Annotated in this window: 51 protein-coding genes and 1 tRNA gene (2 of these 52 running past the window's edge); 30 read left to right on the top strand and 22 right to left on the bottom strand. The window is 69.4% G+C overall.

The features are described 5' to 3' along the window. Together HOV77_RS23585 and HOV77_RS23580 are read right to left on the bottom strand one after the other, a co-directional pair. Positions 1–1,326, bottom strand: the 5' portion of a protein-coding gene (locus HOV77_RS23585; RefSeq protein WP_290865126.1) for a TldD/PmbA family protein. The gene continues 15 nt to the left of window position 1, outside the view; the window shows 1,326 of its 1,341 coding nt (coding positions 1–1,326); the start codon lies at positions 1,324–1,326; its stop codon lies beyond the left edge, outside the window. 70 nt (positions 1,327–1,396) lie between these two features. After that, a complete protein-coding gene (locus HOV77_RS23580; RefSeq protein ID WP_290865124.1) occupies positions 1,397–2,833 on the bottom strand; it encodes a TldD/PmbA family protein in 1,437 nt (478 codons plus the stop codon). A gap of 290 nt (positions 2,834–3,123) precedes the next feature. Between HOV77_RS23580 and HOV77_RS23575 the strand changes: the two genes are divergently transcribed. The 5 genes from HOV77_RS23575 (at position 3,124) to HOV77_RS23555 (ending at position 9,326) form a co-directional block, all read left to right on the top strand. Further along, the gene (locus tag HOV77_RS23575) at positions 3,124–4,188 is read left to right on the top strand and encodes an ABC transporter permease (RefSeq protein ID WP_290865122.1); all 1,065 of its coding nucleotides are present in this window, start codon (positions 3,124–3,126) and stop codon (positions 4,186–4,188) included. A 96-nt stretch (positions 4,189–4,284) separates the two neighbouring features. Next, on the top strand, positions 4,285–6,039 hold the full coding sequence (locus HOV77_RS23570) for an ABC transporter substrate-binding protein (RefSeq protein WP_290865120.1): 1,755 nt from the start codon (positions 4,285–4,287) through the stop codon (positions 6,037–6,039). 148 nt (positions 6,040–6,187) lie between these two features. Beyond that, positions 6,188–7,192 carry an ABC transporter permease gene (locus HOV77_RS23565; RefSeq protein ID WP_290865118.1) on the top strand — a complete coding sequence of 335 codons (1,005 nt, stop codon included), beginning with the start codon at positions 6,188–6,190 and terminating at the stop codon, positions 7,190–7,192. 2 nt (positions 7,193–7,194) lie between these two features. Then, a complete protein-coding gene (locus tag HOV77_RS23560; protein WP_290865116.1) occupies positions 7,195–8,250 on the top strand; it encodes an ABC transporter ATP-binding protein in 1,056 nt (351 codons plus the stop codon). Continuing rightward, the gene (locus HOV77_RS23555; RefSeq protein ID WP_290865114.1) at positions 8,247–9,326 is read left to right on the top strand and encodes a dipeptide ABC transporter ATP-binding protein; all 1,080 of its coding nucleotides are present in this window, start codon (positions 8,247–8,249) and stop codon (positions 9,324–9,326) included. The genes HOV77_RS23560 and HOV77_RS23555 overlap by 4 nt, the downstream gene beginning before the upstream one ends. Before the next feature lie 45 nt (positions 9,327–9,371). Here the strand turns inward: HOV77_RS23555 and HOV77_RS23550 are convergent, their stop codons facing one another. Next, the gene (locus HOV77_RS23550) at positions 9,372–11,195 is read right to left on the bottom strand and encodes a prolyl oligopeptidase family serine peptidase (RefSeq protein ID WP_290865112.1); all 1,824 of its coding nucleotides are present in this window, start codon (positions 11,193–11,195) and stop codon (positions 9,372–9,374) included. Positions 11,196–11,313: 118 nt separating this feature from the next. On the opposite strand from HOV77_RS23550, the gene mshB reads away from it, so the two are divergent. Both mshB and HOV77_RS23540 read left to right on the top strand, forming a co-directional pair. Then, positions 11,314–12,174: an N-acetyl-1-D-myo-inositol-2-amino-2-deoxy-alpha-D-glucopyranoside deacetylase gene (mshB, locus tag HOV77_RS23545; protein ID WP_290865110.1), complete on the top strand. Its 861-nt coding sequence runs from the start codon at positions 11,314–11,316 to the stop codon at positions 12,172–12,174. Continuing rightward, positions 12,171–12,548 (top strand): hypothetical protein, encoded by a 378-nt coding sequence (locus HOV77_RS23540; RefSeq protein WP_290865108.1) that lies wholly within the window; start codon positions 12,171–12,173, stop codon positions 12,546–12,548. The genes mshB and HOV77_RS23540 overlap by 4 nt, the downstream gene beginning before the upstream one ends. A gap of 143 nt (positions 12,549–12,691) precedes the next feature. On the opposite strand, the gene HOV77_RS23535 is transcribed toward HOV77_RS23540, so the two are convergent. Continuing rightward, complete coding sequence (locus tag HOV77_RS23535) at positions 12,692–14,014, bottom strand: DUF2254 domain-containing protein (protein WP_290865106.1); 1,323 nt, start codon at positions 14,012–14,014, stop codon at positions 12,692–12,694. A gap of 112 nt (positions 14,015–14,126) precedes the next feature. Here HOV77_RS23535 and HOV77_RS23530 point away from each other — a divergent pair, with 112 nt between their 5' ends. Continuing rightward, a complete protein-coding gene (locus tag HOV77_RS23530; RefSeq protein WP_290865104.1) occupies positions 14,127–14,582 on the top strand; it encodes a hypothetical protein in 456 nt (151 codons plus the stop codon). Here HOV77_RS23530 and HOV77_RS23525 read toward each other — a convergent pair. After that, on the bottom strand, positions 14,579–15,547 hold the full coding sequence (locus tag HOV77_RS23525) for a GNAT family N-acetyltransferase (protein ID WP_290865102.1): 969 nt from the start codon (positions 15,545–15,547) through the stop codon (positions 14,579–14,581). The two genes, HOV77_RS23530 and HOV77_RS23525, sit on opposite strands and share 4 nt — an antisense overlap. A gap of 69 nt (positions 15,548–15,616) precedes the next feature. Between HOV77_RS23525 and fdxA the strand changes: the two genes are divergently transcribed. Continuing rightward, positions 15,617–15,943: a ferredoxin gene (gene fdxA, locus HOV77_RS23520; RefSeq protein WP_290865100.1), complete on the top strand. Its 327-nt coding sequence runs from the start codon at positions 15,617–15,619 to the stop codon at positions 15,941–15,943. Between the two features lie 2 nt (positions 15,944–15,945). Continuing rightward, a complete protein-coding gene (gene dapC / locus HOV77_RS23515; RefSeq protein ID WP_290865098.1) occupies positions 15,946–17,058 on the top strand; it encodes a succinyldiaminopimelate transaminase in 1,113 nt (370 codons plus the stop codon). A gap of 46 nt (positions 17,059–17,104) precedes the next feature. Here dapC and HOV77_RS23510 read toward each other — a convergent pair whose 3' ends face one another. From HOV77_RS23510 to dapD, 5 genes are all read right to left on the bottom strand, one after another. Then, on the bottom strand, positions 17,105–18,106 hold the full coding sequence (locus HOV77_RS23510) for a prephenate dehydrogenase/arogenate dehydrogenase family protein (RefSeq protein WP_290865096.1): 1,002 nt from the start codon (positions 18,104–18,106) through the stop codon (positions 17,105–17,107). 176 nt (positions 18,107–18,282) lie between these two features. After that, positions 18,283–19,218, bottom strand: a complete 936-nt coding sequence (locus HOV77_RS23505) for a prephenate dehydratase domain-containing protein (protein WP_290865094.1) — start codon at positions 19,216–19,218, stop codon at positions 18,283–18,285. 97 nt (positions 19,219–19,315) lie between these two features. After that, on the bottom strand, positions 19,316–20,644 hold the full coding sequence (locus tag HOV77_RS23500) for an AAA family ATPase (RefSeq protein WP_290865092.1): 1,329 nt from the start codon (positions 20,642–20,644) through the stop codon (positions 19,316–19,318). After that, entirely contained in the window at positions 20,637–22,832 is a 2,196-nt protein-coding gene (locus tag HOV77_RS23495; protein WP_290865090.1) for a hypothetical protein, read from the bottom strand. The genes HOV77_RS23500 and HOV77_RS23495 overlap by 8 nt, the downstream gene beginning before the upstream one ends. Positions 22,833–22,868: 36 nt before the next feature. Next, positions 22,869–23,801 (bottom strand): 2,3,4,5-tetrahydropyridine-2,6-dicarboxylate N-succinyltransferase, encoded by a 933-nt coding sequence (dapD, locus tag HOV77_RS23490; RefSeq protein WP_290865088.1) that lies wholly within the window; start codon positions 23,799–23,801, stop codon positions 22,869–22,871. Between the two features lie 14 nt (positions 23,802–23,815). On the opposite strand from dapD, the gene dapE reads away from it, so the two are divergent. Next, the gene (gene dapE, locus HOV77_RS23485) at positions 23,816–24,901 is read left to right on the top strand and encodes a succinyl-diaminopimelate desuccinylase (protein WP_290865086.1); all 1,086 of its coding nucleotides are present in this window, start codon (positions 23,816–23,818) and stop codon (positions 24,899–24,901) included. A gap of 92 nt (positions 24,902–24,993) precedes the next feature. Here dapE and HOV77_RS23480 read toward each other — a convergent pair whose 3' ends face one another. After that, positions 24,994–26,181 (bottom strand): DUF4407 domain-containing protein, encoded by a 1,188-nt coding sequence (locus HOV77_RS23480; RefSeq protein ID WP_290865085.1) that lies wholly within the window; start codon positions 26,179–26,181, stop codon positions 24,994–24,996. Between the two features lie 226 nt (positions 26,182–26,407). Continuing rightward, entirely contained in the window at positions 26,408–27,142 is a 735-nt protein-coding gene (locus HOV77_RS23475) for a TIGR00730 family Rossman fold protein (protein ID WP_290865084.1), read from the bottom strand. 126 nt (positions 27,143–27,268) lie between these two features. Between HOV77_RS23475 and HOV77_RS23470 the strand changes: the two genes are divergently transcribed. The 9 genes from HOV77_RS23470 (at position 27,269) to nudC (ending at position 40,121) form a co-directional block, all read left to right on the top strand. Further along, positions 27,269–27,442: a hypothetical protein gene (locus tag HOV77_RS23470; RefSeq protein ID WP_290865083.1), complete on the top strand. Its 174-nt coding sequence runs from the start codon at positions 27,269–27,271 to the stop codon at positions 27,440–27,442. Further along, positions 27,435–28,157, top strand: coding sequence for a DUF3152 domain-containing protein (locus HOV77_RS23465; protein ID WP_290865081.1), 723 nt, complete (start codon positions 27,435–27,437; stop codon positions 28,155–28,157). Before HOV77_RS23470 ends, HOV77_RS23465 begins: the two co-directional genes overlap by 8 nt. A 333-nt stretch (positions 28,158–28,490) precedes the next feature. Beyond that, entirely contained in the window at positions 28,491–31,901 is a 3,411-nt protein-coding gene (locus tag HOV77_RS23460; protein ID WP_290865079.1) for an ATP-dependent DNA helicase, read from the top strand. Next, positions 31,898–35,143, top strand: a complete 3,246-nt coding sequence (locus HOV77_RS23455; RefSeq protein ID WP_290865077.1) for an ATP-dependent DNA helicase — start codon at positions 31,898–31,900, stop codon at positions 35,141–35,143. The genes HOV77_RS23460 and HOV77_RS23455 overlap by 4 nt, the downstream gene beginning before the upstream one ends. A gap of 57 nt (positions 35,144–35,200) precedes the next feature. After that, positions 35,201–35,347 (top strand): hypothetical protein, encoded by a 147-nt coding sequence (locus HOV77_RS23450; protein WP_290865075.1) that lies wholly within the window; start codon positions 35,201–35,203, stop codon positions 35,345–35,347. Positions 35,348–35,423: 76 nt separating this feature from the next. Continuing rightward, positions 35,424–36,509 carry a S8 family serine peptidase gene (locus tag HOV77_RS23445; protein ID WP_290865073.1) on the top strand — a complete coding sequence of 362 codons (1,086 nt, stop codon included), beginning with the start codon at positions 35,424–35,426 and terminating at the stop codon, positions 36,507–36,509. Positions 36,510–36,538: 29 nt separating this feature from the next. Beyond that, positions 36,539–37,879 carry a pitrilysin family protein gene (locus tag HOV77_RS23440; RefSeq protein ID WP_290865071.1) on the top strand — a complete coding sequence of 447 codons (1,341 nt, stop codon included), beginning with the start codon at positions 36,539–36,541 and terminating at the stop codon, positions 37,877–37,879. Continuing rightward, entirely contained in the window at positions 37,876–39,201 is a 1,326-nt protein-coding gene (locus HOV77_RS23435) for a pitrilysin family protein (protein ID WP_290865069.1), read from the top strand. Before HOV77_RS23440 ends, HOV77_RS23435 begins: the two co-directional genes overlap by 4 nt. Before the next feature lie 5 nt (positions 39,202–39,206). Further along, a complete protein-coding gene (gene nudC / locus HOV77_RS23430; protein ID WP_290865067.1) occupies positions 39,207–40,121 on the top strand; it encodes an NAD(+) diphosphatase in 915 nt (304 codons plus the stop codon). Here nudC and HOV77_RS23425 read toward each other — a convergent pair. The 5 genes from HOV77_RS23425 to HOV77_RS23405 form a co-directional block, all read right to left on the bottom strand. Next, complete coding sequence (locus HOV77_RS23425; RefSeq protein WP_290865065.1) at positions 40,093–41,346, bottom strand: MFS transporter; 1,254 nt, start codon at positions 41,344–41,346, stop codon at positions 40,093–40,095. The two genes, nudC and HOV77_RS23425, sit on opposite strands and share 29 nt — an antisense overlap. A 19-nt stretch (positions 41,347–41,365) precedes the next feature. After that, the gene (locus tag HOV77_RS23420; protein ID WP_290865063.1) at positions 41,366–41,935 is read right to left on the bottom strand and encodes a helix-turn-helix domain-containing protein; all 570 of its coding nucleotides are present in this window, start codon (positions 41,933–41,935) and stop codon (positions 41,366–41,368) included. A 104-nt stretch (positions 41,936–42,039) separates the two neighbouring features. Beyond that, positions 42,040–42,285 carry a hypothetical protein gene (locus tag HOV77_RS23415; protein WP_290865061.1) on the bottom strand — a complete coding sequence of 82 codons (246 nt, stop codon included), beginning with the start codon at positions 42,283–42,285 and terminating at the stop codon, positions 42,040–42,042. A gap of 184 nt (positions 42,286–42,469) precedes the next feature. Then, positions 42,470–43,366, bottom strand: a complete 897-nt coding sequence (locus tag HOV77_RS23410; protein WP_290865059.1) for a DUF5753 domain-containing protein — start codon at positions 43,364–43,366, stop codon at positions 42,470–42,472. Between the two features lie 195 nt (positions 43,367–43,561). Then, positions 43,562–43,795 carry a mycoredoxin gene (locus HOV77_RS23405; RefSeq protein WP_290865057.1) on the bottom strand — a complete coding sequence of 78 codons (234 nt, stop codon included), beginning with the start codon at positions 43,793–43,795 and terminating at the stop codon, positions 43,562–43,564. Positions 43,796–43,875: 80 nt separating this feature from the next. On the opposite strand from HOV77_RS23405, the gene HOV77_RS23400 reads away from it, so the two are divergent. From HOV77_RS23400 to HOV77_RS23385, 4 genes are all read left to right on the top strand, one after another. Beyond that, complete coding sequence (locus tag HOV77_RS23400; RefSeq protein WP_290865055.1) at positions 43,876–45,978, top strand: ATP-dependent DNA helicase UvrD2; 2,103 nt, start codon at positions 43,876–43,878, stop codon at positions 45,976–45,978. A gap of 114 nt (positions 45,979–46,092) precedes the next feature. Continuing rightward, positions 46,093–46,431 carry a hypothetical protein gene (locus tag HOV77_RS23395; protein ID WP_290865053.1) on the top strand — a complete coding sequence of 113 codons (339 nt, stop codon included), beginning with the start codon at positions 46,093–46,095 and terminating at the stop codon, positions 46,429–46,431. A gap of 129 nt (positions 46,432–46,560) precedes the next feature. After that, positions 46,561–46,920, top strand: a complete 360-nt coding sequence (locus HOV77_RS23390) for a WhiB family transcriptional regulator (protein WP_253763687.1) — start codon at positions 46,561–46,563, stop codon at positions 46,918–46,920. An 85-nt stretch (positions 46,921–47,005) separates the two neighbouring features. Beyond that, on the top strand, positions 47,006–47,161 hold the full coding sequence (locus tag HOV77_RS23385) for a hypothetical protein (protein WP_290865051.1): 156 nt from the start codon (positions 47,006–47,008) through the stop codon (positions 47,159–47,161). 70 nt (positions 47,162–47,231) lie between these two features. Here HOV77_RS23385 and HOV77_RS23380 read toward each other — a convergent pair whose 3' ends face one another. The 3 genes from HOV77_RS23380 to HOV77_RS23370 form a co-directional block, all read right to left on the bottom strand. Continuing rightward, positions 47,232–48,569, bottom strand: coding sequence for an AarF/ABC1/UbiB kinase family protein (locus HOV77_RS23380; RefSeq protein WP_290865049.1), 1,338 nt, complete (start codon positions 48,567–48,569; stop codon positions 47,232–47,234). Positions 48,570–48,615: 46 nt separating this feature from the next. Then, positions 48,616–49,551, bottom strand: coding sequence for a hypothetical protein (locus HOV77_RS23375; RefSeq protein WP_290865047.1), 936 nt, complete (start codon positions 49,549–49,551; stop codon positions 48,616–48,618). 159 nt (positions 49,552–49,710) lie between these two features. Next, positions 49,711–49,866, bottom strand: coding sequence for a DUF5679 domain-containing protein (locus tag HOV77_RS23370; RefSeq protein WP_290865045.1), 156 nt, complete (start codon positions 49,864–49,866; stop codon positions 49,711–49,713). 264 nt (positions 49,867–50,130) lie between these two features. Between HOV77_RS23370 and HOV77_RS23365 the strand changes: the two genes are divergently transcribed. Then, a complete protein-coding gene (locus HOV77_RS23365) occupies positions 50,131–50,664 on the top strand; it encodes a M48 family metallopeptidase (protein WP_290865043.1) in 534 nt (177 codons plus the stop codon). A 157-nt stretch (positions 50,665–50,821) separates the two neighbouring features. Here the strand turns inward: HOV77_RS23365 and HOV77_RS23360 are convergent, their stop codons facing one another. Then, positions 50,822–52,237 carry a zinc-dependent metalloprotease gene (locus HOV77_RS23360; protein ID WP_290865041.1) on the bottom strand — a complete coding sequence of 472 codons (1,416 nt, stop codon included), beginning with the start codon at positions 52,235–52,237 and terminating at the stop codon, positions 50,822–50,824. Positions 52,238–52,397: 160 nt separating this feature from the next. Here HOV77_RS23360 and HOV77_RS23355 point away from each other — a divergent pair, with 160 nt between their 5' ends. The 5 genes from HOV77_RS23355 (at position 52,398) to HOV77_RS23335 (ending at position 57,552) form a co-directional block, all read left to right on the top strand. Beyond that, positions 52,398–53,414: a PDZ domain-containing protein gene (locus HOV77_RS23355; RefSeq protein WP_290865039.1), complete on the top strand. Its 1,017-nt coding sequence runs from the start codon at positions 52,398–52,400 to the stop codon at positions 53,412–53,414. Positions 53,415–53,453: 39 nt separating this feature from the next. Continuing rightward, on the top strand, positions 53,454–56,321 hold the full coding sequence (locus tag HOV77_RS23350) for a UPF0182 family protein (RefSeq protein WP_290865037.1): 2,868 nt from the start codon (positions 53,454–53,456) through the stop codon (positions 56,319–56,321). Positions 56,322–56,380: 59 nt separating this feature from the next. After that, positions 56,381–56,454 (top strand) — tRNA-Met (locus HOV77_RS23345). Between the two features lie 88 nt (positions 56,455–56,542). Continuing rightward, a complete protein-coding gene (locus tag HOV77_RS23340; RefSeq protein ID WP_290865035.1) occupies positions 56,543–56,785 on the top strand; it encodes a hypothetical protein in 243 nt (80 codons plus the stop codon). A gap of 179 nt (positions 56,786–56,964) precedes the next feature. Next, positions 56,965–57,552 (top strand): hypothetical protein, encoded by a 588-nt coding sequence (locus HOV77_RS23335; RefSeq protein WP_290865033.1) that lies wholly within the window; start codon positions 56,965–56,967, stop codon positions 57,550–57,552. Here HOV77_RS23335 and HOV77_RS23330 read toward each other — a convergent pair. Continuing rightward, positions 57,468–57,671, bottom strand: the end of a protein-coding gene (locus HOV77_RS23330) for a DUF998 domain-containing protein (protein WP_290865031.1). 447 nt of this gene lie beyond the right edge of the window; the window shows 204 of its 651 coding nt (coding positions 448–651); the start codon falls outside the window, past its right edge; it ends in the stop codon at positions 57,468–57,470. The two genes, HOV77_RS23335 and HOV77_RS23330, sit on opposite strands and share 85 nt — an antisense overlap.

Below are 57,671 nucleotides of genomic sequence, written 5' to 3'. Positions count from 1 at the left end.
GCCCGTGAAGTTCCACGAGGCGAGCCGCAGCGCCGGGCCGGTCCACGAACCCAGTCCCCACCGCGAGGGCTGGGGAACCGCGACGTCCCCGACGCCGAGCACCCGGCCCGGGGCCAGCGCCTGCGGATAGGACTGGGTGAACCGGAAGTTCTGCACCGGCGTGCCGATCTCGCCGTCCTCGATCAGCCACACCCCGTTGCGGGTGAGCCCGGTCAGCGTCATCTGACGCGGGTCGAGGACCCGGGTGTACCAGAAATCGGTGACCAGCAGCCCACGGCGTACGCCCCGGATCAGCTCGGCAAGCGTTGCCGAGCCGGGGGAGAGCACGAGGTTCTCCGTCATCGGCCCCCAGCCGCCCTCGCCGCTGTAGTGGCCGGTGCTGTCCGTGTCCGCCTTCACCGCCGTACGCCGATCGTGGGCGACCGCCGTCGTGATCCCCGCGTCCACGAGCTTCAGTACGCGTCGCGGCGTGCCTTCGCCGTCGTAGGGCTGGCCGATGTTGCCGGCCGTCACGGGGTCGTCGGCGAGCGTGATCGCCGGGTCGAACTGCGCCTCGCCGAGCCGGGCGAACGACCGGCCCTCGTTGTGCTGCTTGCCGTTGAAGCCGTAGAAGGCGAAGTTCGTCAGGATGTCGCCGACCGCCTCCGGCAGCAACACGACCTCGTATTCTCCGGCCGGCAGTTCGACCGCCGAGGTCAGCGCGCGGGCGTTGCGCCCGACCCGTTCACCGAGCGCGGTGCCGTCCAGATCGGACATTCGCGTCGAGGCGATCCGGGCCGCCGAGTCGGCACCGTTGTTCCGGGCGATGCCGTCGAAGTCGGCCGATGTCGCCGCGCCCTCGATCAGCTGCCCGGCGGAGTTCGCGTACGCCCCGGTCCAGTGTTTGGTGCGGCAGTATCCGGCGGTCTCCAGACCACCCGCTGCCCGGACGAACTCCTGCACGACGGCGGCCCGGTCGTCCGGCGTCGCGGCGAGGACCGACTGGTCGACGGTGCCCGTGCCGGTCAACGGAGTCGGCGGAACGAGACCGGGCCAGGAGGCGTCGGCCGGGGCGAGCCGAGTCGCGCCGACCGTCCGCTCGACCAGCGCTCGGAGGCCCTCGTCGCCGGTCAGCGTGGTCGAGGCGACGGTGGTACGCCCATCCACGTGCACGGTCAGCGTCACCGAGGTCGACTCGTCGGCGACGTTCTGGTGGATGAACGAGGTCGCGAACCGGGTGAGCCACTGTTCGGTGCGGTCCACCGAGACGGCCGCCTCGGCCGACGGCGCCGCTGTGCGTACCAGATCAAGCGCTTGAGCCGCCAGATCACCGAGAGACGACGTCATGCGATCACCGTCCTGCGGCCGGCGACCGCATGACCCGGGCTGTGTTTGATGATGATCATCCTCCGGATGCTCATGCCTTGACCCCCACACGCACGTTCTGGAACCGAGCCGGTGCCGCCGGATGCCCGGTGTGACCGATCTGGCCGGGTTGTCCCTTGCCGCAGTTGGGCGTGCCCCAGGCGATGGTCTCGCTGGAGAGCATGTCCATGGACTGCCAGAAGCGCGGGCCGATCCCGGTGTAGGTCGGGTTGCGCAGCATCCGGCCGAGCTTGCCGTTCTTGACCTCGTAGCCGATCTCGCAGCCGAACTGGAAGTTGAGCCGCCGGTCGTCGATCGACCAGGAGCGGTTGAAGTCCATGAGGATCCCGTCGTCAGTACTGGCGATGATCTCCTCCAGGGTGTGCGGGCCGGGCTCGAGGCCGACGTTGGTCATCCGGACCATCGGCAGGCGCGCCCACCCGTCGGACCGTACGCTGCCGCCGTAGTCGAGCCCGGCCACTGCCGCGGAGTCCCGACCGGCCAGTACGCCGACCCACCGGCCCTCCCGGACCGCGTCGCGAGGCTGGGCGGGAGTGCCCTCGTCGTCGAACCCGAACGAGCCGAGCGCGCCCGGGATGGTCGGGTCGATGGTGATGTTCATCAGCTCGGAGCCGTACCGGAGTGAACCGAGCTGGGCGAGGTCGAGCCAGGACGTCCCGGCGAACGCGGCCTCCCAGCCGAGGATGCGGTCCAGCTCGATCGCGTGCCCGACCGACTCGTGGATCTGCAGGCACATCTGCTCGCCGCCGAGGATCAGCGTGGTCTCCCCGGCCGGGCAGGCCGGCGCGGTGAGCAGGGCGCGCGCCTCGTCGGCGATCCGGGCCGCGTGCGCGGTCAGGTCCAGCTCCCGGACCAGCTCCCAGCCGCGGGTGCCGTACTGGCCGCGGTTGGAGGGATAGGACCGGCGCTGCGTCTCGTGCTCGCCGACGACCGTGGCCGAGATGCCCGCGCCGCACTCGCGTACGTGCTGGTCGATCCGGTGGCCTTCGCTCGACACGAGCCACTTGCGGGTGTCCCAGACCTGGTAGAGCCCTTCGGCCAGGTCGGCGCCGTGCTCGACCATCAGCCGAGTCGCCGTGGTCAGCAGGTCGCCCTTCTCCGCCAGGGGTACGCCCAACGGGTCGACCTCGCAGGCCGAGCTCCACGAGGCGGTGGTGGCCGTCGCGCGTACGAGGTCGAGGGGCGGCCCCGGCACCTGGGCGCTGGCGGCGGCGATGCGCGCGGCGGTCTGCCCGGCCAGCCGAGCGCCCGCCGTACTCAGGTCAGGCACGGCGTAGAAACCCCAACCGCTGCCGACCAGGGCGCGTACCCCGATTCCGGCGTCCTCGGCCTGCGTGAGATCCTCTATCTCGCCGTTGCGCGCGTTCATGGATTCTGTGCGTCGGTGCATCACACGGGCGTCCGCGTAACGGGCACCGGCGTCGAGAGCGGCTTGCACAGCCGCGGTGGCGACGTCGAAATGCGACATGCGCCGACCCTACAAGCCCGTTTCTTCGCTTTCGCGTACCCGCCGATCTTGGACGCAAGTCTTCCTGTATTTCACACAAGTAACAGGAGAAACAACCGTCACAGCGTCGATTGGCCGAGCAGCTTACAGCACGTCAGAAGGTTGCGGCCGAGAGCCCATCCGTGACGGGGTTGTTATCGAACTGATGTTGAGCAGCCTTCACGACAGCCATTCTTGCTACTACCGTCCCCTCAGACACCTGGGGCAGCACATCCCCAGGTGCGCTGCAACCTACGTAAGAGGAGATGGGCATGAGCGAGCCGAACCCGCGTGGCACCGAGCCCGCGGACAGCGCGGCCGACTCCGCCGCCGTGGGCGTGCTCGACGTCGCGGCTTCCGAGGAGGGCGCCAAGGCGCCGAAGGCCATCGAGGGCCGGTCGCCTGGCCAGCTGGCCTGGATGCGCCTGCGGCGAGACCGGACGGCCCGCGGCTCCATCTGGGTGCTGGGCTTCTTCATCGTCATCGCGATCCTCGCCCCGCTGATCGAGAAGGTCTACGGCCTGGGCCCCACGGTCAACAGCCCGGACCTGCTCGACCGCAGCGGTCTTCCGCTCGGCTACTTCGGTGGTATCGACTTCACCACCAACAACGCCTCCAACCACATCCACATCCTGGGCGTCATGCCGGGAACTGGTTGGGACATCTTCATGCAGTTCGTCTACGGCGCGCGGACGTCACTCATCGTCGCGGCGCTGGCGACCCTGCTCTCGGTCGTGATCGGCGTTGTGATCGGCATCGTGGCGGGATACCTCGGCGGCTGGATCGACCAGGCCCTCACCTGGTTCATCGACTACATGCTGGCCTTCCCGTTCGTGCTCATGGCGATCGCGATCATCCCGATCGTCAACACGTACCTGGCCGACTCGAGCGGCTACGTCCCCCCGGCTGAGCGCATGGCCACGATCATCGTCGTCTTCTCGCTGTTCGGCTGGATGAGCACCGCCCGGCTGGTTCGCGGTCAGGTGATCTCGCTGCGCGAGCGCGAATACGTCGACGCGGCCCGGGCGGCCGGCGCCGGACGTGGGCACATCATGTTCAAGCAGATCCTGCCGAACCTCTGGGCCCCGATCCTGGTGACCTTCTCGCTCTCGCTGCCGGCGACGGTCACGGCCGAGGCCGCCCTGTCGTTCCTCGGCATCGGCGTGCAGCAGCCGACCCCGGACTGGGGCCGCATGATCAACGACAGCCTGTCGTACATGCAGACCGACTGGATGTATCTGGTCATCCCAGGCTTTTCGATCTGGGCGCTGGTGCTGGCGTTCAACCTGTTCGGCGACGCCACCCGCGACGCGCTCGACCCGAAGTCCAGTCGCTGACCCCAGGCTCGCGACTGCTTCGGCATCTAGATGTCCCGGTGCTCACGGGCGGATACCCCTCCTGGCAACGGGCTGAAAATGGGAAGGAGAACCCTAGTGCGAAAGACCGTCAAGGCGTTGGCCTTTGGCGCACTCGCCGTGGGCGTCGCGCTGAGCGCCGCCTGCACCAAGAACACTGGCGACAGTGGCACCAACAAACAGGCTGAAGCCCAGAAGTTCATCGTGGACTACAAGGGCGAGACCGTTACCCCCGCCCCCGAGATCGAGGGCGCGAAGTCCGGCGGCACCATGACCGTCGTCCAGGAAGCCGACTTCGAGCACCTCGACCCCTCGCAGATCTACGTCTCGAACGCGCTGAACTACAGCCAGCTGTTCTACCGGACGCTGACCACCTACATCGAGACCGGCAAGGAGGGCGACCCCACCAAGCTGGTCGGTGACCTCGCCACCAACGCCGGTGAGACGACCGACGGCGGCAAGACCTGGAAGTACACGCTGCGTGACGGCCTCAAGTACGAGGACGGCAGCCCGATCCTTTCCAAGGACATCGCCTACACCGTCTCGCGTGCCTTCGGCCCGCTCGGTGCCCAGGGTCCGCAGTTCATCCAGGCCGCGCTCGACGCCAACTACGGCAAGGACGGCGGCTACACGGGCCCGACGGCCGACAAGCCGTACGCGCCGGGCATCAGCACGCCGGACGACAAGACCATCATCTTCTCGTTCGCGACGCCGCACCTCGAGGTTCCCTACCTCGTGGCGTTCCCGACGACCGCTCCGATCCCCGCTGCCAAGGACACCAAGGAGAAGTACGAGCGCGAGTTCGTCTCCTCCGGTCCGTACAAGCGCAAGGAGTACGTCGCGGGCACCAAGCTGGTTCTCGAGAAGAACCCGAACTGGGACCCGAAGACCGACCCGCTGCGTCACCAGTACGTCGACCAGTGGGTGTTCGACATGACTGCCGACCCGAAGGCGCAGACCGACCGCCTCACCGCGGCCACCGGTCCCGACGCGGCCGCCGTCATGATGGACAACGTTCCGCCGAACTCGATCCCGACGGTCAAGGGCAACGCCGAGCTCATGAAGCGGGTCTTCACCGGCCCGAACCAGTACGTCTACTACCTCAACATCAACACCACTCGGGTGACCGACGTTGACGTGCGGCGTGCGCTGAACTACGCGTTGGACCGGGACGCCTACATCAAGGCGCTCGGTGGCCCGGACGTGGCCGACCCCGCGACGACCATTCAGTCGCCGGTTCTGCCGTCCTACAAGAAGTTCGACGTCTACCCGTCCCTGCCGGACGGCCACGGTGACGTCGAGAAGGCGAAGAAGCTCCTCGAGGGCAAGACCGTGCCGAAGCTGACCTTCTGCACCTCGAACACCACGGCGAACCAGAACGTCGCCGCGGTGCTGGTCGAGTCCTTCAAGCGGGCCGGCTTCGAGATCACGCCCAAGTTCATCGAGCGTTCGGCCTACTACACCACCATCGGTGTCAAGGGCGTCGACTGCGACCTGATGAGCTCCGCGTGGGGCCAGGACTACCCGGACTCCAACTCGGTTCTGGGCGTTCTGATGGACGGCACCAAGATCGTCGCTGAGGGTAACAACAACTACTCGTACTTCAACGAGTCGACCATCAACGACAAGCTGAAGACCCTCCGTGAGATGCAGGACCGTGGTGCTGCCGCCGCTCTGTACGGCGACCTGGACGAGCAGATCATGAAGGACTTCGCGCCGGTGGTTCCGCTGCGGTACGGCCGCAACTTCACCATCGCCGGCCCGAACGTCGGTGGCACGTTCCTCAACCAGTACAGCCAGTTCAACGCCACGAGCAGCTACGTCAAGTCCTGACCTAGCGTTCGGGGGCGGCGGGTCCTCTCGCCGCCCCACGGCGTACAGCACCTAAGCGCCACCTGTGGCGGGCGGCGCAACCCTGTCGCCCGCCACAGCCCAGCTCAGTCCCCCAGGCGGCTGCTGGATCTCCCCCCGGAAGGCAACCATGCTTCGCTTCTTCGTCAAACGCGCGCTCCTAGCGGTGCTCACGCTCTTCGCGATCTCCGTGACGGTGTTCGTGCTCTTCTTCATGGGCCCGGCCGATCCGGCCGCCAGCATGTGCGGCTCGAAGGCGTGCACGATGGCCCAGCATGAGCAGATCGTCAAGTCGCTGGAGCTCGACAAGAGCCCCGTGACCCAGTACGCGAGCTACATGCGGGGCGTCTTCGTCGGCCGGGAGATCGGTAGCGACAGCCTCAAGATCAAGTGCGAGGCGCCCTGCCTCGGCGTCAACTTCCGCACCTACGAGCCGGTGAAGGACATCATCGGGCGTACGCTGCCGATCACGTTCAGCATCGTGCTCGGCGCCGCCGTGGTGTACGTCCTCTTCGGTACGGCGCTAGGCATGATCTCGGCCATCTGGCGCGGCTCGATCTTCGACCGCCTCGCTGCCGGAACGGCCCTGACCTTCGCCTCGACCCAGATCTTCTTCCTCGGCTCGCTCATCTTGCTGATCTTCGTCTACAAGACAGGCTGGCTACCCAGACCGCAGTACATCAGCCCCAGCACCGACTTCTTCGGCTGGATCGGCGGCATGCTCACGCCGTGGATCGCATTGGGCCTGATCAACTCGGCCTCCTACTCGCGGTTCTCCCGGGCTCAGATGATCGAGACGCTGGGCGAGGACTACATCCGCACCGCGCGGGCCAAGGGCCTCGGCATGCGGGCGGTCTACTTCCGGCATGCCCTGCGCGCGGCGATCACCCCGATCGTCACCATCGCCGGCATCGACATCGGCGGCCAGCTCGGTGGCGTCGCGATCACGGAGACCACGTTCAGCCTGCCGGGCATGGGCAAGACCGCGCTGGGCGCGGTGGTCTCCCAGAACCTGCCGATCGTCATGGCGGTCGTGTTGTTCGGCGCGGTCTTCATCGTGCTGTCCAACGTGATCGTCGACATGCTCTACGCCGTGATCGACCCGCGGGTCAAGCTCGGCTCTTCCGGGAGATGACAATGACTGCGAACGAGTCCCCCTACCTCGAGGTCGCCGACCTGCAGGTCCGCTTCCGCACCGAGGACGGCCTGGTCCAGGCGGTCAACGGCGTCAGCTTCTCGGTCGAGCGCGGCAAGACGCTCGGCATCGTCGGCGAGTCCGGCTCCGGCAAGAGCGTCACGAGCCTGTCGATCATGGGTCTGCACAACCCGAAGTCGACCACCATGAAGGGCAGCATCAAGGTCGGCGGCAAGGAGCTCATCGGGCTCAGCCAGGACCAGCTGCGTAAGCTGCGGGGCCGCGACGTCTCGATGATCTTCCAGGATCCGCTGACCGCGCTGCACCCCTTCTACACGATCGGTCGGCAGATCGTCGAGGCGTACCGGATCCACCACCCGGACGCGTCGAAGGCGGTCGCCAAGAAGCGTGCGATCGAGATGCTCGACCGGGTCGGCATTCCGCAGCCCGACCGGCGGTTCAAGCAGTACCCGCACGAGTTCTCCGGCGGTATGCGGCAGCGCGCGATGATCGCGATGTCGCTGGTCAACGACCCGAACCTGCTCATCGCGGACGAGCCGACGACCGCACTCGACGTGACCGTGCAGGCGCAGATCCTGGACCTGCTGGAGGACTTGCAGCGCGAGTTCAACTCCGCGGTCATCCTGATCACGCACGACCTCGGTGTCGTCAGCCAGGTCGCCGACGACGTCCTCGTGATGTACGGCGGCCGGGTCGCCGAGTTCGGCACGGTCGAGCAGATCATGCGGTCGGCCCAGCACCCCTACACCTGGGGCCTGCTGGCCAGCATGCCGTCGCTGCACGGCGACCCCGACGCGGAGCTGCTGCCGATCAAGGGCAACCCGCCGAGCCTGCTCAACATCCCGTCCGGCTGCGTGTTCCACCCGCGGTGCGCGTACGCGATGCTCAAGGGCGGACCGTGCGACGTCGAGGTTCCGGAGTTGCTGCCGTTGCGGTTCGCCGACGAACCCGGCCACACGGTCGCGTGTCACCTGCCTGAGCGGGAGCGCAACCGGACGTACCAGGAAGACATCGCATCGGTGGGAGTGGCACAGTGAGCACCCAGGTGATTGAGCAGCGCGGCCCGAAGGACCTGACCTCCGCGGAGCCGTTGCTGAAGGTCGAGAACCTGACCAAGCACTTCCCGGTGCGTGGCAGTGGTTTCATCGGCGCGAAGCAGGTCGTGCAGGCTGTCGACGGCGTCTCCTTCGAGGTCCGCCCCGGCGAGACCCTCGGACTGGTGGGCGAGTCCGGCTGTGGCAAGACCACGACCGGGCGGATGCTGGTCCGGCTCCTGGAGGCGACCAGCGGCAAGATCACCTTCGAGGGCCAGGACATCACCCACGCCAAGGGCTCGAAGCTGCAGCGGCTCCGTCAGGACATGCAGATCATCTTCCAGGACCCGTACTCGTCGCTGAACCCGCGGCACACGGTCGGCAAGATCGTCGCCATGCCGTTGCAGGTCAACGGGATCAACCCGCCCGGCGGCGTGAAGAAGCGCGTCCAGGAGCTGCTCGAGCTGGTCGGTCTCAACCCCGAGCACTACAACCGCTTCCCGCACGAGTTCTCCGGCGGCCAGCGGCAGCGCATCGGGATCGCCCGATCGCTGGCGCTGAACCCGAAGATCATCGTCGCCGACGAGCCGGTGTCGGCGCTCGACGTGTCGATCCAGGCGCAGGTCATCAACCTGCTGCGTGATCTGCAGCGGGAGATGGGCCTGGCGTTCGTCTTCATCGCCCACGACCTGTCCGTCGTCCGGCACTTCTGCCAGCGCGTCGGCGTCATGTACCTGGGCAAGATGGTGGAACTCGGCACCCGCGAGCAGATCTACGAGCGACCGGCCCACCCGTACACGAAGGCGCTGCTCTCGGCCGTGCCCGACCCGGCGAAGATCGGTGAGTCGGCGGGCCGGATCCGGCTCGTGGGCGACGTGCCCACCCCCATCAACCCGCCGTCCGGCTGCCGCTTCCGTACGCGGTGCTGGAAGGCCCAGGAGATCTGCGCGCAGCAGGAGCCCCCGCTGACGATCAAGTCGAGCGGCTCCGTGGCGGCGTGCCACTTCCCGGAAGAGGGCATCCTGATCGAGCAGGAAGTCCACACGGACGACGTCGCCGCTGGAGCGGACGAGCACTGAAGCACCACCAAATAGATGGAGGGCGGGCGCCGTTGGGGCCCGCCCTCACCCTTTGCGCAGTGCTTCCAGCGCGGACAGCTCCGCTTCGAAGGAGGCGTCCCCGGGGAGTTCGCGTACGCCGACCGGCAGGTCCCGCAGTTCGTGATGCAGCCAGACCTCGGAGTTGTCGTCGGGGTTGCCGAGGTACCGCTCGGCCACCACGGGCGGCAGTGCGGTCCAGGTGCGTACGGGGTCACGGATGACCGCGCCGTGGAAGGTCTCAGGCCGATCCGCCACGGCGCGGGCGGCCAGCCAGCCACCGACTCCGGCCCCCCGCAGCAGCACGTGTTCGAGATCCAAGTCGGGGTCCTTGGCCCCCAGCTCGTGAACGGTCTCCGCGAGGTCCGCCACGACGAGGTCGACCAGCCGGCGGTGGACTACCTTCTCGAAGCTCGGTGCGATTCCGGCGCTGCCCCGGGCGTCCACCGCGACGACGGCGTACCCGGCCTCGGCCCAGCGCTGCCGAAGCGCCCAGCTGTCCGACCGCGCCAGCACGCTCTGCCCGCCCAGGTCGGTCGCCAGGTCCAGAAGCACCGGAAGCCGCCGTCCGACCAGGTGGCGGGCCGGATAGAGCACGCCGACGGGCAGCCGGCGATCGGTGACGCGATCGAGGACCGGGCGGGGAAGTTCGACCTTCTCCGCCGGCACCGGGCCGAGTACGCCGACCGGATGACCGCGCCGTAGCACCGTCCATCGCGTACCGGGGTGGTCGAGTCCGGCCGAACCGATCACCATCGTCTCGCCGCCACACTCGCCGGTGTGCCAGCCGGGTTCGTGGGTCAGCCGTTGGGCCGCCATGCCGCCGCCTCGGCCCAGCGCTCCGCGTACGCGATAAAGGTGCTGCTCGGCCGGGTCGGTGCTCGCCTCGATGAGCAGGTCGCCGAGTTCGTTGTCGAGATCGCCCGTCCGTCGCGGTTCGGCCGGCACCGGTACGCCGAACGCGGGCAGGCCGGGTCCGAGACACATCGGCCCGATCCGCCCGACCACCCGGCGTACGTAGAGGTTGGGCGGCGTGAGCAGGGTGCCGTCGGCGAACAGGCAGCGCGAGTCGTAGCTTTCGTGCGCGATTTCGCTGCCGACCAGGACCCGGCCGTCCGGCAGGTGCAGCGGGGTGCCGTCGACCGTCCGGACGAACCGGGGATCGGAGAGCTCCGCGTGCACCTGGGTCTCGCCCGTCCGCGGATCGACGGCGAGCACGAGGCCGTGGTTCTGGCCCCGGCGTAGCACGGTGACGAGCGGCGGGCCGTCGGACCACCCGGCTCCGGCGACGTAGGGGTAGACCCAGCGGTCCCAGTGGACGTCGACCCAGCCCCCATCCAGCTCCAGCAGATGCAGTGAGGTGCTCCGGGGACCGTCGGTACGCGCGGCGAGGATGGCCGAGCCGTCTGGCGCCCACCACCAGCCCCGATTACGGCCGAAGCCGAGCGCGTCGTCGTCCACGTCGCCCCACCGCACCGCGAGGCTCTCCTCCCCGGCCAGCAACTGAGGCGGGGCGGGGTCGCTGTGCACCGCGTCCAGCAGCACATACAGCGCCCGGTCGTGCCGGTACGCGATGTGCCGGCTGGTCGGGTCGGGCTGCGGTTGCTCGCCCTCGACACCGAGGTCGACCACCTCGGGCTCGCCCGTCAGGCGTACGCGGTGAAGGCGTCCGTCGCGGGCGAAGACGGCGACGGTCGCGTGCAGATCGCAGGCGTACGCCTCGACCTCGGCGGCGACCGGGCGGACCGCGCCGGTGGCCGTGTCGAGGACGCAGAGGCGGCCGCCGAGCAGGTACGCCACCCGCTCGCCGTCCCGCCCGACGACGAGGCGCCGGGGTTCAAGGTCCGTCACACCATGAAGCGTATTCATCTCACTGTTCGATTCGTGGTGGTTTGGCGGTTTGCCTCCTCAGAATGCACCACACCTCGGCAAACCGGGGGCGTACGCCGCCGGGCGCTAGAGTGGCCCGGTGGATCGCAGCATTCTGTTCGTGCACGCACACCCGGACGACGAGTCGATCGGCACCGGAGCGACCATGGCCCATTACGTCGATCAGGGCGCGCGTGTCACCCTCGTGACCTGCACCCTCGGCGAGGAGGGCGAGATCCACGTGCCGGCCCTCGCCCAGTTGGAGGCGGCCCAGGCCGACCAGCTCGGTGGCTACCGGCTGGTGGAGCTCGATCGCGCCTGCGCCGCGCTCGGCGTGACCGATCACCGGTTCCTCGGCGGGGCCGGGCGCTACCGGGACTCCGGGATGATGGGCACCTCGGCGAACGAGCATCCCCGCTGCTTCTGGCGGGCCGACCTCGACGAGGCGGCCGGCCATCTGGTCGAGATCATGCGTGAGACCCAGCCGCAGGTGCTGGTCACCTATGACGCCAACGGGTTCTACGGCCATCCCGACCACATCCAGTCCCACCGGGTGGCGATGCGCGCCGCCGAACTCGCCCGGGCGGAAGGCTTCGGTCCCGCTAAGATCTACTGGGGTGCGATGCCGAAGAGCGTGCTGGAAGCGGGGCTGGAGGCCTTCAAGGACTCCTCCGACAACCCGTTCGGCGAGGCGACGAGCATCGACGACCTGCCGTTCGGCACGCCGGACGACGAGATCGCCGCCTGCGTCGACGGCACCGATCAGCACGAGAAGAAGGTGGCCTCGCTGCGCGCTCACGCCACCCAGATTCCCGATACGTCGTGGCTCTATTCGATCGCGGGCAACTTCGGCCACGAATTCATGGGCGTCGAGCACTACACGCTGGCGTACGGGCAGCGGGGTCCAGGCGTCGGCGCGCACGGCTGGGAAGCCGACCTATTCGCCGGCCTCGACACATGACCGAGCTGCTCATCCGCGTCTACGGCGGTATCGTCGTCTTCCTGCTCGGCGCGCTCACCGCGATCTTCGAGGTCTTCTACAGCAACCTGCGGATCGGTTCGGTGCTGGTACCGGCGACGATGCTCGTCGCGTTCGCGGTGAACTTCGGGCTGACCTGGTTCGCTTGGTACACAGTGGACAAGAACTGGGCGCCCGTGTTCGCGATCGTCCCATGGTGCGTGATCATGGTCGCCGCGGTGTCCGAGCGGTCCGAAGGCGACTGGCTGATCCTCCCGGACAACTGGGCCGGCGCGCTGGCCGTCGTCGCGGGGATGGCCGGCTTCGCGACCCCGTTCCTGCGGCTGGTCAAGCCTCGCCGCCCGGCTCGACTCTAGCGCCGCGCCCAACCGGCGGCCCGCTCCGCTTCGCTGAACGAGCGCGCTGGATCAGGGTTCACGGTCGAATCATGGACCATGATTCGGCCCAGAACCGTGATCCAGCGCGAAAAGCCAGCGCAAAGCGAAGCGGTGAGGGCCGGTCAGGGGCGGGTGGCGAGCTGAGCGAGCTCGGCGTCCACAGAGGCCAGCAACCGGTCGATCTCGGCCACCGCGCCGGCGTCGTCGTCGATGGTCAACCGTCCGCTCGGCGTCACGCACGCCTCGCGAAGCATCCGCAGCGTACGCGCGATCGCCAGGAGCACGGCGGGATGCCCGCTCCCGTAGTGCCGCAACTGCGCGAAGGCGTGGTTGACGTACTCGCCTTTGTCGAGGTCCTGCGGGGTGAGCAGAATCCGGCCGGAGGAGTCGCGTACGCGTTGCGGCGTAGCCGGTGCGGCCAGCAGCGGGCGCATCACCGAGCCGAGATTGAGGGCCACCTCGATCGCGGTGGTCGGGTCGTTGACGGCGGGGGAGAGCGCGCGCAGGGCGATGTCGTTGAGCTGCCGCAGACCGAAGTCGATGTCCTGCTGCATGGTGCGGGCGGGGCCGACGATGAGCGCGTCGTCGACCACCCGGCTGACGGCGGTGGCGTTCGCGGGGGCCGGCCAGATGCGGATGATCGGCGTACCGGCGGTCACCCAGGCTCCGACCCGAGTCTCGAGGCGGATGACGGAGTTCGGCGGGGTGGCGCTGACGATCGCGCGGCGGCTCAACTGCTGCACCCAGCCGTCGGCCGGGCTGAGCACGACGAGCGGCGGGCCGAGCGTACTGAAGTCGGGGAGCGCGCAGACCTCGCCGACCTTCATGCCGAGGTTCTTGCCGTAGGGCAGTTGCGCGATCAGCTGCCGGGTCTCCCCGGACACGCGCTGCATGATCCGGCCGACGTACTGCTGGCGGCTGATCCGGTCGAGGTAGACCACGATCGCGAGGACGGAGAGCAGCGCCAGGAGCAGCGCGAAGTTGATCGTGAGGGTCGGCGCGGTCGGCTGGTCGGAGTCGATACGGGCCAACGTGAGCACGCAGAAGACGAAGGTCGACATCAGCAGGCCGACGAGGACCTGGCCACCGCGGTCGCGCCAGAACCCGCGGAGCACCCGGGGCGAGAACTGGCCGCTGGCCAACTGGAGCGAGACGACCAGCAGCGAGAAGACCACCCCTGCGGTGGTGATGACCGCACCGGCGATGGTGCCCAGCAGGGTGATGGCGACATCGGGGGAGAACGTGAAGACCACGCTGACCCCGACGTCGTGCTTGGCGTCCAGATCGGCCAGCACGAAGGCGATGACGACCGCACAGGCCACCATCACCAACGGCAGGAACAGCAGACTTTCGCGTACGCGTTCGCGGAAGGCGCGCAGTCGCAGACGCCGGATGTGCGGCGCGACCCGGGCTTCGATCAGCTCGTCCGGTTCCGAGTTCTCCACGCGCACACTTTAGTTGTGTCCAGCGAGCCCTGAGGCCTCTGGTGTATCTTCCGGCGACGGCGTATAAGGATCACGTCGAACTCAATGGAAAAGCGGTGCGCGGGAGGCGGTAATGGCGCTGCGGTGGAAGCGGATCGGCATCTTGGCCGGTGTGCTCTTCGCGATCAACTTGGCGGGACGGCTCGTCTCGAAGTTCGTCCTGGACGAGAACTCCAGTAAGCAGGATCTCGTCCCCATCGTCGGACTGAGCGCGATCGCGCTGCTCTTCGCCGTCCTCGCCTTCGTCTGGGGTCGGCAGCGGCCGATGGGGCCGGTGGCGTTCGACCTCGCGATGGCGGCGGTCGTCTCGTGCGCCCTCATCGTGCTGGTCGGGCCGCTCGTGGTGGGCCAGGGCCCGTTCAAGATGGGCGCGGGCGACTTCTTCGAGCAGATCTGGCAGTACGCCGCGATCACCGTCGGAGCTTCCCTGCTCGGTGGGCTGGTCCTCATCGCCACTGGTCAGGACCTCCGGACCAAGCAGCTGCGCCAGTTCGCGCGTACGGCGAAGGCGAAGCCCAAGCGCGTCTAGTACAGGCGGTAGCGGACGTAGCTGTGCTGGGTCGTGAAGCCCAGCTTCGCGTACAACTCCAGCGCGGCTTCGTTCGTCGACTCCACCTGCAGGAACGCCTTGGTCGCCCCGTGCTCGCGGCCCCATCGGGCGAGCCGGCCGACGACACGTTGGGCCAGCCCCCGGCGCCGGGCCGCGGGCACGGTCTCGATCGCGAACAGCCCCAGCCAGCGGGCTCCCTCGCCGTCGATGTGACCGCCTGAGGTCACGCTGCCGCGGCCCATCGCGAGCAGACCGCTGCTGTCCGCGTACTCGCAGAAGGAGAGAGTGGGGACCGCGGTCAGGACGTGCCGCGCGGCCTCGGGTAACGGCCCACGCCTGCCTTCGATCAGGGCGTAGGCGGCTGGTGACGGTCGCGTGGCGAGCGAGCCGATCGCGTCGGTGGCGGCGATGAGCCGGTCGAGCTCGACGGTCTGGACCCGCACGGCGCACTCCTCGTGCCAGCCCGCCTTGATCAGCTCGCGCTGGACGGTGGTCGCGAGGGGCAGCGGCACGTCGATCTGCGGCGGTAGTTCGCGTTCGCGGTAGAAGGCGACGACCTGGTCGATCGCCTCGCTCAGCGGCACGCCGGGGTTACCGATCGGTAACGCGGAATTCGCCCGGCCGGTGTAGCCCTCCGCGGCCCGCAACCGCCAGTCGCCCAGCCACGCGAGCTCCGCGGGCGGCCAGGCTCGCGTGGCGGCTCGTTCCACCTCCGCGATCTCGCGGGCGGTCGGTCCACGGCGCGGCGGCACCGGCTTCGCACGATGGATCTCATCAACTGGTACGCGCACCGCACCGCGCGAGGTGAGAATCACGACTTCGGTGGGCGTGAGTTCGGTCAGCTCGCCCAGTAAATCGGTATAAAGCGGACGTTCCCCGGTCTGGACCCGCCGCCGGACGACCACCCGAGACCCGATGTCGTGCGCACTGAGGGCCAGCACCATCGACCACCTCCGGGGCGCGATACTAAGCTGTCGGTGGCTGCCCGCCATTGCCAGCTGGAAGGACAACCCGTGACTTACATCATCGCCGAGCCGTGCGTCGACCTCCTCGACAAGGCGTGCATCGAGGAGTGCCCGGTGGACTGCATCTACGAGGGCAACCGGATGCTTTACATCCACCCCGATGAGTGTGTCGACTGCGGTGCCTGCGAGCCGGTCTGCCCCGTCGAGGCCATCTTCTACGAGGACGACGTTCCCGAGCAGTGGCGCGACTACACCCCGGCGAACTACGAGTTCTTCAACGATCTCGGTTCGCCCGGCGGTGCCTCGAAGATCGGCAAGATCAACGCCGACGCCGCGTTCGTCGCCGGCCTGCCGCCGCGGGGCGAGGGACACTGACCGTGAGCCGGGCTGCCGGCCGCCGCTCCGTGGCCGCCGGACTCCCCGACGTGCCGTGGGACCGCCTGGAACCGCTCAAGGCGGTCGCCGCGGCGCACCCGGACGGACTCGTCGACCTGTCGATGGGCACCCCGGTGGACTCGGTGGATCCGCTGCTCCAGGCGGCACTCGGCGATGCGGCCGACTCGCCCGGCTATCCGCTCACGGCCGGCAGCCCCGCGCTGCGGGCCGCGATGCTCGCCTACGTCCGGCGCTACTGCCGGGCCGAGGGCGAGGTCGGCGTACTGCCGACGATCGGCTCCAAGGAGCTGGTCGCCTGGCTGCCGCGACTGTTGGGGCTGGGCCCGGGAGACAACGTCGTCATTCCCGAGGTCTGCTATCCCACGTACGAGGTCGGAGCCCTGCTCGCCGGGACCACGGTCGTCCGAGCGGACACGCCCCCGGCCGAACCGGCCGCCCTGGTCTGGCTGAACTCGCCGGGCAATCCGCACGGCCGGGTCGCTTCGGCCGCCGAGATGAGCGCCTGGGTCTCCTGGGCGCGCGACTGCGGTGCGGTCATCGCCTCCGACGAGTGCTACCTCAGCCTGCCGTGGGAGGAGTCGCCGGTCTCCGTCCTGGCTCCGGAGGTGTGCGGTGGGTCGGCGTCGGGCCTGCTCGCCATCCACTCGCTGTCGAAGCGCTCGAACCTGGCGGGGTACCGGGCCGGACTGGTCGCGGGCGATCCCGATCTGGTCGCCGAGCTGCTCCTCCTGCGTAAACACGCCGGGATGATCGTGCCGGCGCCGGTCCAGGCCGCCATGGTCGCGGCCTTGGGCGACGAGGCGCACGCCGACCGCCAGCGCGAGATCTACCGGTCCCGGCGAGTCGTGCTGCGGCAAGCGCTGGAGAAGGCCGGATTCCGCATCGAGCACTCCACCGCCGGGCTGTACCTGTGGGCCACTCGTGACGAGCCCGGACTGCGTACGGTGGAATGGCTCGCCGAGCGGGGCATCCTGGCTGTTCCCGGCGAGTTCTACGGCCCGGCCGGGGAACCTTTCGTACGGCTGGCGCTCACCGCTCCCGACTCGCTCATCTCGGCGGCTGCTGCGCGCGTGCTCGGCTTTCCGTCACCATGATCAGCGGAGTTTTTGCGGTGTCCTGACCCCACGAAACTTCCGCTGATCATGGGGTCGCCGGGCGGAGCACGCTGTAGGTGACGCGGTCGGCAGCGATGTCGCACGCGGTGATGCAGCCGCCGGAGGCGCCCAGCTCCAGCAAGTACGCCAGCTCGTCGTCGTCATCGCCGAAGGACACCGACGACGGCTCGGTATCCCGGGCCAGCAAATCCAGCCGGGCGCGCCGCCCTTCGCCGAGGTACGCACGCAGGCGCTCGGCGTCTCCGGACACCACCGCGTCCACGATCTCGTCGAAGGCCTCCCGGACCAGCTCGATCCGCCGGGAGATCGCCTCGCGATTGTTGAGCAGCATGTCGGCGGTACGCGCAGCGGGCGTACCGGCCACTCGGGTGCCGTCGGAGAAGCTGCCGGCGGCGAGACTCAACACCGCCGCCCGGACGTCGGCGCGCTCGGTGGCGGTGGCGAGCGTACCGGCCAGGATGTGCGGGATGTGTGAGGCGAGGGCGACGACGTCGTCGTGGACCGTCGCGTCCAGCGGAACCACCCGGGCGTCGAAGGACTCCAGCACCAACCGGGTGAGCAGGCGAAACGCCGGGAGGCCCGGTACGCCGAGCGGCGTCAGCACCCACGGCGCTCCGACATAGAGGTCGGGCGTGGCTGCGGTCAGGCCCGCACGCTCGGAACCGGCCATCGGATGGCCGCCGACGAATCGGTGAGCCAGCCCGGCGCGCTCGGCGTACGCCGCGACCGCGATCTTCGTGCTGCCCACGTCGGTGACGACACACTGGTCACCGGTCGCGGCCACCACCTCGGCCAATCCGGTGGGCAGCGACGACAACGGCCCACACAGGAAGACGACATCGCGATCGGCGAGGGCGGGAGCGAGCTGGTCCGCAAAGGGCAGCCCGAGCGCGGCCGCCGTCTCGCGGGACGCCGGATCGGGATCCCAGCCGACGACCTCGTGCCCGGTCTGTGCCAGCCGGCGCAGGATCGATCCGCCGATCAGGCCCGTCCCGACGACCGCTATCCGCAGCCCGTCACGTGCCATCGTGATTCCTCGCCCTCCTCCGGACTCTTGCCTCGTTCCGGGAGTATGCCAGTGCTCTCGCTCGCCCCTCTGCTGCCGCGCGTTATCCGGGATAACGTCCCCTTCCTCGCGAATTTAGCGACGTTATCCCGCATAACGCGCATGGATCAGGCGTGGGGATAGCGCGGGGTGAGGCGTCAGCGCCCCGGGAAGACTGCGCTGACCTCGTGCAGGTCGCGAAGCCCGAAGCTGCCGGTCGGCGCGGACAACGGCCGGTCCGGCCGCGACGGCCGCAGCAGATGATCGGAGAGGAAGCTGCCCAGGAACTTGACGCGTACGCCGGTGTAGAGCAGCCCGTTGACCGCCCGCGCCAACCCCGCCGAGGTACGCGAGTCCGCCACCGCCAGCACGAACACGTACGCACCGGTGAATCCGGGCAGCGGCCGGGACGTCATCGAGAGGATGTTCACGCCCTGGTCGGAGAACTGGTTGCAGACGTCGGCCAGGGTGCCGGGCCGGGTCGCCGGGGTGAGGGCGAGCAGCGTCTTCCAGCTGAGCTCGTCGGCTGACGCGGGCAGTTCGGCCTGACGGCGGCGGGAACCGAGACACCCGAACCGGTTGTACGCCCCGGCGTGGTCCTCGACCCCGCTGTCCACCAAGGTCACGGCGTACCGGCTGGCGAGGTCGGGAGCGGCGATCGCCAGCAGCCCGGGGTCGGCGGCAGTCGCCTCCACGGCGGCGGCAGTGGACGGGAAACTCCGCGTGGGCAGGCCGGAGGCGTTGACATACCGAGTGCACTGCGCGAGTCCGTGCGGATGGCTGGCGATGCCGGTGGGCGGACCCGACCCGCCGGCGGCGCGATAGACGTCGAAGCTGGTCCGAAGCGAGATCTCGCGAAGCACCACGACATCGCCCGTGCCGAAGACCAACTGATCGACGCTAGCGGTGACGACTCCCTCGACCGGATTCTCCATCGGGACGACGCCGAAGTCGCAGTCGCCCCAACGTACGCGGTCGACGACTTCCGGCACGGTGGCGCTCGGCAGCAGCTCGGCGGCCGACTCCCAGATCTGCTCCGCGGCGAGATGGGTGAACGTGCCCGACGGGCCGAGGTAAGCGATGCGCGAGGTCACTGGGACGGCCTCCCCGTTTTCCGGCCGATCTGGACGGTGAGCCGTACGCTATCGCAACGGTCTATATGCCGCCAGACCCCTATTTCGGCAGCCTGCGTCAGGGGCGGAACTTCTCCAGATGGTCCAGGAAGGAGAGGTTCGCCGCCCAGCCGTCGATCGGCGGCGGGTCGGACCCCAGCCAGACCGGTTCGTGGGCGGGGAATTCGTGCAGCTGGGCGGTGATCCCCGCGCGGGTGACGACGATGCAGGCCTGTCGATGCCGGGACGCGAGCACGCACAACCGCCCCGTCTCCAGATGGAACGCGGTCGCGTCCCGGCGTCCCGACAACGGGTGCCACACGAGCGTGATCTCGAACTGCCGCCCTTGCAGCCGATTCGCAGTGTCCACAGTCACCTGGGGCAGCGCGGCCCGGTCGAGCGCCGCGCGTACGTGGTCACGCTGGTCGGTGTGCGCCACGCCGATCGCGATGTCCCGCGACTTCAGGCCCCGGCTGCGCCGCTCGTCGGTGGTCACGGCCGCCCCGGCGCAGAGTCCGCGGGCCAGATCGACCAGGTGGGCCACCATCTCCGGATCAGTTCTCGGCTGGTACGCCGAAGGCAGTTCCACCAGTCCCCAGCCGTGTTCGGCAGCGCTCTTCACGGCGGGATGAGCCGAGGTCGGGACCTCCAGGCGGCGGACGCCGGGATCGACGCCTGCCCGGAAGGGCCGGACGTAGAAGGCGTCGGAGACCACCGGCGCGGTATGCGGAGCCAACCGCCAGCTCACCGGCAACGGGACGACCGGCGTACTCGGGTGATGGCGGAGGACGACCCCGGCCGCGGTGGACAGCGGCCAGGCCGACAGCGACCGGACGGTGTGCTCGTCGGCAACGGTGAACGGGGAGAGCTGACCGGGGTCGCCGACCAGCAGCAGCCGGTCGAACATGTCCCCGATCCGGACCAGCGACGCCGCCGACATCTGGTACGCCTCGTCGATGATCCCCAGCTCGAAGGTCTCACCGGGGCTGAACGCCCACTTCGCGGCGGTGGCGACCACGATCGGGCAGCCCGACAGCTCGGCGAGCTTGGCGCTGGTCCTGACTGCACTCCTGGCGGCTCGCCCGAGAGGCTCCCCGGCACCCCCTCGCCGCGGAAACCCGGCCGGCGGTTCCCAGCCGCTGGCGTGCAATCGGCCCACCTCGATGGACAGGCCGGCTTCGGTCAGCTCCCGAACCAGTCCGCCGACGAGATCGTCGGCCTGATCGTTGGTCTGCACCACCACCGGGACGCGTACGCCGTCCCCGACGAGCCGCCGGGTCAGCTCCCGGACCAGGGTGGACTTGCCCGCACCGGGCGGCGAGTCCACCACGATCGTGCGTTCGCCCGAGGTGAGCAGCCGCCAGATCCGCTCGACCGCCCCTTCGTGGGCCGCCCTCGCCTCACTCACCTGAGTCGCCGTCCGTTTGCAGGGAATCAGCATCGGCGGGGTCGGGGGAGGCGATGCCGAACTGCCATGGCAACTGCTCGGGCAGCCGACTCGGGAACACGTCCTCCCCGCCGAACGGCGCGAAGACGACTTCCTCACCGACCTGAGGCAGCCGCCCGAGGGCGTTGCGCTGGACCGCGCCCTTCTGGACGAGCAACTCGACGCCGCCCGGTTCGACGGCGGCGACGGTGACCATCACCCGCGGGTCGGCGGCGAGCCAGAGCTGCGTACCGATCGGGCGGCCGAACTCGGCGTCGCAGTGCAGCCAGATGCGCGGGCGGAGTAGTTCCCGGCCGGTCGGCGAGGCGAGGGTATGCTCACGGTCCACCTTGGACACCGTGCCGCTCAAGGCGTCCCCGCTGATCAGATAGCCCGTCATGACGAGCGGATCGTCGAGCGCCATCTGCCGTTCGAGGGCGACCGTGCGCGTCTCCAGTTCGTGCAGGAACCGGAAGGCGGGAACCCCCGACAAACGAGAAGCGATCGCAGCCGTGCCCTCGGCGATCCGTTCCCGATGCCGGGTGTACGACCAGCGATCCCGTTCCCAGCGGTCGGCGACGTGAGCACCGATCTCGGGCAGCTCGGCGCGGACGAAGTCCCACGCCCGCCAGGTGGCCGACCAGGCAGTCTCCAGCGGACCCGAGACAGCCGCCGTGACCAGACCCGGCGCGCCGAGCGCCGAGGCGAGTACGCCGGAGTCCCACCGCGGATCGGGGATCGGCCCCATCGGGACGTCAGCGACGTCGACCCCGAGCCAGGACAGCAGCGACGGCAGGTGGACGTCCTCGGCGGGCAGCTGACCGGTCGCCCAATGCGTCGTGAGCACATCGGTCATCGCCGTCGTCACCGACGAACCCGGCAGTACTCGGCGAGAACCGAACCAGCTCAAGTGCTGGGCGGCGAGATCTTCCGAGCCGCGCAGATAGCGCGCGAGCAGGTCGGTCAGCCACTGTGCGGTCGCCCCGTTGGGCGTGATCAGTTGCGGCGCGTCGACTGCGCACTCCACCACCGTCATGTCCCGCCTCACCACCGGCTCGACCGCCGCGAACTCCTCCACATAGGAGCAAAGGTCGGCGGCGAACTCCCGCAGCAACGCCATCCGCTGCTCGCGATCCCGGGGCTCGGCCGCCACCAGGAGCTTGCCGTCCTCCGGCGATGTTCCATAGTGGAGCGCCAGCACGGCGGCGGGTTCGCCGGCCAGGTGGTATCCGACGACGACCAGCGGGCGATCGGGCAGATGGACGTGCCGGCGGGTGGTACGGCGTACCGAGCGGCCGTCGCGCATCGCCTGCAACCGTTGCCGCACACCGAGATCCGGCGGCGGTTCGAGCAGCGCCTCGTCCAGCGTGCCGCCGACCACGTTCGCGACCGCGCTGCCCAGCCGCGCCACGCGCCGCTGCTCGACGAGCTCGCCCGCGCACGCGCCCATCAGTGGACACTGTGGACAGCCGTCGCCGAACTTCGGGGCCGGCTCGTTCCAGACGGGCTGCTCGCCGCCCCACTCCAGGCCCGCCGACAGCGCGTGCACCCGGGCCACCTGCGGCGCCACGTCGAGCACGGCGGCGGTCGGGCTCAGGCCGAAGTTCTTCGGCAGCACCAGGAGGGTACGCGTAGAGCAGCGCGCTGCGTCGCCAAGATGGGAGCGCAGCGCCACGATTTCGACGGCCAACTCTCGCGAGGTCGCGGCTACTTTGGCCGGGTCGGCGACCTCACCGACCATCGCATAGGTGCGTACGCCGATCAGATGCAGCGTCTCGCCGGAGACGATGAGCAGGTCGTCGGTCTCCATCTCCCCACCCGGCCACGCAAGTTTCTGCGGCCCCAGGATGTGCAACCTGGGTGTCCGGTCGGCGAGACAGGTCGCCAGATCCGAGGCCACTGCGTCGGCTGAGTCGTCTTGTCCTCGCCCTCGACCTCCCTGCCCGGTCGAGCGAGGGTCGGCCACCTCGATGCCGAGGTGTTTGGCGACTAGTTCGCGAAGTTCGGCGTACCCCTGGCTCTTGAGACGAGCCTGGAATTGCGCGGACCGCGCGAGGGCGAACGGTGACTGACCTGTCTCCTCGCCGCCGAGCGAGACGGCGAGTGAGTCGAGGTCGACGCCGGTGGCGACGAGCCGAGAGCGGCGCTCACACCCGGGGGTGGCCAGCAAGCCGGCCACCCTTCTAGGCGTGAGTGCGCTGTTCACCTAGTTGCTGTGCAGCGCCGAGTTGAGCGTGATGCCGTGGCCTTCGCGCGGCGTGGCTTCCAGCGCGCCGGTGACCGAATTGCGCCAGTAGCGGATGCCGCTCGCGCCGGACAGGTCGCGGGCCTTGACGACGCGGCCGTCGGGGAGGGTGACCTTCGATCCGGCGGTGATGTAGCAGCCGGCCTCGACCACGCAGTCGTCGCCGAGCGAGATGCCGATGCCGCCGTTCGCGCCGAGCAGGCAGCGCTTGCCGATCGAGATGATCTCTTTGCCGCCGCCAGACAGGGTGCCCATGATCGACGAGCCCGCGCCGATGTCGGAGCCGTCGCCGACGACCACTCCGGCCACGATGCGACCCTCGACCATGCTGGTCCCGAGCGTTCCGGCGTTGAAGTTCACGAATCCCTCGTGCATCACCGTGGTGCCCTCGGCCAGGTGAGCGCCGAGGCGTACGCGGTCGGCGTCGGCGATGCGCACGCCGCTCGGCACGACGTAGTCGGTCATCCGGGGGAACTTGTCGACCCCGTAGACGGCCAGGTGACCGCCGTTGGCGCGAACCTCGAAGCGCAGTTCGTCCACCCGATCGGCCGGGCACGGGCCGAGGCTGGTCCAGGCGACGTTGGGCAGCGCGCCGAAGATGCCGTCGAGGTTGGCCTGATGCGGCTTGACGATCCGATGCGAGAGCAGGTGCAGCCGCAGGTACGCGTCGGCGGTGTCGGCCGGCGGTTCGGCCAGGCTCCCGATGACGGTCGTGACCTGCTCGACCTTCAAGTCCAGCGGCTTGGCGGCAGCCGTGGCGTACGCCGGCTTCGGGCCGGGTTCGCCCAGCCCCAACTGCCCCGCGGGGTACCAGACGTCGAGGACCTGCCCGTCGGCGGTGACGGTGGCCAGGCCGTGGCCCCAAGCTGCGTCATTGAGTCTGCTCACGGTCACTTAGGCTACCGGTCATGGCTGACGTTCTTGCTCCAGAGGTGCTCGCCGACCCGGTCGCGTTGACTCGTGCGCTCGTCGACATCGAGTCCGTCTCGGGGAACGAGCAGGAGATCGCCGATGCCGTCGAGGCGGCTCTGCGTACCTGCGATCACCTGACCGTGGAGCGGATCGGGCACACCGTCGTCGCGCGTACGCACCTGGGCCGGCCGTCGCGTGTGGTGCTGGCCGGGCACCTCGACACCGTGCCGATCGCGGGCAACTTCCCGTCCCACGGTTCGGTCACCGCCGACGGCGTGGAACTGATGTGGGGCTGCGGCACCTCGGACATGAAGAGCGGCACCGCGATCGCCCTGCACCTGGCAACGACCGTCGCCGAGCCGAAGTTCGACGTCACCTACTTCTTCTACGAGGCCGAAGAGGTGGAAGCCGCCCGGAACGGCCTGTTCATCGTCTCCCAGCTACGCCCGGAGCTGCTCGCCGCCGACTTCGCCATCCTCCTCGAACCGACGTACGGCGTCGTCGAGGCGGGCTGCCAGGGCACGATGCGGGCGATCGTTACCGCCCGGGGCAAGCGCGCCCACTCGGCCCGCTCCTGGCTCGGCGTCAACGCCATCCACGCCGCCGGCGAGATTCTCTCCCGGCTGGCGAGCTACCGCGCGCGGGAAGTCGAGATCGACGGCTGCCTCTACCGGGAGGGCCTCAACGCCGTCTCCGTCACCGGCGGCGTCGCCGGAAACGTGATCCCCGACCTCTGCGAAGTAGAGGTCAACTACCGGTTCGCCCCGTCGCGGTCGGTCGCCGAAGCCCTCGACCACCTGGTCGAACTCTTCCAGGGCTTCGACGTGAAACTCACCGACTCCGCCCCCGGCGCATTGCCCGGCCTCACCCTGCCGCCCGCGGCCGAGTTCATCGCCGCGACCGGCACGACACCGGCGGCCAAACTCGGCTGGACCGACGTGTCGCGGTTCTCTACCTTGGGCATACCGGCGCTGAACTTCGGGCCCGGCGATCCGAACCTGGCCCACAAGGTGGACGAACACGTCGAGGTGGCGAAGATCGTCGACGGCGCCGACACCCTACGCCGCTGGCTCACCACCTAGCCCCCGCCCTTTCCGCGCGATCATGAACTATCGGGCGTGATCGCGCGGCGTGTCGTGTCCCGATGGGCCTGATCGTTCCCTCGCGACCATGATCACCGACGGGTGCCGTCAAGCCGGTCAGCTGCCGCAGCCAGCCGGTCGCCGAGAACCGCCTTGTGCTCCAGCACTTCCAGGTCGATCTCGGCTCGGCGTTTGCGCAGTACGGCGGCGCGCTCATCCATCTCGTGGGCGAGGTCGTGCTCCAACGTCGCTTCGGCGTACCGGAGTCGCTGGTCGACGAGCCGGTCGTAGGTGGTGGTGCCACCGACGTACTTCACGAGGATCGGCATGCAGTCGACCAGGATGAAGAAGAGGCGTACCGCCCAGATGCCCAGCGCAAGGGTGATGTTCAGGCCGGCGAGGGCGTGCAGCGCGCCCAGCCGTTCCAGCAGGCCGATCGGGCCCTGGTGGCTCCGTGCCTGCTCGACTCGGGCGGCGATCTGACGATCCCGTTCCTGCTCGTACGCAGCCTGATTCTGCTGCGCCGCTCCCTCCAGTGTGGAGATCTGCTGTCGGAGGGTGCCGAGACGAGCGGTGTTCGCCGCGATCCGGTGCGTACGCGCGTACTCGTCCGCCTCGCCGCGCAGCCGATGACAGTTCGGCCCCTCGCCGACCCGGCCGGTCAGTCCGGCACCCCGCGTCCCGTTGCATTCACGCCGGGCCAATTCGTTGAGCTCGGCGTACTTCTTGGCGTCGGCGGTCACCTGATCCTGAAGTGCGGTGGCGTCAGCGCGTACGGCAGCGAGCTGCTGGCTCGTCGCCGCCGGGGTCTGCCCGAAGGACAGGACGTCCGTCGCCGCACACCCGGCGGGTGGCGGGGCGTCCGGTGCGGTCGGGGCGGGATTGCATTTCTTCAGGCGTCCGGCCAGCTCGGCGAGCTGCGCCGCTCGCTCGTCCCGGATGTGCTGCTCAACCGCAGTCTGGAAGACTCGCAACACCAGCGGCTCGGCGATGATGATCCCGAAGAGCACCGCCATCCCCACCCGCATAAGCAGGACGGGCAGGCGTTTGCGGCCTTCCCCGCCGATCCGGCTGGAGACGAGCCATCGGTCGACGCTGAGGATGAAGAAGAACCAGACCAGTACCGGGATGATCGCCCAGCCGCTGGTGACCCCCACGGCCTGGGTGATCGCGAACCACATCGAGAACGCGGCGATCGTCGCCGTCCCCAGCACGACCCCGCCGAGCGAGGTGTACCAGGCTCGCTCCTGCGGTGCGTACGCGAGGAGCTTCTCGTCCACACCGGCCAGTGCACGCAGCCGGCGGCCGAGATTGAGCGGCGGAGGCACCGGTACGCGACGCCTCGGAGCCGGACTCACCGGCTTTTCCGCAGGCTCCTCGTTCGCCGCCTGTCTCGTGTGCGAAGGGTTTTCCGCGCTCTCCGCCATGACTCCCCCTGTCCGGCAGCCCGCAGCGGGCCGCGAAGAGGAAGACGCTCAACGGTGGTCGATTGGTTGGCGGGGTGGGTCAGGCGGCGGATTCGCTGGTGTTCACGATGTGGTTGACCGCCTCGTCGACGTCATCGGTCAGCATCAGCAGGTCGAGGTCCTCCTTGCTGATCTTCCCCTCGCCGAGCATCGTGGTACGCATCCAGTCGACCAGGCCGCCCCAGTACGCAGTGCCCATGAGCACCACCGGGAACTGAGTCACCTTCCGGGTCTGCACCAGGGTCAGCGCCTCGAACAGTTCGTCCATGGTGCCGAAGCCCCCGGGGAGGACGACGAAGCCTTGGGCGTACTTGACGAACATCGTCTTGCGTACGAAGAAGTAGCGGAAGTCGATGCCGAGCTCGACCCATTCGTTGAGGCCTTGCTCGAAGGGCAGTTCGATGCCGAGCCCGACGGACAGCCCGCCGGCTTCGGTGACGCCTTTGTTGGCCGCTTCCATGACACCGGGGCCGCCGCCGGTGATGACGGCGAATCCGGCGCGCGCCAACGCACCGCCCAGTTCGTAACCCAGGCGGCATTCCGGGCTGTCGTCGACGCTGCGCGCGGAACCGAAGACGCTGACGGCCGGGGGCAGGTCGGCCAGGGATTCGAAGCCTTCGACGAACTCGCTGAGGATTCGCAGCGTCCGCCACGCGTCCTTGGTCTTCCAGTCCGGGCGGCCCCGCGAGTCCAGCAGCGCCTGGTCGGCAGTGCCCGACCGGGCCACCGAGCCGCGCAGGGTCACCGCTCCGGAGTGGCGCTCTCGGTTGTCCATCCCAAGAACTTTATCCCAGCGCGGTGCCACCTAAGCGTGTCCGGCGCGTCGGGCAACCAAAACCGGTTGCCGACCGCTTTAAATGGGTAGCGGTCGGGCGCCGATCGAGCCGAGAGTGAGGACGGCTTGACCGACGCAAGTGGGCACAGCCTGGCGGAGGAGGGGACGAAGGTGCTGAGCCGGATCGAGATGCTGAAGCGGCGTGCTGCCATGCGGCAGCGTATTCGCGTCGTGGTCGCGCAGCGTCGTCTCCAGCCGGCTCCGGTGGAGACCCCCGCCGAGCCCGAACCGCGTGACTGACAAGGTCCGCGTCTTCGGCCTCGCACTGTCCGCGCTGGTCCTGCTTGCTTTCCTCGGGTACGCCTTAGGCAGCGCGCGGAATCCGGAAAGTGCGTCCGGCGTACCCGTGATGGAAACCACCTCGTCACCGACGGCGCCGGTGGTGACCGCGGCCGCCCGCAAAACCTCGGCCGTGCCCAAGGGCGGACGGGGCGCGTTCGTGATCGCACCCGGCGACGGACCGCTCGTGGGCCGCGGACTGGTGCATCCGTACCAGGTCGCGGTCGAGGTGAACACGGGGCTGGACGCGGCCGATTTCGCAGCTGCGGTCGAGGCGACGTTGGCCGATCCGCGTAGCTGGACCGCCCACGGACGCTGGGGTTTCCGCCGCGTCGGCCCGGGCGAGCCGCACGATTTCGTGGTACGCCTCGCGACCCCCGCCACAGTCGACAAGATCTGTGGCGCAGCGGGCATCCAGACGAGCGGCGAGGTCTCGTGCCGCGCGGGCGGCAACGTGGTCATCAACCTGCGCCGCTGGCAGCTGGCGATCCCACCGTACGCCGACCACCTGCGCGACTACCAGCATCTAGTCGTCAATCACGAGGTCGGCCACTTCCTCGGATTCGGCCATGCGGGCTGCCCGGGTCGCGGTCGGCCCGCCCCGGCGATGATGCCGCAGTACTTCGGCCTCGACGGGTGCGTCCCGAACGCCTGGCCCTACCCGCAGGCTTCCTGAGCGTCTTTTGGCTGCGACGACGGAAACAGTTGTCCCGAAGGTCTTGTAACCGATTCCGTAGTGCTATTGGATGTCATAGGTCCGATCGGCCCGGTCTCCGCCATGCCTGGGCCGATCGGCCTTTTGCGCGATTCCTCCTTTGCCCCTTTCGCCCACCTTCGTTTCCGCGCAGATCACGGTTACGCATGCTTCCGGCCGCCGATTCGGCGTGCGTAACCGTGATCTGCGGGACTCGGGGGCGAACCTCGCAGGGCTCGGGGCGGACGGAGCCGGGCCGGGGTGCGTGAGCCCGTCGCACGGGCGTGGTTGCATATAGCCGTGACCCGGCGAGCCATGAGCACGTTTCGGCTGGTGCGGCCGTCGGCCGTCAGCGCCGGCGCGCCTGTGCTCGACGAGGCGCAGTCGCGGGTGGTGGCGCATCGCGACGGCCCGCTGCTCGTCCTGGGCGGCCCGGGCACGGGAAAGACGACTGTGCTGGTCGAATCGGTCGCCCGGCGGATAACCGAGGGCGACGATCCGGAAGGCGTACTGGTCCTGACGTTCGGGCGACGGGCCGCCATGTCGCTGCGACGGCGGATCGAGGCCCGGGTCAGCGCGATCGCCGAGCGCCGCGTCATCCGCGAACCCATGGTGCGCACCTTCCACGGGTACGCCTTCGGCCTGCTGCGAGCCGCCGCTGCGACTAGGGGCGAGCCCGCGCCCCGCCTCCTCACCGGTCCGGAGCAGGATCTCGTCATCCGGGAACTGCTGGCTGACGGCGAGATCACCTGGCCTGACGACGTCCGCCCCGCTCTGCGTACGCGGGCCTTCGCCGAGCAGCTTCGCGATCTGCTGCAACGAGCGGCCGAACGCGGATTGGGGCCGAACGGGTTGCGGGAGCGCGGCGTACGCCACGGCCGGGCCGACTGGCAGGCGGCAGCCGAGTTCCTCGCCGAGTATGAGCAGGTCCTGGCGCTGCGGGAGATGACGACGCGCAGCTCGGCGGCGTACGACCCGGCGGAGCTGGTGCGAGCGGCGTCGGCGATGCTGCGCGACGACCCCGCCCGATTGACGGCGGAGCGACGGCGACTTCAGGCGGTCTACGTCGACGAGTACGCCGACACCGACCCCGCCCAGGTGGAGCTGCTCGACCTGGTGGCCGGCAGCGGCAAGACGGTCGTGGCGCTGGCCGATCCCGACTCGTCGACCTTCGCCTTCCGGGGTTCCGATCCGGCCCTCGTCGGGCGGTTCCCCGCCACCTTCCGCCGAGCCGACGGGGCGGACGCGCCGGTTCAGCTGCTCGGCGTCAACCATCGGGCGGCCGATCCGCTGCTCACTGCCGCCGCCCGGATCTCCGTACGCCTTCGCGCCTCGGCGGGCGTCGGCGTGTCGCACCGGCGCGTCACCTCGGCTGCCGCTGCCGCTGCCCCCACCGCCGCGGCGCAAGATCAGCGCCAGATCAGGGATCTGGGGCGAATCATGGTCCAAGATTCGACCGAGAACCCTGATCCAGCGCCGAAAGCGACAGCGCCGAAAGCGACAGCGCCGAAAGCGACAGCGCCAGCGCGGACTGCGGAAGCGCCAGCGGAGGGCCTGGAGGTGGTGAGCCTCCGAAGCGTGGCGAGCGAAGCGGCGTACATCGCGCATCGCCTCCGCGAAGCGCACCTAGTCGAAGGCGTGCCGTGGTCACGCATGGCGGTGATCCAGCGATCCACCGCGATCCAGCTGGTCAGCCTGCAACGAGGACTCCGTCAAGCCGGTGTGCCGACGGTGGTGCTCGCGGAGGATCTGCCGTTGCACGAGCAACCGGCCGTCCGCCCCTTGCTCACCCTCCTGAGGTGTGCGCTGAAGCCGGAGGAGCTGACCGAGGAGACGGCGGTCGCGTTGCTGCATTCGCCGTTGGGCGGTGCGGACCCGTTCGGCGAACGCCGACTGCGCCAGGGCTTGCGGGCGCTGGCCCACGCCGCCGGTGATCCCCGGCCGAGCGGGGAACTGCTGGTGGACGCCCTGCGTGATCCCACTGAACTCGCCGTCATCGACAAGCGGTGGGCCGCACCGGCGAGCCGAATCGCCCAGCTGCTCGCAACCGGACGGGAGGTCGCGGCGCGACCGGGCGCCACGGCCGAAGACGTGCTGTGGAACGTCTGGCGAGCCAGTGGCCTCGCCGAACGCTGGTCGGCCCTGGCGACTGCCCCGCCGACCGGCCCGGATCAGCAGCGGCGGGCCGAGGCGGCCGACCGGGACCTCGACGCCGTCGTGGTGCTGTTCGACGCGGCCGCCCGATTCACCGATCGGCTGCCGGGAGCGAAGCTCGACACCTTCCTCGATCACGTGCTGAGTCAGCAGTTGCCGGCGGACAGCCTCGCGCCCAACGCCGACCGCGGTGAAGCCGTACGCCTTCTCACCGCGCACGCGGCGAAGGGGCTGGAGTGGGACGTGGTGGTGGTCGCCGGGGTGCAGGAGGGCATCTGGCCCGACCTGCGGTTGCGCGGCAGTCTTCTCGGCTCCGAGCAGCTGGTGGACGTACTCGCCGAGCGAGCGGGGGAGACCGAACGGGAAGTCGTGACCGCGCAGTCGGCTGCCCTCCTTGACGAGGAGCGGCGGCTGTTCCACGTCGCGATCACCCGCGCGCGGACGAAGCTGCTGGTGACGGCGGTCGACACGGGTGCCGTCGGCGGCGACAGCGGCGAGGAGCGCCCGAGCCGGTTCCTCTACGAACTGGCCGGCGAAGACGTCACGGCGGCCGATGAACGGGAGCCGGAGGAGGCCGAGGACCTCCCGATTTCCAAGCCTCCGCGGGCGCTCACCCTGCCCGCTCTGATCGCCGAGTTGCGGATCGCAGTGACCGATCCGAAGACTCCGCCGAAAACCAGGGACGCCGCAGCGGTGCAGCTCGCACGGCTCGCTGCGGCCGGCGTACCAGGGGCTCATCCGGACCAGTGGTGGGGCCTGCCGCCGCTGTCGGACGACCGCCCGCTGGCCGACGACGGTGATCCGGTTGTGGTCACACCGTCCACGATGGAGTCCGCGTTGCGATGCAGCCTGCGTTGGCTGCTCGAACGGCACGGCGGCAAAGCGCCGGACAGTTTCGCCCAGGGCGTGGGCAACCTCGTGCACGCGGCGGCGATGCTGGCCGACGACGTCAGCGTCGACCGGGCCGCGCTGATGGAATACGTCAACGAGCGGTTCGACGTGATCGAGCTGGCCGCCAAGTGGCTCGCCCCCCGCGAGCAGCACAAGGCCGAGCAGATGATCGACAAGCTGGTGCGCTGGATCACCGGCAATCCACGGCGGCTGCTCGCCATCGAACGCGACTTCCTCGTCCGCGTCACCGACGACGAGGCTCGGCCGATCGACCTCAAGGGCCGGGTGGACCGGCTCGAAGTCGACGAGCAGGGCCGGCTGGTCGTGATCGATCTCAAGACCGGAGCCAGTACGGTCGCCACCGCGCAGGAGTTGCCGGAGCATCCGCAGCTGGGGGCGTACCAGGTGGCGGTGGAGGCCGGCGCGTTCGAGGAGGGCAGCGAGTCCGGCGGTGCCGCGCTCGTGCAGCTCGGCGGGGATCGTCGCGACGCCCGCGAACAGATCCAGGAGGCGATCGGCGTGGTCGAGAACCCCGACTGGGCCTCGGAGATGGTCCGCAAGACCGGGGCGACGATGGCCGCGTCCACCTTCGTGGCCAAGGCCAACGACAAGTGCCGAGTCTGCCCGGTCCGGCCGAGCTGCCCGGTCTCCGGCAAAGGACGGCAGGTGGTCGAGCCGTGACGGTGTTCGACTCCGGCCCCCGGTTCACCCCGCACGAGCTCGCGACCCGGCTGGGACTCACCCGGCCGACCGACGAGCAGGCCCGGGTCATCGCCGCGCCGGTCGCTCCGTTGCTGGTGGTGGCGGGCGCGGGATCGGGCAAGACCGAGACCATGGCGGCGCGCGTACTGTGGCTCGTCGCCAACTCGCACGTCCGCCCGGAGCAGATCCTCGGCCTCACCTTCACCCGCAAGGCCGCCGGTGAGCTGGCCCATCGGGTCCGGCTGCGGCTGGGTCAGCTGCGCCGTCGCATGCCTGAGCCCGGTCCCCAGCGCAGCATGGGCGAGCCGACCATCTCCACCTATCACTCCTTCGCCGCCCGGGTGGTCGCCGAGCACGGTTTGCGCGCCGGGTTCGAGCCCAGCGCGCGGCTGCTCTCCCAGGCCGCCGCGTGGCAGCTCGCCGACGAGGTGGTCGCGGCGTACGACGGCGACATGACCGCGGTGGACAAGGCCAAGTCCACGGTCACCAAGGCCGTCCTCGACCTGGCCGCGGAGATGGCCGAGCACCTGGTGGGCCCCGACGAGCTGTCCGCGTGGACCGGCCGCTTCTCGGCCGAGCTCACCGGCCTGCCGGGCCGCGTCTACGCTCCGGTCCAAGCTCTCCTCGGCACCCAGCGGGCTCGACTCGCGCTCATGCCGATGATCCGCTTGTACGCACAACGCAAAGCGGCGTTGGAGGCGATGGACTTCGGCGACCAGCTGTCGAGAGCGGCGAAGGTGGCGCGCGATCACTCCGAGGTGGGCGCGATCGAGCGGCAGCGGTTCGCCGTGGTGCTCCTGGACGAGTATCAGGACACCAGTCACGCCCAGGTGGTGCTGCTGCGTTCGTTGTTCGGCGGCGGTCATCCGGTGACGGCGGTCGGCGATCCCGGCCAGTCCATCTACGGCTGGCGGGGGGCGAGTGCGGGGACGCTGGACCGGTTCCCCGACGACTTCCGCCAAGCCGATGGATCGCCCGCCCAGGTGATGGCGCTCAGCCGGTCCTTCCGGAATCGGCAGCAGATCCTGCACGTCGCCAACGCGGTCTCCGAGCCGCTGCGGCAGCGGGGCGCCCGGGTGACCGCGCTGCGGGGCGACGGGCGTACCGGGTTCGTCCACTGTGCACTGACACCGACCCTGCAGGACGAGGCGGAGTGGATCGCGCGCCGGATCGACGAGATCTGGGAGGAAGTCGCCGACGAAGCCGAGCGAGCAGGCGTGTCGGCACCGCCACCCACCACGGCGGTCCTCGTCCGCGTACGCGCCCAGATCGAACCGATCGAGCAAGCGCTCCGGGCGCGGGGACTGCCCGTCGAAGTGGTGGGCCTCGGCGGCCTGCTCGACACTCCCGAGGTACGCGATGTGGTCTGTACTTTGCGCGTACTGGCCGATCCCGCCGACGGGGCCTCGCTGTTGCGCATGCTCACCGGAGCCCGCTGGCGGGTCGGCCCGCGCGACCTCGTGGCGCTGCATCGGCGGTCCCGCAAGATAGCGGCCGACCGGAGAGGCGATCCCGAACCGGTGGTCACCGACCGGCTGGACGAGGCGGCGCTCAGCGAGGCGCTCGACGACCTCGGCGACCCGGCGGCCTACTCGACGCACGGCTACATCCGCTTCCGCCGGTACGCCAAAGAGCTGGCCGAGCTGCGCCGGCACCTCGACCAGCCGCTACCGGACCTGATCTCGGAGATCGAACGGGTCAGCGGACTCGAAGTCGAAGTCCTCCTGCGGGGCGGCGAGTCGGCGTTGAGCCGGGCCCACCTCGACGCCTTCGGCGACGTCGCGGCCCGGTTCTCGGCCGAGACGGAGGGAGCCACCCTGTCGGCGTTCCTGGCCTATCTGCGCGCCGCCGAGGAGGAAGAACGCGGGCTCGCCCCGGGTGAGGTCGAGGTCGTCGAGGGCGCGGTCCAGCTGCTGACCGCCCACGCGGCGAAGGGCCTCGAATGGGATCTCGTGGCAGTGGCCGGGCTGACCCAGGGCGTGTGGCCGGGGAAGACGAAGAACAGTGACCACTACCTCGACGGGCTCGGCGTACTGCCGTTCCCGTTGCGCGGCGACCACGACGGGCTGCCCGCGCTGAAGGTCCCCACCGGTCCGGACGCCGATCAGAAGGCGCTGCGGGACGCGGTCGACACGTTCCGGGTCGAGTGGGGCGAGCACGACGAACGCGAGGAACGGCGATTGGCGTACGTGGCGGTGACCCGCCCCCGGCGCTGGTTGCTGGCCAGTGGCGCGTGGTGGGGGGACGGCGTACGCCCGCGGGGGCCCTCGCCGTTCCTGGAGGAGATCGCCGAACTGTGCCGCCAAGGCGACGGCGTCGTCGAGATGTGGGCGCCCCCGCCCGCCCCCGACGCGGTCAACCCGGCGCTGGGCGCGTCGGCCGAGATGGAGTGGCCCCTCGACCCGTTGGGGCGGCGACGGCCGGCGGTCGCGGCGGCCGGCGACCTCGTCCGGTCCTACCTGGACGTCACCGGGGACGGGCTGTCGCGTACCGGGCGGCAGGCCGAACGAAGGCTCGCCGGGTTCGCCGACGAGCAGGCCCAGCGATGGGGACGCGAGGTCGAGCTGCTGCTCGCCGAGCGGGCGCTGCAACGGCGTACCGGGAACGTCATCGAGGTGCCGGTGCCCCGGCAGTTGTCGGTGTCGCAGCTGGTCATGCTGCGCCGAGATCCTCGGGATCTGGCCCGGTCGCTCCGGCGTCCGCTGCCGCACCGCCCCAACCCGTACGCACGCCGTGGCACCGCCTTCCACCTGTGGCTGGAGCAGCGCTTCGGGGCGGATCGCCTCCTCGACGTGGACGAACTACCCGGTTCGGCCGACGCGGACGCGGCCGACGACGACCGCCTGGCCGCCCTGCAGGAGGCCTTCCTCGCGGGTGAGTGGGCCGACAGGACGCCGTTCGAAGTGGAGGTTCCGTTCGCGACGGTCCTCGGCGGCGTGGTCGTCCGGGGCCGGATGGACGCGGTGTTCGCCGAGCCGGACGGCAGCTACGACGTGGTCGACTGGAAGACCGGTGGCCGCCCGGCCGGCACCGCGGCGGCTGCGGCGGCGGTACAGCTGGCCGCGTACCGGCTGGCCTGGGCCTCGCTGGCCGGGGTGCCGGTGGCCAAGGTCCGGGCGGCGTTCTACTACGTCGCGGAGAAGGTGACCGTGCGCCCGGTCGACCTGCTGGACGAGGCCGGGCTGACCCAGCTGATCGCGGGGTTGCCGGAAGCCGGATAACCGACGGCGTCCGGTTCCTGACTGATCCTTTCGCGGCGGCCGCTCACGATGGATCTTGTGAAAGGGGCGACTCGGGAAATCCTCGTGGTGCTGGCCGTGGCGACGGCCGGTGTTGCCATCGCGGGCGCGATCGTGCTCATTCCCTGGCACCCGCACCTGCCCGCGACGAGCGCCGTCGTCGAGGTGTACGCCCCCCACCGTTGATCACCCGCGAGGGGTAGCCTGTGCTCTCTCCACACCCTCGTTTCACCCCTTGGTTCCGCCGGGAGGGCGGTCGTTGATGTCAGCGAAGCGTGGCACCCTCGTCCTGGTCGCCGCCTGCCTGATCGGCCTGGCCACGGCGACGCCGGCGTACGCCGACGGCGTGCGTTCCCAGCAGTGGTATCTGTCCTCGCTGGACCTGGCGTCGGCGCAGGCCGTCACCAAGGGCGGCGGAGTGGTGGTGGCCGTCGTGGACTCCGGAGTGGACGCCACCCATCCCGACCTGCAGGGCTCGATCTTGCCAGGGACGGAGACCGCCGGGACGAAGGACTCCGACGGGCGGGGCACCGCGCTCGCCTCGCTGGTGGCCGGTCACGGTCACGGCGCGGGTGGGGCGGACGGCGTACTCGGAGTGGCACCCGGCGCACAGATCCTCCCGGTCGCGTTCGCACCACGGACGGGCGAGGCGGGCGATCCCGCCGCCTTGGCAGCCGGCATCGACCTGGCCGTCTCCAAGGGTGCCAAGGTGGTCTGCGTCGGCCGGGGAGTCGCGCCGAACCCGCGGTTGCGGGAGGCCGTCGAGAACGCCCTGGCGGCTGACGTTCTCGTGGTGGCAGCCGACGGCGACGTGCCCAACGCCACGTTCTCGCCGTGGCCGTCGTCCATCCTCGGCGTACTGACCGCCATCCCGCTCGACCGCGCCGGGAACGTCGCCGTGACTCCGGCCAGCCGCCAGACCAGCGGCGTCGGCGTACCGGGGGTCGATTTGATCTCCGCCACCTCCGGCGGCGGCTATCGGCTGCAGACCGGGGCCACCGGCACGGGACTGCTCTGCGGTGCGGCCGCGCTCGTGCGGTCGGCGTACCCGCAGATGTCGGCCGAGCAGGTCGCCGACCGGCTGCGGGAGACCGCCACCGACAAGGGCCCGGTCGGCCCGGACAGCCAGTTCGGCGCGGGTGTGCTGAACCTGAGGGCCGCGCTGGCCGGGGCGACCGCCGCGCCGGGCGTGTCGCCGAGCGCCTCGCACGTCGTCGTCGGGCCGGAGCAGCGCCCGGTCGGGGTCGCCCTCACGGACAGCCGTGACTGGCGCCGCTGGCTCGTCGTCCTGCCCCTCGTGATCTTCCTCGCGGGGCTCGTCGCGTACGCCTTCCGCCGCAAGGCTTGACGCGGAGAAGTCTGCGCTAGGGTCGGGGGGTGGCTTTGGCGATCGAGATCCCGCGCACCCGCTATCCCGTCGAACAGTTCACTCTTCCGAACGGCCTGCGGGTGGTTCTGGCCCCGGATGCCAGCGCCCCGGTGATCGGTGTGGCCGTCGTCTACGACGTCGGCATCCGTTCCGAGCCGGAGGGTCGCACGGGCTTCGCGCACCTCTTCGAGCACCTCATGTTCCAGGGCAGCGCCAACCTGGAGAAGCTCGCGCACTTCCGGCACGTCCAGGGGGCGGGCGGCACCTTCAACGGGTCGACCCACCTGGACTACACCGACTACTTCGAGACCCTGCCGAGCAACGCGCTCGAGCGGGCGCTCTTCCTGGAGGCCGACCGCATGCGTGGGCCGCGCCTGACGGAGGAGAACCTGCGCAATCAGGTCGACGTCGTCAAGGAGGAGATCCGGGTCAACGTGCTGAACCGGCCCTACGGCGGTTTCCCCTGGCTCAAGCTGCCGCCGGTCATGTTCGACACGTTCCCGAACGCGCACGACGGCTACGGGTCCTTCGGTGACCTGGAGTCGGCGACGGTGGCCGACGCGGCCGACTTCTTCCAGCGCTTCTACGCCTGTGGCAACGCCGTGCTCTCAGTCGCCGGCGACCTCGACGTCGACGAGACCCGCAAGCTCATCGAGAAGCATTTCGGCGACGTCGAGGCGCGCCCCGCCCCGGTACGCCCCGACTTCACCGAGCCCGATCTCACCAGCGAGCGCCGGGAGACCTACACCGACCGGCTCGCCCCGCTCCCTGCGGTGGCCTCGGCCTGGCGCGTGCCGGACCCCACCAAGGACCCGGAGGGCTACCTGGCGTACGTGGTTCTTGCCGAGGTACTGACTGACGGAGATGCCTCCCGGCTGGTCGAGCGGCTGGTGCTGAAGGACCGCACGGTGACCAGCGTCGGCGGTTACATCGGCTTCATGGGCGAACCGTTCGAGGTGCGCGACCCCACCGCGCTGGTGCTCCAGTCGCACCTGCCGCCGGGCGGCAACGTCGACCGGGTTCTCGCGACCGTCGACGAGGAGCTGGATCGGCTCGCCACCGACGGCCTCGCCGCCGGCGAGCTCGCCCGGACCCAGGCTCGCATGGCCACGCACCTGTTGCGGGACAACGACGCAGCGCTCAACCGCGCCCTGCGGATGGCCGTCCTGGAGCAGCAGCGCGGCGACGCGAAGCTGCTCAACGAGCTCCCTCATCTGATCTCCTCGGTGACCGAGGAGCAGATCGTCACCGCCGCGGCAGCGCTGCGCCCGAACCGGCGCGCGTCCGTCGAGGTCATCCCCGGCGCCGGTAGCGGCGCGAACGGCGCAGCCCAAGGAGACGAGCAGTGACCCACACGCTTCCCGACCTCGGCCCCAACCGGCCGCTGACGCTCCCGCCGCAGGCGGAGAAGACGCTGGCGAACGGGCTGACCGTGATCGCGATCCGGCGTGCGGCCGTTCCGCTCGTGGAGGTGCGGCTCCGGGTCCCGTTCGCGGGCACCGATCTCGCCTCGTCCGCGCTGCTGGCCAACACGCTCTTCTCCGGTACGCCGACGATGACGACCGTGCAGATCGCGGCCGAGTTGCAGGCGGTCGGCGGCGCGCTCGGCGCGGGCGTCGACCCGGACCGGGCGATGATCTCGGGCAACTCGCTGGCGTCCGGGTTGGACCGGCTGATGGAGATCCTCGCCCAGGTGCTGACCGGGGCGACCTATCCGGAGTCCGAAGTGGAGACCGAGCGGGCCCGCCTGGTCGACCGGATCCAGATCGCCCAGTCCCAGCCGTCCCACCTGGCTCGGGTCGCGCTCCTGAAGCGCATGTACGCCGACCACCCGTACGCCGTCCAGACGCCCACCGTCGCGCAGGCGCAGGCGGTCGGTCAGGACCAGTTGCTGAATCTGCACGCCGCCCGGCTGCACCCGTTCGGCGCTCACCTGATCCTCGTCGGCGACCTGGATCCGGAGAAGGTCATCGAGGTGGCCGAGCGCCGGCTCGGCGACTGGACCGGCAACGGCGACCCGGTCCAACTGCCGCCCACGCCGGCCCTGGTGCCGGGGCCGCTGCTGCTCGCCGACCGGCCCGACTCGGTTCAGTCGTCGCTGCGGATCGCGCTGCCGGCCGTTCCGCGCAAGCATCCCGACCACGCCGCGCTGCAGCTGGCGAACCTGGTCTTCGGCGGCTACTTCTCCAGCCGCTGGGTGGAGAACATCCGCGAGGACAAGGGATACACCTACGGCCCGCACTCGCTGATCGACCACTCGATCGCCGGTTCCGCCCTGCTGGTCAGCGCCGAGGTGGCCACCGAGGTCACCGCGCCCGCGCTCGTCGAGACGCTCTACGAGCTGGGCCGGATCTCGACCACCCCGGTCGAGACGGCCGAGCTGGAGCAGGCCCGGCAGTACGCCCTGGGCACGCTGCAGCTGGGCATGTCGACCCAGAGCGGGCTGGCCGGCCTGGCCAGCACGTACGCCGGCTACGGCCTGCGGCTGGACTTCCTGGCCGAGCACTCGGCCCGCCTGGCGGAGGCGTCGATCGCCGACGTCGCCGCGGCGGCGGAGAAGTACCTCGGCCCGGCCAAGGGCGTCGTGGTCGTCCTCGGTGACGCGAAGGTCGTGGAGGACTCGTTGGCGGCGATCTCGCCGGTGACGGTCCAGCCGGCCGTCTCGGAATGAGTCCAGTGGTAGATCTGCCTCCGCTGTCCCGGTCGACCATCGACCGGGCGGCGCACCTCCGGCGCGATCCGGAAGCGCTGGCCGAGGCGTGGGAACGCGGGCTCGTGCTGGTCATCGGCCCGGACGACAAGGCCCTGGTACGCGACGGGCAGCTGGTCCTGCTGCCCTCCGCGCAGGCTCCGCAGGGTGACCGGCTGTTCCTCGGATTGGCCGGCGAGCAGCCGTACTTCGCGATCGACGCGGACCTCGTTCCCGAGGCGGTCACCGGCGAGGCTCCCGAGCTGCTGGGCGAGCCGGTGCACCTGTGGGAGATCGGTGAGGCGCTCTCCGACTTCGACGCCGGGTTGTTCACCGAGGCGGTCGCGCTGATCAAGTGGCATCGCGACCACCTCTACTCGCCGTCGACGGGGGAGAAGACCGAGGTCACCGACGGGGGGTGGGTCCGGCGGGAGCCGGACGGAACCCAGCACTTCCCGCGTACGGACGTCGCGTCGATCATCCTCGTCCACGATGGACGGCCGGGCCCCGAGGGCCGGGCCCTGCTCGGCAGCAATGCGATGTGGGCGAAGGCGGCTCGCAAGCGGTACTCGACGCTGGCCGGGTTCGTCGAACCAGGCGAGTCCGGTGAGGCGGCCATCGCCCGTGAGGTACGCGAAGAGGTCGGTGTCGACATCTTCGACATCACCTACATCTGCAGCCAGCCGTGGCCGTTCCCGCGCTCGCTGATGCTGGGCTATCTGGCGCAGGCCGACCCGGACGCCGAGATCGTCACCGATCCGAGCGAGATCGTCCACGCGCGCTGGTTCACCCGGGCCGAGATCGAGGCGGCGATGGCCGATCCCGAGGGGGCCGAGATCATGCTGCCGATGAAGGCGGCGATCTCGACGTTTCTCATCCAGCGTTGGCTCGATCTTCGGTAAGCAGCACGGGTTCCTCGGCCGACGGGGTAGGTGTGGCGGCGGCCGGTGGGGTGAGCCGCCGTCCCGCCCAGACCCAGGTGCCGGCGATCGAGACGACGAACGCCATCACGCCGAGCAGGATGCGGTAGTCGACCAGTCCGACGAGGATCGCGCCGGCTCCGATGGAGAGCGCCTGGGGGCCGCTGATCAGCGCGTCCATCGCCGCCGACGTACGCCCCATCAACTCGCCGGGCGTCGTGCGCTGCAACAGCGTCTGCAAGCCGACGATCAGGTAGGGCAGGCCGAAACCGCACAGCACCATCGCCGGGAAGGCGGCCCAGACGTTCTGGTAGAGCGCGCCGACCAGGTACATCGGGACGAACAAGATGAGTCCGGCCGCGACCGTGCCGACCTCGCCGACGCGGCGCATCACGGCGGCGGCGGTCAGACCGCCGAGCAGGCCGCCGATGCCCTGGACGCTGATCAGCACGCCGAGGAATGCCGCCGGTTTGTGCAGGCCCTGGTCGTTGAAGGCGAAGAAGACCGATTCGCCGAGGCCGAAGACCAAGATGGCGAGCGTGGTGCCGAGCACCGCCAGCCGCAGGCCCGGCTGGCCGAACAGCTGGCGCACCCCGGCCGTGACTTCTGACATCCAGCGCTGCTCTGTGCGTACCGGCTGATCTTCCTGAACGTGCAGCGCGGTGATGACGCCCGCCGCGATGAGGAAGCCCGTGATGCCGAGGCTGGCCAGAGCCCAGCCGCCGAAGGCCGTGTAGAGGCCGGCGCCCAGCAGCGGCGCGAACAGGCGGAGGCCCTGTTTCACGGTCTGGAGCGCACCATTGGCCTCGCCTAGCTCTTCCGCCGGGATGACTTCCTTGATGAGGCCGTTGAGCGCCGCGCCGACGGCGATGAACGACAACCCGTACGCCGCCGCGACCGCGTAGATGATCCAGAGCGTGCCGCGATCCTGGACCGCGAACAGCGGGGCGAGGATGGCCGCGGAGAAGAGGTTCGTCGCGATGAGGAAGGGCCGGCGCTTGAAGCGGTCGGCGACGAATCCCACGAACGGCGCGAGCACGATCGGGGCGACCAGGGCGAAGAACGTGGCGCCGGCGAGGCTGTCGGAGCCGGTCATGTCCTTGACCCAGATGCCCAGCGCCAGGAGCAGCACCGATTCGGCGGTCATGCTGAAGAAGAGACCGGCGAACAGCAGCCGGAAGGCGGGTCGTCGCAGCACGGTGCGCATGCGCGTGGGTCTCCTTCGCTCAGTGCTCGGCCGGGATGCCCCAGGCGAGCAACCGGATGGGGCGGGCGTTGTCGGGGCGGAGTGCGGGATCGGCGAGCCGGTCCAAGTGGCGCAGCCACATCTCCTGAACCTTCGCCCCGATCTCGTCGAGTTCATCGGGGGTGAGCCAGGTGACGCTCTGATCGAAGAACGCGGCTTGCCGCCATTCGGCGTCGTGCTTGCCTCGGCGTTCGCGCCAGGAGCGCAGCTCGCCCACCTCGTACTGGAGCATGACCTCGGACACCGCGTCGCCGGCCGCGGTGACCTCCGGCGGCTCACCGGGCGTGCCCCAGCGGTTGCCGGCCGGCACGAACCGCCACGGGCGCCGGCGGCCCTGACCGCCCGGCGCGTCCTCGACGTAGCCGTACTTCGCCAGCTGGCGCAGGTGCCACGAGCAGTTCGGCGCGGTGTCGCCGACTCGTTCGGCCAGCTCGGTGGCGGTCGCCGGGCCTCGCAGCGCCAGCTCCTGGAGCAGCTTCATCCGCAGCGGATGGGCCAGCGCCCGGAGCGCCTGAGGATCGGTGTGTTCGCGCATTCGCCACTCGGCCATGCCCTCAGCGTACGCGATTAAAGGGTTCTTTCAAAAGAGCTGTTTAAAAAGCCCCGCTGCCGAGGGGGCGGGGGCCGGCTGGACTCAGACGTGAGTGATTTGCGTCAGATCAGGCGCGGTTGGCCGAGTTTGAGGACTTTGACCCGCTGGCGGCCGGCGCGGACCGCCCCGACGGAGGCGAGGGCGCGAGCGAGGCGCAGAGCGGCTTCGAGCGAATCCGCCTCGGCGGTCTGCCTGCGTGGCTCCGGTGATTCGGTCTCGTCGCGTAGTGGTGCGTCCTCCGACCAGAGCGTGTTGAGGTCGTCCAGGTCTACCGGCCTGACTTCGGTCCGGATTATGAGGTACCGCATGCGACGTCTCTCCGTGTGTCTGCCCAGGGCGGCGGAGGGTGCTCGAGGGAGATCCATCGGTGGAACTTCCACGAGTGGTGAGGACTATGGTGCGGTAAACCACGGAGCGTTAACAAGGACTTCACCCCGATCGGGGTTCAGGCCCGCCCGTTCGGGTGAAGTGCCGCAGATCGTTCAGCGGATGTCAGCGCGTCGCGTTGACATGCCGGCTAAGCCAGTCCACAGTCGCCACCGGGTCGAGCGCGGCCGACCGCAACCATTCGTAAACCTTGGCATATCTGCTGGCCGCAGTCCTGTCGGTGAGGGTCAGATCACTCGCAAGAGCCTCCACGGCGACCGTCGGCAGGTCGCCCGGATCGGCGAAGGTGTAGATCGAGAAACCATGCTGCGGTTGGAAGAACTCGCCCACTTGAGCCTCGCGGGGCAGCACCCGCAAAGTTACGTTCGGTAACGATGCCACCGCGCGAAGGTGGTGGATCTGTCCAGAAAGGACCTCAGCTGGCGCGCTTCGCCCGGCTAGCGCCGCCTCGTCGAGAATCGCCTCGTACGCCGGTGGGTCGGTGGCCCGGGTGAGGATGCTCTGCCGGGCCATCCGCGCGTCCACCTCGGCCTGGGGATCATGACGGTCCTCGTCGTGGTCCCGTTGACTCGGCAACGTCTGGAGGGGGCGCGAGGACATGATGCGCACGCGGGCGTACTCCGGCGTTTGGAGCAGTCCCGGGATGGTGGCGGCGGCGTACTCCCGGATGTCGGTGGCACCGCCCTCCAGCTCGGCATAACCACGCTGCCGGGCGGTCATCACGGCGTACGCCCGGATCCAGCGGGTGTTGCCGGCTTCGCGTGCGATGGCGACCAGCTCGTCGCGGCTCTCTCCGCGTACCTGGTAGAGGTCGAGCAGATCGAGGATGTCGGCCAGGTCCGGCCGGCTCTTGCCGTTCTCCAGCCGGGACAACTTCGACTTCGCGGCCCAGCCGACCTGCTCGACGACCTGATCGCCGGTGAGGCCGGCGGCGATGCGCAGGCGCCGCAACTCCAGGCCGAGGCGTCGCCGGCGCATCACCGGGCTCGGCGTTCGCTGCATCGGGGCGGGACCTCCTCACGTGCGTAGCACTGACCCGTGGCCGTCGCGGGCTTCCCAAGGCCGGTGGCTTCCTGGGACAGCGACGGTCCGGGCACGCACAGTGACCGAGGACAGAGCATAGGCCGAGTCTGCGGTTACCGCTCGGTACGCCGCGCGTACCGGGATGGGCCGGGAACCCGACAGCAGCTGGTGGCGCTACACGCCGAGGCGGTCCTTGACCTGAACGATGCTCGGGTTCGTCATCGTCGTGCCGTCGGCGAACCGCACTGTGGGTACGGTCTGGTTGCCGCCGTTGACGCTCATCACGAACTCGGCGGCGGTGGGGTCCTGCTCGATGTCGACGACGGTGTAGCCGATTCCCTCGCGGTCCAGCTGCGACTTGAGCCGGTGGCAGTAACCGCACCAGGTGGTGGAGTACATCGTCAACATCGACGGGCCTTTCTGCGAGGGATGTCCGCGGGGGTGTCTGACGGACGTAACGTCAGAGCCGCCTGGAATGATTGCACGCTGTGGCAGGTGACTCAGGACGGCATGATCCACTGCGTGGTCTCGATCCGGAGCAGCTGGCGGCGGTGACCGCCCCGGCCGGTCCGGTCTGCATCCTCGCCGGCGCGGGCACCGGCAAGACGCGGGCGATCACCCATCGCATCGCCCATCGGGTGGTCGAGGAGCAGGTTCAGGCCCGCCATGTGCTCGCCGTCACCTTCACCGCCCGGGCCGCCGCCCAGCTGCGCGAACGGCTGGCCGCGCTGGGTGCGACCGGGGTGTCGGCCCGCACCTTCCACGCCGCTGCGCTGCGGCAGTTGCGCTACTTCGCCCCGCGTCTGTTGCGTGGCCGCGAGATGCCCGAGCTCATCGACAGCAAGGCCCGGCTGGTGACGCTGGCGGCCGCCCGCGCCGGGGTTCGAGCCGACCGCACCACCGCCCGCGACCTCGCGGCCGAGATCGAATGGGCGAAGTCCAGTCTGGTGGAGCCGAGCGAGTACGAGGTCGCGGCGGCCAAGGCGCAACGCGAGACGCCCCTGCCCGCCGCCGAGACGGCGAAGGTGTTCACGGCATACGAGCAGGCCAAACGCACTGCCGGGGCGATGGACTTCGAGGACCTGCTGCGCGCGATCGTCTGGGGGATCGAGGAGCACGCCGACGTCGCCGAGCAGATCCGGTCGCAGTACCGCCATTTCGTGGTGGACGAGTATCAGGACGTCAACCCGCTTCAGCAGCGGTTGCTCGACGCCTGGCTCGGTGGCCGCCGTGATCTGACCGTCGTCGGCGACGCGGCTCAGACGATCTACTCGTTCACCGGGGCGACCTCCGGCTACCTCATCGACTTCGCGCGCCAGTTCCGCGACGCGACCGTGGTGCGGCTCGTCCGCGACTACCGGTCCACCCCGCAGGTGGTCGGCCTCGCCAACGCCGTGATCCGCCAGGCCTCGGGGGTCGAGGCCAAACTGCGTCTCGACCTGGTGGGTCAGCGGCCCGACGGTCCCGCGCCGGACGTGCGGCAGTTCGCCGACGAGCCCACCGAGGCGGCCGCGGTCGCGGCCCGCTGTTCGGAACTGATCGCCTCGGGCGTCTCGGCGGCGGAGATCGCGGTGCTCTTCCGGGCCAACGCCCAGTCCGAGGCCTATGAAGAGGCGCTCGCGCTTGCGGGCGTTCCCTATGTCGTACGCGGAGGGGAGCGGTTCTTCGAGCGCGCCGAGGTACGCCAGGCGATGATCGCGTTGCGCTCGGCCTCCCGCGGCGAGCTGGAGGGTTCGGTGCCGGACGCGGTCGCGGCGGTGCTCCGCGGCTTGGGCTGGGAGCCGTCGCAGCCGCCGTCCGGTGGAGCGGCCCGGGAGCGGTGGGAGGCGCTGGCGGCGCTGCACCGGCTCGCCCAGGAGATCGGCTCGCCGACGCTGCTGGAGTTCACCGAGGAACTCGGCCGCCGGGCGGACGCCCAGCACGCCCCGACCGTCGAGGGCGTCACGCTGGCCAGCCTGCATTCTGCCAAGGGCCTCGAATGGGACGCCGTCTTCCTCGTCGGGCTCGTCGAGGGCACCCTGCCCACCGCGTACGCGAAGACGCCGCAGGCGGTGGAGGAGGAGCGCAGGCTGCTCTACGTCGGCGTCACCCGGGCCCGGCATTGGCTGTGGCTCAGCTACGGGCAGTCCCGGTCGCCCGGCGGCCGAGCGCGCAAGCCGTGCCGGTTTCTTCCTCAGCTCGGTGGCTCGGACGCTCCGGCACAGCGCAAGGGCCCGTCGAAGGTCGACCGGCGGCGGGCGATCGCCGTCTCCTGCCGAGTCTGCGGCGCGACGCTGCTCGGCGGCTCCGAACGCAAGCTCGGCCGGTGCCAGACCTGCCCGTCGGATCTCGACGAAGAACTCTTCGAACGACTTCGCGAGTGGCGGTTGCGAGTCGCCACCGAACAGGGTGTCCCGGCGTACGTGGTGTTCACCGACGCGACCCTCACGGCGCTGGCCGAACGCCGTCCCACCAGCACCGATGACCTCTTGAGCATCGCCGGTATCGGACCCCGGAAGATCGAGCTCTATGGTGCCGCGACATTGGCGCTTCTCAACGGAGCGGACGTCGACGATCTTGTCGGCGAAAAAAACTTGGCAACGGAACCGTAAAATCATTTGCGCCTGCTCTAGCAGGCGGAATAACCTTCGGTCACACCAGTTCGAGCGGCGGGACGATTCCTGCCCTTGGAGTAAGACCCGAGCGCGAGTCGGCGAGAGCCGATCGTGAAGAGCAGTAAGGAGGTGAGCCAGGTGGTTCTGACGACGTGGATGACGACGCCGCAGCAGCTGCCGATGCTCGCTTCTGCCTGCGCGCCGAACGGTGGCATCAGTCTGACCACCATCGCCCAGCCGAGCCTGGGTGGCGATCTGTTGATGACCCGCAAGCCGGGTCACGTCATCGGAGGAGTGTCTCCGATGGCAGCGCTGCAGCCGCAAACCGTCCTGAACCCGGAGCAGATCCAGGTGCAGGGCCCGCGCGGCGGCTACGCGAGCAAGCCGGAGTTCAAGTCGACCAAGGTCGATGGACTCCGCGGTGTTCCGCCTCGAGGTAGGCCGGTCTAAAAAACAGACCATCGGCTCACCTTGAGGCCGCGGAACCCGCACACCGGGATCCGCGGCCTTATTTATTTGCCATCACGGCCACCCCCAGGGGGAGAACCCCCCGAGAAGGAAGAAGAGGTGAGTAGGACTATGAGTCTGGCGTTGGCCCCAGCTCTCGACGTCCCCGTCGAGCTGGGTGCGGAGCTGCCTTGCCGGAAGTTCGACCCCGACCTGTGGTTCGCCGACGCTCCGGCCGAGCTGGAGCTGGCCCGAGCCCTCTGCGGCGACTGCCCGCTGCGGGCCGAGTGCCTGGCGGGCGCGCTGGAGCGGGCCGAGCCCTGGGGTGTCTGGGGTGGTGAGATCTTCGACCGCGGTGCGATCGTGGCGCGCAAGCGTCCTCGTGGCCGTCCGCGCAAGGAGGACCTCGCCCGGGACGCCGACCTGCGGGCCGAGACGGTCGCCCGGGTGGCGACGGTCACCGGCCGCGAGTCGGTCCGTCTGGCCGCCTGAACCGGCGTACTGAGCAGCGAAGCACCAACCCAGCCGGGTCTTACCGGCTACATCCGAAGAAACAAGTAAGAGAGAAGAGAAGGAAATGAACCCGAACACCGGAATCGTCGAGATGTATCTAATGGATGAAGCGCTGACGCGGGCGCGAATGCCCGGGCCTCAGGCCGAGGCACCCCGCACCGCGAAGCGCATCGCCATGAAGGCACTGCGTAAGCAGGCCCGCCAGTCGGGCTCCTTCTGATCCGTCGATAGACGACAACACGGCAGCGCCCGGTCCCTCACGAGGGGCCGGGCGCCTTCTTCGTCGTGACTCAGACGGGTTCGGACTCGGCGAACCCGGGTAGGTAGTCGGCGATCACGTCGCGATACGAGGCCTTGGCCTCCAGCTGGCAGAGCACGCCGATGGTTCCCATGGTCACCCGCTGGATCATCAGGTACGCCGGGGGCAGGTTGAGTTGCCGACCCATCGCGTACGCCGGGCTCTTCGGGCTGGCGATCCGGGCCGCCTCGCCCCGCAGCCAGGACCGGGTGAACCGGAATTCCTCGGCCCGCAGGGGTTCCAGCATCGGCTCGATCCACTCGAGGATGGCCGGAGCGTCGATGTCGACGTCAGGCTTGACGAACCCCTCCTGACGCAGCCCGGCCAGTACGCCGTCGGCGTCGCCGTCGAGCGCGAGCCGGGTGAGCCGCCCGATCGGTTCGGGCAGTCCACCGGGGAGGCGGGCCACCGCGCCGAAGTCGATGACGCCGAGCCGACCGTCCGGCATGAGCCGGAAGTTGCCCGGGTGCGGGTCGGCGTGCAGCATGCCCGCCCGTTGCGGCGCGGAGAAGGCGAAGGTCGCCAGAAGTTCGCCTGCCCGGTCCCGGTCGCCCACCGTGCCGGAGTTGATGACCGCCGACAGGGGAGTGCCCTCGATCCACTCGGTGACCAGCACCCGGGGTGCGCTCATCAGCACTCGCGGGATGTGGAACTCCTCGTCGTCGGCGTACGCCTCGGCGAAGATGGTCTGCGAGGCGGCTTCGAGGTCGTAATCGAGCTCCTCGACTACGCGTGCCTTCAACTCGGTGACCAGCGGCTTCACGTCGAGGCCGGGCTGGATCACGCCGAAGAGGGCGGAGAACCGGGCCAACTGCGCGAGGTCGGCGATCAGGGCGTCGCCCGCGCCGGGGTACTGCACCTTCACCGCGACCGGCAGCCCGGTGCGCTTGCGTGGCACCTTCCACTCGGCTCGGTGGACCTGGCCGATGCTCGCCGCGGCGGCCGGATGGTCGTCGAACTCCTTGAACAGCCCGCGCCATTCGGGGCCGAGCTGGTCGGCGAGAACTTTGTGGACACTGGCGGCCGGCAGCGGCGGAGCCGCCTCCTGCAGCTTGGTCAGGGCCTGCCGATACGGGCCGGCCAACTCCTCCGGCAGGGCGGCCTCGAAGACGCTCAGCGCCTGCCCGAGCTTCATCGCACCGCCCTTGAGCTGCCCCAGTACGCTGAACAGCTGCTCGGCGGTCCGTTCCTGGATCCCGGCCGCCACGACGTCGGCCGCCATCCCGGTGACCCGCTTGCCGAATCCGAGAACGGTACGCCCCGCGAAGCCGAGAGGCAGGGACGCGAGCTTGGCGGTGCGGGCGACGGCTCGGCGTGGAATGTCGGTCACCGGGCCATTCTCCCCTATCCGATCGTTCGTCATCGGTTCGACATCCTCACGGCGGACATGCACAGGCGGGATGCCGCTCCCATCGCCGTCGGCGGATCTCGTCGGCGCCGGAGATCTCCACACTAGCCCCGATCAGCGCGGATGGCCCCCCGTCGAGGATGGTGAGTGCCTCGGCGATCGTGCGGGCGCCTGCGGCGAGCACCGTTACGGCCGAGCACGGTGGCTCGACATCGATCGAAGTTGGTAACTGTGACTCGACCTGCTGCCAGCGGGGGTCGCGGTCGACCCGATGCAGTCCCAGGCATCGCAGGCAGGGGCCGTGAGCTGCGACGACCATCGGGCCGACGGTCACTGCGGCCTCGCGTACCGTCACGAGGAGGAGCGGTAGGGAACGGGCCACCGGCAGCCGCCCGCCGGAGATCTCCACCCGCAGGGCCACCCCGCCGACGCGTACGCGGGGGCCACCGGCGCGATCGGGAAGCAGCGACTGCGGCTCGGTCGCCTGAGCCACTCGCCGCACACCCGCCTCGCGCAGTCCGCCGGCCACCGTCTGGGCCAGCCGCCCGCCGCCGCCGATCACGACGCGGGATCTCGCCCGTCGCCGGAGCACCTCGGCCGGCGTCCGCGCCGGCTGCTCCAACGCCAGCGCGCCCGCCTCCGCGCTCAGCCGCTCCCGGTCCGCACTCGGCAGACCAGCCGGGAGCAAGGCGTCCGCGGTGATCACCAGGCCGCGCTCCATGAGATCGTTCAGGAGGGTACGCGTGGCGTCCTCGTCCATGCCGAAGACGGCCGCCTGATCGAGCAGCATTCGCTCGGTACGCGAGCCGTCGAGGAGGTCGAGCAGCCGACCGGCCGACGGATGCGCCAATTCGAGGACGACCGCCCGGCGTTCATCCAGTCCGAGCTGCACCCGGCGACGGTCCCGCCACAGCGGGCGTACGCCCGGAATCAGGAGCGGCCGAGGCTGGCGGCGATGGCTCACGCCGAGAATCCTGACGCGTACGCCGTCCCCGCCACCCGCTGATCCACAGGTTATGCACAACCCACGTCGGGTTATCCACAGAAATCAGCGGGTTATCCACAGGGCTCGGGCCTCGGCTGTCGAAGAAGTGACAGCCGAGGCCCGGAAAGTCAGATGCTGTCAGGCCTTGCCCAGAATGCGGTTCACCGTGGTCCCGCAGACGGGGCAGGGGCCCTTCGCCATCCTCATTCCGGTCTTCGAGACAGTAACGGTGCCCTTGAAGTCGCGCTTCTCCTTGCACTTCACGCAGTACCCGTTGTACATCTCTTCAGCCACGATGTCCTCCTGTTGACCCTTTCGCCCGCCCATATGCGACAGGCTCGCCCGGAAGTGTGCCTTCCCCACGTCTTCGGATATGTCAGGTACGCCGGGACACGCCGGGCGGGCCCGAGATGATCTTCGGCGCTTTTGTCCTTTACCCGAGTTTTGCGAAGAAAAAAGGCGTGGGACAGGTCTTGCGCACCCCTGCACTCCGCCCGCTACCGTCCAACGCATGAACCGGCTGAACGTCACCGCCGGCGTGAGCTGAACCTGCCATCGATGGCGGACCAGCGGACGCCCGTCGTTGAGGTGCGGCGCAGTGAGCGCCGACGCCGGACGGTTGCCGCCTACCGCGAGGGTGAGACGGTCGTCGTTCTCATCCCGAGCCAGTTCTCCCGGGCCGAGGAGACCGCCTGGGTCGACAAGATGCTGGCCAGGCTGGAAGCCAAGGACAAAAAGGGCGCTCGGTCCGACGATGCCTTGATGGCCCGGGCGCACCAGCTCGTCGCCCGATACTTCGCCGACTACGACGCGGCTGCTTTGCCGCTCGGCGTACGGTGGGTCTCCAATCAGCGGGGCCGATGGGGCTCCTGCTCGCCCGACGACCGGACGATCCGGCTCTCCGACCGGCTCCGGGACATGCCGATCTGGGTCAGCGACTACGTGCTCATCCATGAGCTGGCGCACCTGATCGAGCCGAACCACAGCGCCGCGTTCTGGCGGCTGGTCGCCCGTTACCCGAAGACGGAACGAGCCCGGGGCTTCCTCGAGGGCGTCGCCGCCGTCGCCGGAAACGCATACATCGAAGACTGACGCCGCCCACCCCATTGATCATCGGCGCCGCACCGCCCCATGATCGTCGGCTTCCGACATTCAAGGGCGTTTAAGTGCGTTGATCGTCGGCTTCCGACGATCATGGCCGTCGCACCGCGCTGATCGTCGGCCGCCGACGATCAGCGCGGCCGGGTGGTCACTTCTCGTCGTCAGGCTTCTCGTCCGGCTCGCCCGACACGTCGGGCTTCCGGTCCGGCTCATCCTCGGTGGCCGAGCCCGCCGAGCCCGCCGAGCCCGCCGAGTCCACCGAGTCCGGCGACGTGGACGAGGCAGAGGACGAGGACGAGGGGGACGAGGGGGCCGGTGGGGTCTCGCCGTCCATGAGCTTGCGCAGGTCGGCCTCGAAGTCGCCGAGGTCGGCCAGCGAGAGCTGGCCCTGGGCGTACCCCTCGGGGTCGGCGAAGTCGTCGTCGGTGGGCAACAGGTCCGGGTGACCCCAGAGGGCGTCGCGCCCGGCGATGCCACGGTGCTCGTTCAGCGCGGCCCAGAGCCGGGTGGCCTCCCGCAGCCGTCGCGGCCGCAGCTCCAGCCCGACCAGGGCGGCGAAGGTCTGCTCCGCCGGTCCGCCGGCCGCCCGGCGGCGACGGAACGCCTCACCGAGCTTGGCCGCGTTCGGCAGGCGGCCCTCGGCCGCGGTGTCCACGACGTGACTGACCCAGCCCTCGATCAACGCCAGGACGGTTTCGAGCCGCCGTAGCGCCGCCTGCTGCGCCGGGCTGTCCTCCGGCGTGAAGACGCCCGCCATCTGCAGTTCCTGCATCGAGCTCGGGTCGCTCGGGTCGATGCGGCCCATCGCCTCCTCGATCGCGTCCCGGTCGACGCGGATGCCGCCCGCGTACGCCTCGACGGCGGCGAAGACGTGGCCGCGCAGCCACGGGACGTGGCTGAACAGGCGCTGGTGAGCCGCCTCTCGCAGGGCGGCGTAGAGGCGTACCTCGGACGGGTCGATCTCCAGCCCCTCCCCGTACGCCTGGACGTTGGCGGGAACGAGCGCGCCGGTCCCGGCCGGTCCCAACGGGAGGCCGATGTCTCCCGCGGAGAGCACCTCGGCGGCCAGCGACGCCAGAGCCTGCCCGAGCTGGCCGCCGAAGACGGCGCTGCCCAGGGCGGTCAGCATTCCTTGCATCATGCCGAGCTGCGCCCGCGCTTCCTCCGGGACGAGGTCGCTCATCGCCCCGACCATGCGGGACGCGACGGGGTCGCAGAGTTTGCGCCAGGCGTCGAGGGTGTGGAAGAGCCATTCGTTGCGGTTCCACGCAGCGGTGTTGGTGAGGCCGGTCGGCCACGCCGTCAGCGGTTCCAGCCACAGATCGGCCAGGCGCAACGCCTCGGTGACCGCCGCGCGGTCGGCCGGGGAGACGCCGGGGTCGCCCGCCGAATTGAGCTGGCTGGTCGCCACCTGCCGGGCCAGGTCCCAGTTGACCGGGCCGTCGGTGGCGGCGCTCTGCGCGAGCATGTGCTGCAATCCGGCGAGGAACTGCTGCATCTGCTGCGGATCGTTCGGGTCGGGCTGCCCGCCCGGCAGGCTGAAGCCGAAAGGAGTGTCAGGCACGTACTCCACGGTACGCGAAGTTGAGTCGTACTGACTCAGGGAGGCCCCCGATCCTGGCTGTACATTCCCTGTGTTCTGCTGACGGCGTACAAGATGATCGTGCGCGGACTGATGGGGCACGCGGACCGCGCCCGACAAACGCTGATCTAGTGTTGTCGCCATGAGACGTCGCGGGTGGACCGTTGTCGCGGGGGCCGTGCTGGCCGCGCTGCTGGTGTTCCTGATCGGCCAGGCGCCGGTCAAGTACGTGATCCTCGGACCGGGACCGACCTTCGACACGCTCGGCAGCTACGACAAGAAGCAGGTGATTCAGGTCACCGGGACGTCGACCAGCACCAGCAAGGGTCAGCTGCGGATGGTGACGGTCAACGTCACCGACGACATCGACCTGCTTTCGGCGATCAAGGCCTGGTTCGACCCGCAGGAGAAGGTCGTCCCGCGCGAGCTGGTCTACCCGCCCGACCAGAGCAACGAGCAGGTCGAGCAGGAGAACAAGGAGGCCTTCCAGGAGTCGCAGTCCAGCGCGGAGACCGCGGCACTGCGCGAGCTCGGCTATCCGGTCCAGGTCACGGTCAAGGAGGTCGTCGCGGACGGCGCGTCGGCCGGCAAACTGGCCGCGGGTGACGTGATCACGACCGTGGACGGCCAGCAGGTCACCTCCACTCAAAAGCTTCAAGAACTGGTACGCGCGAAGCCGGTCGGCACCGAACTGACCGTCGTCCGCAAGCGCGGCGACGCGACCGAGACGGTGAAGATCACGACGAAGGCCGGTGAGGACGGCACCCCGCGCATCGGCGTCTCCGCCGAGAACAAGCAGCCGCATCCGTTCGACATCACCTACCACCTCGAGAACGTCGGCGGACCGAGCGCCGGGCTGATGTTCGCGCTGGGCACCATCGACACCCTCAACACCGAGGACCTGACCGGCGGCAAGGTCATCGCCGGCACCGGGACCATCGACGACGAGGGCACCGTGGGCGTGATCGGCGGCATCGCGCAGAAGCTGGTCGGAGCGAAGGACGATGGTGCGACGTTCTTCCTGACTCCGGCCGGCAACTGCGACGAGGCTGAGGCGAACGCGGTCGACGGGCTGAAGCTGGTCAAGGTGAAGACGCTGGACGGTGCGTTGCAGGCGCTGTCCGACATCCGGGCGGGGAATCCGACGCCGAGCTGCTGAGTGGCGTGCGTACGCGGCCTGGATGCCTAAGCTGACGGGGTGACTCTGGCTGAGCATCCCCCGCTGGGCCGTCGCGGACGCACGGCGCTGATCGTGCTCACCGGCTCGCTCGCCTTCCTGCTCGTCCTCGGCTGGGTGGTCGCCCTGTGGACCGACTGGCTGTGGTTCGACGAGGTCGGCTTCCGTGCGGTGTTCACGAAGGAATTGGGTACGCGCGTCGGCCTGTTCATCGTCATGTCCCTCACGGCCGGCCTGTTCCTCGTCGCCAATCTGGGGTTGGCCGTGCGACTGCGGCCGTTCCTGCCCCCGGGAGCGGGCGGTACGCCCGGCGAAGAGACCCTCGACCGGATGCGGTTCGCCCTGACCGGACGGCTCGGGCGCTGGCTGGTCCTGCCGGCCGCCGTCGTGGCACTGATGTTCGGCCTCGCAGCGCAGGGGCAGTGGCAGACCTGGCTGCTGTTTCGCAACTCGCAACCGTTCGGGCAGACCGATCCGCTGTTCCATCGCGACATCGGGTACTACGTCTTCGAATTGCCGTTCTGGCAGTTCCTGGTCGGCATCGGGTTCACCCTGATCACCCTGGCTCTCCTGGGTTCCACCGGCATGCACGTCATCTACGGCGGCGTACGCCTCCAGGGGCGGGGGGATCGCATCACGCCGGGCGCCCGTGCGCATCTGACCGCGCTGATCGCGGCGTACGTCGGGTTGAAGGCGATCGCGTACGAGCTGGACAAGAGCGCCTTGGTGCTGGATCGCAACTCGACCTACGACTTCAACGGCGCCGGCTACACCGACGTCCACGCCGTCGTCTCGGCCAAGGAGATCCTGTCTTACCTCGCCATCGTCGTCGCGGTCGCGATCCTGGTGGTCTCCAACGCCGTGCTGCGCAACCTCGTCTGGCCCGGCGTCGCCCTCAGCCTGCTGCTTCTGTCGGCGATCGCCATCGGCGGCGTACTGCCGTGGTGGGTGCAGACCTTCAAAGTCGATCAGACACCGACGCTGGAACAGCCCTATGTGCAGGACGCGATGAAGGCGACGCTTTCGGCGTACGGGATGCAGAACATGACGGTGGAGCGCTATCAGTCGAGCAACACCGAAGCGCCCGTCTCCCTGCTCACCGACGAGACTTTGTTGCGCAACGTCCGGCTGCTCGACCCGGCGATCGTCAGCGAGTCCTTCACCCAGCTCCAGCAGGTCCGGCCTTGGTACGACTTCGGCGACAAGCTGGACGTCGACCGGTACACGATCGACGGCCGGACCAGCGACTACGTCATCGGCCTGCGGGGCATCGACTACTCGAAGCTCACCGGGCCGCAGGCCAACTGGCAGAACAAGCACATGGTCTACACGCACGGATATGGCCTGGTCGCCGCGCCCGCGGACCGGGTGGGCTGCGGCGGCGGGCCGTACTTCGTCTCGGGTTTCCTCGGCAGCTCCACCGCCGGATCGGACTGCTCGGCCGCGGTCGACCAGCTCGACATCGAACAACCCCGGATCTACTACGGCGAAGGGTTCGACGAGTACGCCGTCGTCGGCGGCTCGGACCAGCCCGTCGAGTACGACCGCCCGTCCGACCAAGCGGCGTACTACACGTATACGGGGTCGGGCGGCGTACGCCTCGACAGCACGTGGCGGAAGGCGCTGTACTCGCTGGACTACATGGAGACCCGGTTCCTGCTGAACGACCAGGTCACCGACGACTCCAAAGTCCTCTACGTACGCGATCCCCGGGACCGGGTGCAGAAGGTCGCACCGTTCCTGACGCTGGACGGTGATCCTTATCCGGCTGTGGTGGACGGGCGCATCCTGTGGATCGTCGACGGTTACACGACTTCCGCGCACTACCCGTACGCCCAGCGCGTCAACCTGCGGGACGCGACCAACGACGCGCTGACCGGCACCGGGACGACGGCCCAGGCCGGGCAGGAGATCACCTACCTGCGCAACTCCGTCAAAGCGACGGTCGACGCCTACGACGGGACCGTCACCCTTTACGAGTTCGACCCCGACGACCCCGTCCTGAAGGCCTGGAACAAGGCGTTCGGCGGCATCATCACGCCGAATCGGTCCATCCCGACCGCCCTGGCCGCCCACTTCCGGTATCCCCAGGACATGTTCAAGGTCCAACGGGATCTGCTCACCCGCTATCACGTCGCCGATGCCACCAGCTTCGCCGCCTCCAGCGACCAGTGGAAGGTTCCGAGCGACCCGGCGCAGCCCGACAAGACCGCCAAGCAGCCGCCGTACTACCTGTCCACCGCCGACCCCGCCCAGTTTCAGCTGGTCTCGGCGCTGACTCCGGCCGGCAACCGGCACAACCTGGCGGCGCTCGTCTCGGGCACCTACGTCAACGGGAAACCCCAGCTCCGGGTGCGGGAACTGCCCAAGGACACCCAGACCGCCGGGCCGAACCAGGCCGCCCAGCTCATGGAGGGGCAGGAGGCGGTGCGTACGGACATCAACATCTGGGGCAAGAACGTCCAGCGCGGCAACCTGCTGTCCCTGCCGTACGCCGACGGCATGCTCTACATCCAGCCGCTCTATGTGAACAACACCACTGATCCGAAGTACCCGCAGCTCCGCAAGATCCTGGCGCTTTACGGGACCAGGATCGGGTACGCCGACACGCTGGAAGGGGCGCTCGCCCAGCTGGCCGGAGCCGCAGCGCCACCGGGCTCACCGTCGTCCGTCCAGGCGGCCGTCGCCAAGATCCAGAAGGCGCTCGCAGATTGGAAGGCCGCCCAGCGTACGGGGGACTTCGCCGCTCAGGGCCAGGCGCTGGCCGACCTGGAAGCCGCCATCCGCGAGTTCTCCGCCGCCACCTCCTCGTCCGTCACTCCGCCGGTCGTCTCCCCACCGACTGGCGCTCCGTCGCCGTCGGCGACCGCTCCGCCGCCCTCCGGCTGACACGTCGGCGAGTATGGATTTGGCAGCCCGTTCGCCCTGGGGTAATCTTTAGAAGCCGACGCGGGGTGGAGCAGCTCGGTAGCTCGCTGGGCTCATAACCCAGAGGTCGCAGGTTCAAATCCTGTCCCCGCTACAAATCAGAAACGCCCGCTCGAAAGAGCGGGCGTTTCTTTGTGTGTCGCTCTCGTATTCTGTCCTTCCATGCATCCGGGGAGGGATCGATGGCGAAGCAGCCCAGCACGGTTCTCGACAAGACGAGGGAGAACGCCGGATCCCTGATCCTCGGGGGAGTCCTGCTCACCATCGTCGGCGGGCTGCTGATGACCGCCGAGGGCACCGCAGTGTTCGGCTGGATCCTCGGCACGGTCTCGGTCGCGCTGTTCCTCTGTGGATTGGTCCTGCTGCACGCGGCGACCACCGAGCGGCTCATCCGAGCCCGCACCACCGACTTGGATCAGAAGTAGCGGCTGCCGCTCGTGCGGACCAGATCACGGAAATCCACGCCAAACTGGTCCATGATCACACCCATAACCGTGATCTGCAGCCAAAGACGCCGCCAAAGACGCCGCCAAAGACGCAGCGAATGAAGCCGCGAAAGACGCGGGGAATGACGGCGCGTGAGCGTGGGCCCTAGGATGGCCGGGTGATGATCGAGCAGAGCCACGAAGCACGGCGTCCGATGTGGATGATCGTCGGCCCCGCCCTGGGAACGATGCTCGCGGGATACCTGCTCGGAGCGCTGTTCGGACCGCTGCGCGAGGGCATCCAGCACGCCATGGGTTTGTCCGTGGCGGTGAGCCTCGTCGTGCTGCTGATCCATCTCGTCCCGCTCGTCGTGGGCATCGGAGTCGGGTGGCTGCTGGGGCGGCGTACGCCGAACGCAGTGGCGATCCCAGCGATAGCGCTGATCCTCATCGGAGTTCTCGCCATGGCGCTGGCCCCGGCCGCGTACGTCGTGATGGCAGCCTCACTGTTCCTCGGCATCGGCAGTGGTGCGGTCACCGGCGTCGCTCTCGCGTTGGCCGGTGACACCGGCGAACGGCGGCCCGCGATGCTCATCGCGGTAGCCGCCGTCGCATTTGTGGGACTGCTGTTCGGGCTGGTGCTCGGCTGGTTCCTGACCACTGCGGTGAGCTGGCGCTGGGTCTACTTCTTGGCGGTGCCGATGGCGTTGGTCTCGTTGGCGGTCACGGGCGTGACGGGCTTGGTGGGGGCGACCAAGCGCTCGTAGCGGGAGGTCCAGAACACCGAGGTCACCCAGGTCCAGGCGAGGACGACTGCGACGACGAATCCGATCGTGGTCGGGCCATGCGATCCGCTCGCGATGCCGGCGAACCCGGCCAGGAACAC

Origin of the sequence: Hamadaea sp., assembly GCF_013362815.1 — a bacterium.
Lineage (GTDB): Bacteria > Actinomycetota > Actinomycetes > Mycobacteriales > Micromonosporaceae > Hamadaea.
Note: the sequence above shows the minus strand (reverse complement) of the source record. Positions and strands in the feature narration are given on the sequence as shown.

Bases quoted from the DNA above. Each gene is read 5' to 3' on its own strand.
- HOV77_RS23425 (WP_290865065.1), bottom strand. From the start codon at position 41,346: ATGCGCACCGTGCTGCGACGACCCGCCTTCCGGCTGCTGTTCGCCGGT.
- HOV77_RS23405 (WP_290865057.1), bottom strand. From the start codon at position 43,795: ATGTTGACGATGTACTCCACCACCTGGTGCGGTTACTGCCACCGGCTC.
- HOV77_RS23445 (WP_290865073.1), top strand. From the start codon at position 35,424: ATGTCAGCGAAGCGTGGCACCCTCGTCCTGGTCGCCGCCTGCCTGATC.
- HOV77_RS23525 (WP_290865102.1), bottom strand. From the start codon at position 15,547: ATGGTGCTGGCCCTCAGTGCGCACGACATCGGGTCTCGGGTGGTCGTC.
- HOV77_RS23575 (WP_290865122.1), top strand. From the start codon at position 3,124: ATGAGCGAGCCGAACCCGCGTGGCACCGAGCCCGCGGACAGCGCGGCC.
- HOV77_RS23385 (WP_290865051.1), top strand. From the start codon at position 47,006: ATGAACCCGAACACCGGAATCGTCGAGATGTATCTAATGGATGAAGCG.
- HOV77_RS23530 (WP_290865104.1), top strand. From the start codon at position 14,127: ATGGCGCTGCGGTGGAAGCGGATCGGCATCTTGGCCGGTGTGCTCTTC.
- HOV77_RS23390 (WP_253763687.1), top strand. From the start codon at position 46,561: ATGAGTCTGGCGTTGGCCCCAGCTCTCGACGTCCCCGTCGAGCTGGGT.
- HOV77_RS23475 (WP_290865084.1), bottom strand. From the start codon at position 27,142: ATGGACAACCGAGAGCGCCACTCCGGAGCGGTGACCCTGCGCGGCTCG.
- HOV77_RS23415 (WP_290865061.1), bottom strand. From the start codon at position 42,285: ATGCGGTACCTCATAATCCGGACCGAAGTCAGGCCGGTAGACCTGGAC.
- HOV77_RS23410 (WP_290865059.1), bottom strand. From the start codon at position 43,366: ATGCAGCGAACGCCGAGCCCGGTGATGCGCCGGCGACGCCTCGGCCTG.
- HOV77_RS23565 (WP_290865118.1), top strand. From the start codon at position 6,188: ATGCTTCGCTTCTTCGTCAAACGCGCGCTCCTAGCGGTGCTCACGCTC.
- HOV77_RS23355 (WP_290865039.1), top strand. From the start codon at position 52,398: ATGAGACGTCGCGGGTGGACCGTTGTCGCGGGGGCCGTGCTGGCCGCG.
- HOV77_RS23540 (WP_290865108.1), top strand. From the start codon at position 12,171: ATGACCGAGCTGCTCATCCGCGTCTACGGCGGTATCGTCGTCTTCCTG.
- HOV77_RS23340 (WP_290865035.1), top strand. From the start codon at position 56,543: ATGGCGAAGCAGCCCAGCACGGTTCTCGACAAGACGAGGGAGAACGCC.
- HOV77_RS23365 (WP_290865043.1), top strand. From the start codon at position 50,131: ATGGCGGACCAGCGGACGCCCGTCGTTGAGGTGCGGCGCAGTGAGCGC.
- HOV77_RS23510 (WP_290865096.1), bottom strand. From the start codon at position 18,106: ATGGCACGTGACGGGCTGCGGATAGCGGTCGTCGGGACGGGCCTGATC.
- HOV77_RS23420 (WP_290865063.1), bottom strand. From the start codon at position 41,935: ATGGCCGAGTGGCGAATGCGCGAACACACCGATCCTCAGGCGCTCCGG.
- HOV77_RS23560 (WP_290865116.1), top strand. From the start codon at position 7,195: ATGACTGCGAACGAGTCCCCCTACCTCGAGGTCGCCGACCTGCAGGTC.
- HOV77_RS23580 (WP_290865124.1), bottom strand. From the start codon at position 2,833: ATGTCGCATTTCGACGTCGCCACCGCGGCTGTGCAAGCCGCTCTCGAC.
- dapE (WP_290865086.1), top strand. From the start codon at position 23,816: ATGGCTGACGTTCTTGCTCCAGAGGTGCTCGCCGACCCGGTCGCGTTG.
- HOV77_RS23460 (WP_290865079.1), top strand. From the start codon at position 28,491: ATGAGCACGTTTCGGCTGGTGCGGCCGTCGGCCGTCAGCGCCGGCGCG.